Consider the following 56,868-nt stretch of genomic DNA (forward strand, 5'->3'; position numbering starts at 1 on the left):
AGAATATCCGCCAGCATTCCAAGCTGCTTTACAATGAAAAGGTCCCCTATAAAGGGATGCTGGTCAAGCAGGTGAACTGGGGGAGCCTGCCGCCCAGGGCATTTAAGGTGATCCAAAACACCATGGCCCAGGAACCCGCCGCCATGACGGCTGCCCCCAGGGGATGGATGGAGTCAGACGCAAGAACCCAGTCCGTCAAGGTCCCTGTCTTTTACCGGGAGACCGGTCTGGAAGCCCAGGGGATGATCGGATTGTCGCCCCGGGAAGCAGGGGTCAGCGGCCTGCCCGGCTTTATATCGTCCGGCCGCTGGTTCACCGGCCGGGACCGGTACAGCGTCCTTGTTCCGGAGCAGATGGCCCGGCGCCTCGGCCTGCCGGATCCCAGGGCCGGGGATCGCTTTATCCGGTTGTGGTCCATCCCCTTTAAGGTGATCGGGACCTTCCGGGGAAAAACCTTTGACCGGTTCAAAGACCTTGACGGCGAACCTCTTTCTCCGGCAATTTTTCCCGACGAGGTTTTCCAGGAGGTCACCGAGGCGGAAATGGAGGCCATGGAATCCGGAGATGAGATCAAAACCTTTCAAAGCCGGTACAAGCATATACCATTTGACCAGACCCTTATCATCCCCTATGAAACCTTGATCTCCCTTGGCGGACATCTGAAAAGCGTGGCCATGAAACCAGAAAAAGAAGAGATCAAAGACCGGTTCGCCTTCAGGATGCTGGACCGGTTCGGGTTGTGGCTTTTTTCCGGAGAGGAAAACGGGGTTTTTGTGTACAATGCCAGCGACGGCCTGAATTACAGCGGTCTGCCCAATGTGCTGGTTCCCGTCTTAATATCAATCTTCATCGTACTCAACACCATGATCGGGAGCGTCCAGGAGCGAAAACGGGAGATTGGGATATATACCTCCATCGGCATGGCCCCTTCCCACGTGTCCATTATCTTTATTGCCGAAGCCCTGTCATATGCCGTGTTAAGCGTGGTTCTCGGCTACCTTCTGGCCCAGGTCACGGTCAAGGTCTTTGCCGGGACAGCCCTGCTTTCCGGGCTGACCGTCAATTACTCTTCCCTGGGAGGTGTCTTTGCCATGGCCATGGTCATGCTGGTGGTGGTGCTGTCATCGGTTTACCCTTCAAGGGTGGCAGCCTCCATTGCCATCCCGGATGTTGAAAAATCATGGGAACTGGAAAAGGCCAAAGGGGATACCCTGGATATCGGCCTGCCCTTTTTAATCAAAAAAGGGGAAGAAAAAAGCGTGTGCGGATATCTGTATCAACTCTTTGATGAGCACCGGGCCGTTTCCCACGGACTTTTTTCCGTGGGCCGCCTGGAGATGGAGACGGCTGAGGCCGGAGCCGGGAATTTCAATGACATCCAAGAAAATCCAGTGATGAGAATCGGTTTTACGGCCTGGCTGGCGCCCTTTGACCTGGGGGTGATGCAGGAGGTTGACATCCGGGCGATTTCCTCAACCCGGTTCAGGGGATATCAGGAACTTGAGATGGCCATTTTTCGCAAATCAGGGGAGAAAAATACCTGGTGGCGGATCAACAAGCGCTTTGTCAATCTGGTTCGCAAACAGCTTTTAATCTGGCGGAGCATGGAAACAGGGGAGAAGGATAAATGTGGGGTCCGGGTGGATGAGTATATTCTAGAACAGGAGTCTTCCATTGGCTGAGAAGAGAAAAAGGGGCACGATCATCCGGCCCAGGGCCTTTTTGCTGGGATTTGTCCTGGCCGTGCTCATCTGTGCCCTTACCCCCTTTAACAACGCATACCGAAACGCCACCCCCCTGGGCGGAGGCTATTTCCCCCTGGCCCCTTTTTATGTCCTTTTCTGGCTGACCCTGATCACGGCCCTGTCCGGAAAGTTTTTCAAGGCTGAAAAACTTTTGACCGGAACAGAGCTGATCTTTACCTGGGGATTGATGGTTTTGGTTTCAGGAATCGCCTATACCGGCTTTGCACGAACCTTTTTCATCAATCTGACCGCCCCCTTTTATTTTTCAAGCGTGGAAAATCAATGGGCACAGGTCTTTGAACCCCTGCTTCCCCGGGATCTATTCCCCCGGAGTCCGGCGGCCATCGAGCTGCTGTACAACGGCATAACCGGCGGACGGGATATGGGCTGGCTGGAACTGGCGGCAAAAGTGCCCTGGCATGCCTGGATCCTTCCCTTTCTTTCCTGGGGATTTTTTATCTGTATTGCCTATTTTCTGATTCTCTGCCTGATTCATATGGTTTCCCGCCAGGCCATGGAAAACGAACGGATGAACTTTCCCCTGCTTATCCTTCCCAGGATGATTCAAAAGGCGGTGGACAATCAAAGTGTCTCCGGTTTTTTTACAAACCCGTATCTGATTCTGGGAATGAGCCTGCCGGTCTGCCTCCACCTGCTGAACGGGCTTCACTTTTATTTTCCCTCTTTTCCCCAGATCAATACCCTTGTCCTGGCCGGGCCTTATTTTCCTAGACAGGGGATCTTTGCCGGATTCGTCAAGCTTAAGCTTTACTTTTATCCGGCCTTTATCGGGTTTGCCTTTCTGGCTTCCAAGCAGGTGTCCTTCTCTTTCTGGTTCTTTTTTATCCTGGGTGCATTTCTTACGGGGATCTTATCCATTGCCGGCTTGAGCTTTCCGGCATCGGAACTGGGAACCACTTTTGGCCCTACCCTGGCCCTGCCCGAAGAAACCCAGATGATCGGGGCCTTTATCGTGTTTGCCCTTTTTCTGGCCTGGCTGGCCCGGTTCCATTTCAAGGAGATGGTAAAAAATGCCTTTGATTTTAATCCCCAAAACCCCCACCCGGAGCAGGTGGGAGACAAGATCGCCTTCTGGGGAACCGCATTTGGGTTTACGGCCCTGACCGTCTGGTTTTTATTCCATGGGGTGGGCCTGGCCCAGAGTGTTCTGCTCATTTTCTTTTTTATTCTTTTCACCATGGTGGCCACCCGGGTGGTATGCCAGGGCGGGGTCACCTATTTTACCCTGAATGTCGCCCCCCTGGATGCCATAAATACGATTTTCGGGCTCAGGATCTTTTCCGGTCTGGGCATGGTTCTGGCCGGGGTCAGCCAAAAGGTGATGTTTGTGGATCTAAGGGAGTCTGTGGCCCCTTCCATCCTGCACCTCCTGCGGATCACCCGACGGGTCAGGGGCCAGGGGGCTGTGGCCTGCTCCATTTTCCTGGTCATGGGGATCTGCCTCATGGTGTCGGCAATGGCCATGATCCTGCTCTGCTATAAATACGGGATCCGGGAGCTTCAACTGGACTGGGCCACGCGAACCACGGTTTCCATGTATAACAACATCTTTCCCTTGATCGAACACGGGGTTGAACAGGGGAATTCCATTAGGATATTCACCGTTGCCGGGGCCCTGGTCATGGCCGTGCTGGTCATCTGCTACCATCGGTTTTACTGGTGGCCCCTTCATCCCATCGGATATCTCATGGTCTATAGTTCGGCCATGAGGATCCTCTGGGTCAGTTTTTTTCTGGGGTGGTTGTTCAACACCCTGTGCATGCGGTACGGTGGAATTTCATTTTTCAGGAGAATGCGGCTGTTTTTTGTGGGATTGATCATGGGAGATTTTCTCATGGGAGGGACCTGGGCCATGATCGGAATGTTCACCGAGACCGGTTACCAGGTCCTGCCAAACTAGAGATGATACATCATGTACGATGACAAAGAGCTAAAAGAATATCGGGACCTGCTCAAAACCCCGGATCATTTTGAAGAGGGGTTTAACTGGAAAACCATTGTGGGAGCGATCTTTATCGGCTTTCTCATGATGCCCGGGTCCATGTACCTGCAGCTGGTCATCGGCACCGGCATCGGGCCGGCTGCCCGGTGGGTAACCATTATCCTCTTTGCCGAAATTGCCAAGCGGGCCTATTCGGATTTAAAACAGCAGGAGATCTTTCTGCTCTATTACATGGCCGGTGCAGCCATGGCCTCTCCCTTCCAGGGCCTTTTGTGGAATCAATACCTGGTCCAGTCCGATGCGGCAAAGATGCTGGGGCTGACCGAATTCATCCCCTCCTGGATCGCCCCCCAGCCGGAATCGGCCTCTCTTCTGGAAAGAACTTTTTTCCACCCGGACTGGATGATCCCCATCCTGCTGCTCATCGGGGCCCAGATCATCCAGCGGGTTGACCAGTTCGGTCTGGGATATGCCCTGTACCGGATCACCTCGGATGTTGAAAAGCTGCCCTTTCCCATGGCTCCGGTGGGGGCCCTGGGAACCATTGCCCTGGCCGAGTCAAAGGAGGAAAGAAAACAATCCTGGAAGTGGAGGGTCTTTTCCATCGGAGGGGTCATCGGACTGGGATTCGGCGGTCTCTATATCCTGCTTCCGGCGGTGTCCGGGTTGATTTTCACGGAACCCATCCGTCTGATTCCCATTCCCTGGGTGGAGCTGACCCGGCACACCGAAGGAATTCTTCCGGCGGTGGCAACGGGGATTCAGCTGGATCTCGGGTTGATTTTTCTGGGTATGGTCCTGCCGTTCTGGGCCGTAATCGGCGGGCTCATCGGCCTGATCATTACCATTGTCATCAACCCGGTTCTCTTTCGCTCCGGAGTTCTGACCTCCTGGCACCCGGGCATGGGAACCGTGGAAACCGTGTTTGCCAACAACTTTGACTTTTACATGAGTTTCGGTATCGGCCTGGGCCTTTCCATCGGCATCATCGGACTCTGGCAGGTGGTCAGATCCTTCTGGTCTTCCGGACAACAGCCCCGGGGCAGTCTTAAGGACCTGTTCAATCCACCTCCGGGGCGGGGGGATTTTGACTTCAGGATCGCCATTGCCATCTATTTCTTTTCCACCCTGGCCTATGTGATCCTGTGCACCATCCTGGTTCCGACCTTTCCCTGGATTTTCTTTTTGTTTTACGGGTTTGTCTATACCCCGGTGATCTCCTATATCACGGCGAGAATGGAGGGAATCGCCGGCCAGTTTGTCAGCCTGCCCCTGGTCAGGGAGGCCAGTTTTATTGCCGGTGCCAAGTATTTCGGATACCAGGGAATTGAAATCTGGTATGCGCCCATTCCCATCCACAACTACGGGGAGGCCACGGTGAATTTCCGCCAGATCGAACTGACCGGGACAAGTCTGAGGGGAATTATCAAGGCGGAATTTATCGTCTTTCCCGTGGTTATGATCGCCAGCCTTTTGTTTTCCCAGTTCATCTGGCGCCTGGCCCCCATTCCCTCGTTCAATTATCCCTATGCCCAGGAACTCTGGCATCTCCAGGCCCTGAATACCCTGTTGATGCAGTCTTCCACCCTGGAAGGCAACTCCCTTTTCTACCAGGCCCTGAACGGAACCAGTCTCTTCTCGGGCATGGGGTTCGGCCTGGTCACCTATGGGATACTCTCTTTGCTGGGCCTTCCCATACTCCTGGTCTACGGAATTGTCCGTGGCTTGGGTCAGAGCACCCCCCACGGCATGATTCTGGAGGTGATCGGAGCCCTGCTGGGCCGGTTCTTTTTTCTCAAGCGGTACGGGAAGCAGTGGCGCCAGTACGCCCCGGTGCTCCTGGCCGGTTTCTCCTGCGGTATGGGCCTGACCGGAATGTTTGCCATGGGGGTGACCCTGATTTTAAAGTCCCTTGGAAGTACGGCTTTTTAAAAAAAAAGACCTGTGGTAGAATAAGAATAACCAAACCATTATCCAAAGGTGCGCCATGGGAAAAAAGATAATCATTTTGGTTTTCGGAATTCTTTTGCTCTGGACCATACCGGTTTGGGCCGAGTTTCCGGTTCATCTGGGGGGATTTGTCCTGGGGGAGGATATCTCCAAATATCAGGGCCTTGTGCAGATGACGACCTGCCGGGAGATGGCCCGGACCCCTTATCTTGCCGAGGGAGAAATCATGCCTCTCCAGGGATTTAAATCCGGCCTCATCACCTATGGACTCTGCCACAGACCCAATAAAATCCTGCGGATAAAATTAAAGTTTATTGATTCTTCCAAAAATTTTTTTAGCCTCCTTTTGGACCGGTACACGGACCGTTTCGGTGCCCCGGGAGAATATAAGGGAGATCCTTTCCAGACCCTGGTGGCCTGGAAATGGTCGTTTACAAATCCCCAGAAAGAACGGATCAGCCTCATCCTCCAACATAATAAGATGATAGAGGATGAGAAAAAGGGAACCGTTGTAAAAATGACCCTGACCAGCCAGCTGGATAATGAGAAGATCTGCTACCAGAAGACACATCCCGAACCGGAATCACCTGTTCAATTCTCCCAGCCGAAGTTGTCCAAGGAACAGATGTGGAAGCATTTTATCCCCTATTGAACGGGAGCCCCATATGTCATCCTCCGGATCTTTGGATAAGCTTTTGGCATGGAACGGGATCTCTTTGATGATTCCTGGATCATGGGAAGTGGAACGCCTGGATCAAACCTATATGCTAATCGGAGAAGAAGAATCCCCGAAACTTGAAATCAAATGGACGGTTTCGCCCAGGCGGTTTACCCTTGAGACGTATCTAAAGGACTTTACAGCCCGGACCCAGAAGCAGCTTGACATTCAGATCAAAGAAGAGGCCTTCCCTCCTCTTTTTTCTCACCCCCAGGGCCGGTTTGAATTTTTCTTTTTTTCATGGCAGGGCGGCGGGGCCGAGGGCAAGGGAGTTGTCCTTTTTTGCAACCAATGCAAGAAACTCTCCCTGGTCCGGTTTTTTTCCGGGATCTCTTTTTCATCCAATTCCCTGGCAGACCGGATATTGCAGTCCTATTCAGACCACCCAGGGGGGGAACTGAGCCGGTGGACAATCTTTGGAATGGATTTTTCTATTCCTTCTGCCTATGCTTTGACGGACTATCGTTTCCAGCCGGGCAGTTTTTCCATGACATTCTCCAGCCAAAAGACCAGTTTGACGGTTTTCAGCTGGGGGCCGGCCTCTTTTCTTTTATCCAAAATCGATTTAAACGGATTTGCCAGGCAAAGACTTCCCAGGTTAAAGGGACTTGCCTTGACCGGAGAGTGCCGGCGGGGTTCCTTTCTTGAATGGGCCTTTACAGAAGAACCCTTTACAGGTGCGGGCCGTCTGCCCATCTTTAACCGATATTCGCGGCCCACTGTTTTCAGGATCTGCCGGGATCGGAAGGACAACCGGATTTTCGGCATCCTGGCTCAGTCTTTCCAGCAGTTTGAACACGGCCTGATCCGGGAGTCGTTTCTGGGTGATCTTTAAAGGAAAAAGTTCGTTGACCCGGCAGGATTCCCTGCTATGCGTTCCTGAAAAAAACAGCCTGGTCAGGGAAAAGATTCTTGAATCCGGAGACCTTGTCCTGTCCTGGCCCCAGGAGTACAGACCCTTCTTCCTCAGGGTTCGAAGATTTCTTCGAAAGTCGGCTCAAAAGAGTTTTTTAAGAAAGATCCAGCTGGATCTTCTGGGAAAGGATGTCTGGGATCTCATTGACGGGAAAAAGAATATCAGGACGATTGTCAAGGAGTTTGCCCAGCACCATCAGGTGAATCCCAGGGAGGCGGAAATTTCCGTGACCCTGTTCATGAAATCTCTGGGGGAAAAGGGTTTGATCGTCATCAGGGAGGCCTGAGTCTTTAGAGCTTGACCAGGGCCGCTTCCATATTCTGTTCAATGTTCAGATATCCGTCAAACCCGGCAATGTCAAAGACCTCCTTGACATAATCCTGAAGAGAGCAGAGAATCACGCTTCCCTCCATCCGTTTCAGGTCCTTGGCGGTTTTGAGCATGACCCGGATGCCGGCACTGGAAATATAGTCCATATTTTCCAGGTTGAAAATCAGTTTGCGCTGACCCTTTTCAAGGGCCGCATAGATCCGGGTTTCAAATTCTGCAGATGTGTTTGAATCCAGGCTTCCCTTTACGCTGAATACTTCTATCCCATTGTTGTTTTCCTGAAAGACTTCCATACATTCATTCCTTATCTATCAGACACGTTTTCGGGTTTGGATCTTCGACGATCTGTTTTTTCAATATGACGATATTTTTATGGTTCTCACGGCGATACTCACAATGGTCGGTGAAATGCTTTACAAATTGAATGCCCAGGCCCCCGATACGTCTGTTTTCAATGGGACACCGGATATCAGCGGATTCGGCCTCCATGATGTTGAAAGGCCGGCCGTCATCTTCCATCCGGATGATCAGCATGTCATCCTCCCGGTACAGGGCCAGATTGATTTCATGCTCCTTATCATCCATAAACCCGTGATGAACCACATTGGCAAACAGCTCTTCAAGGACCAGGTCGATTTCCTTGAATTTGCGTTTGGTGCAGGAGGCTGAAGAAACCACCTCAGCCACGGCATCCTTGATTTTACAAAGATCTTCCAGGCGGTTTCTTACCCTTATGGATACATTTACCTTTCCCATGTCATTTAGAGTAATCTTCCTTGGACGGTTTGTCAATTTTGCCCCGGCTGAAGCCGGTCATACCAGGCTGATTCCCAGGAACGGCTTTAGATCATCCCGTTTGGATGCGGCAAATTCCTGGATGGATTTTTTTTCAGCCTGAACCAGTTTTTTGGCCAGTACGCGGATCACTTTTACGGGGATATCCGGAAACTGGTCCACGACCCTGGAGAATGCCTTGCGGGTCATGACAATACAGGTGACGTCTTCCAGGGCGACCAGGGAAAAGGTTTTCACCACCGGGGTCATCAAAGAGAGAATCCCCAGAAAAGACTCTTGTTCAACCTCCCGGATCTTATACTCTTTCCCGGCTTTTTTAAGCATGAGGCCGGCCCTTCCCGACAGGATAAAATAGGCGGCTCCATCGTCTTCATCCTGATGGAAAATGGTTTCACCGGTCTCATAGGACTGGCGCTGGCAGACAAAGGCAAACAGCTTTATCACTTCCATTGGCGCACCGGAAAAAAATTCGATCTGCCTGAAAATATCTAAGTTTGAGATAAATTCGCTTTTATCCCTGGCATCATCGTTGTTCATTAACGAGTTCATAAAAATACCCCTTTTGGTCCATCAGTTCCTGATAGGAGCCCATTTCCACGATTTTCCCCGCCTTGAGAAAGGCAACCTTGTCATATTCTTTTACGATATCCAGCCGGTGCACCACGGCAATCAGGGTGCTTTTTCCCTTCCATTGACGGGAAAGTACGTTTTGAATTCTTTTTTGGGAGGTGTTGTCCAGGGCTGAAGTGGCCTCATCCAGAATCATGACAGGCGGCGATTTTAAAAAGGTCCTTGCAATGGCCAGTTTCTGACGCTGACCTCCGGAAAGCCGGTTGCCCTTGGTCCCGACCCTGAAGTCCATTCCGATTTCAATCATCCGTTCGAGAAAATCCTCTCCGATTAAAAGAGCCACCATGTGCTGGTTGATTTTTTCCAATGCCCCGGGACTGTTTGTCTTGGAAATACCGAACATGATGTTGTTGAAGATGGTCTGGGAACGGATATATTGATCATTCCGGAAAAAGGCGATTGCATGGGGATCTTCGGTTTTGATCCGTTCCCGGAACATATGCCGGCCTTCAAGGATGAGGCGGGTCATGAGTTCGGGAATGACGGCAATGGGATGTCTGGCCGGAGAAAACCTCAGGGCCAGGTCCAGCAGGGAAATGGACTGTCTGCCTGATATCTGGTGAAGGTTTTTGTTTTTAATGTCCCGGACTAGGGCCTCTGTTTCCTGGAACTCCTGGATCAGAACCGGGGTCTTTTCAAAAAAGAGATGATCATGGGAGATGTTCTGTAAAATATCCACGGTCTGGTCGGCGATCTCTTTTCCCAGGGAGAGCAGGGGCCTGGTCAGGTCGGCATCATCCAAAAATTTGAGAAAGGATTTGTTTTTTACCAGATTGGGATTGACATAGGCTGCCGAGACCGGGGAGCCGAAGATGATGTTGTCTGCAATGGTGGCATGGGTCAGGAACTGGTTTTCATCGAAGAACTCAATCCATTCCCCAAGGGACTCCCCGAACTCCTTCTGGAATTGTTCCCGCATCTTGATGATGACAGGAATCTCTTTTTCTATCTCTTCCTGGATCACGGTGTTGAGGCCGAACCGGAGAACATCCACAAATAGTCCGGACTGCTGAAGGACATGGACCAGGTCATCCAGCCTGGGCCCGCAATCCCCCTCAAACACACACTCCTCTCCATGAAAGGCCGTATAGGAGTACATCAGGTTCTCCTTGATCGTGCCGTCAAATATGAAGGGGTTCTGGGAGACAAGGCCGATGGTTTTTTTAATATCTGCCTTGGTCAGATGGGCGATTTCCTTACCTCCGATGGAGGCATGCCCGGATGTATACTGGTAGAGCTGGGCCAGGCAAAGGGCCAGGGAGCTTTTGCCGGATCCGGAAAATCCCACCAGTGCCACCTGTTCCCCCGGCTCGATATCCAGACTGATATCGTCCAGAAGCCTGACCCCTTCCTCGGTTTCCAGGCTCAGGTTCTCCACATGGATGGCTGCATCCAAATCATATGGATCCCTTTTTTCCGGCAGAAGTCGATACGGGGAGGCCAGGTCAAAGTAGTTCATGGTTTTGGCATAGGTGATGGACCCGTCCTGGAAAACCTGGTAAAAGTCGATCAGCTCTTTCCAGGGGTCGTACAGCTTTTCCTGGGCCGACAGAAAGGCCACCAGGGCTCCCAGCCCCAGCCGGCCGTTAATGGCAAGATATCCGCCGATGATAAACACAAGAAACGGGCCCATGTTGATGAAAAAATTGCTGGTCACCTTGATGGTAAACTTGTAAATGTTCCATGTAATCCGGATTTTTTTAAGTTTTTCCACAATGGCATTGAACTTGTTGTTTTCAACATCAAAGGCCACGTTGGCCTGGACTTCGTGAATTCCGGACACGGATTCAACGATCTTGGAGGAGAGGATCCGGGAGGTGTTCACCCTTTTTTTGTTGTTTATGTTCACTTTTTGCTGGAGTTTGGGAATGATATAGAGCATGGCAGGATAAATGGAGAAGGAGACCACCCCCAGAATCGGGTTGAGGAGGATCAGATACCCGGCAAAGGCGATCAGGGTGACGATGTTGATCAGGGGCACGGCCACGGCCATGCCCACGAAATTGCCGGGGATGGCCAGTTCATTGACCAGGGAGTTGACCACGGTGCCGGGCTGGGTGGATCTGAAAAATCCAAGGGGCATATTCAGGATATGGCGGTAGAGCTGCTTGCGCATCTCCGCCGTTGCCTTTTCGCTGATCCGGGTCTGGATGATATTGATGGCCAGCTTCAGCATGGAGGCCGAAAAGACCGCTCCGAGATAGATCCCGCAATAGATGACCAGCAGGTCCAGCTTGCGCAGGTTGATGGCCTCATTGACGATGCGCTTCTGCATTTCCAGGGGAACCACCCGGATTCCGACGGTGATCAGAATAATGAAAACCAGAATCGCCTGAAGCTTCATGTTGCCGTCAAGGATCCATGAAGACAGCCTGCGTTTGACAATGGGGGGGGGATCAGGTTTGCCTGTCATTTTTTTGATCACCTTAAAGAAATTTTACAATTACAACGGTGATATCATCTGCGATGGGGGCATTTCCACTAAATTCTTTTACATCTTCAATCAGTTTTGTTTCCACGACCTTTGCCGTTTCAGAGGCATATCGTTTAATGGTTTGAATGATCCGGGCCTCGCCGTACATTTCCCCCCGGGCGTTTCTGGATTCTTTTACCCCGTCTGAGACGATTACCAGGATGGTTCCGGGTTCCCAACCCCGGAGTTCGTTTTCTTCAATGGGGGTGTCGGCATCCACTCCCAGGGCCATGCCGTTGCCCATGAGTTTTTCTATTTCCTGGGTTTCCGGCCTGAAAACCAGGGCCGGTTCATGGCCGGCCCGGACCCATTTCAGACTTTTTTTATCCATGTCGATATCAGCAAAGAAAACTGTTGTAAACCGTCCTGTTTCATAGCTGTCCCGGGTTAAATGCTTATTGGCGGTATGAATCAGCTTTGCCGGCCCCGGGTAATTTTCAACCCCGTAACGCAGAAAGGCCCGGATCGTGGTCATGTGAAGCCCGGCGCCCACTCCGTGGCCGGAAGAGTCTGTCAGTGCGATCCCGAGCCGGGTCTCCGAGAACCGGAAATAATCAAAATAATCTCCGCCCACCTCCTCACAATAGAGGCTAATGCCGGAAATATCCAGATCCTTGAATAGAGGCGGTTCATTGGGCAGCAGGTTTTCCTGGACCTCTTTGGCCACCCTTAAATGGGTCAGGATCCGGATCCGGTCCCTGAGGCCGTGGATCATCTTATTGGTATATCCGGCAATCATGCCGAATTCATCGCTGGTGGCCACGGGAACCAGTTTGGACAGGTCTCCGCTGGTCACAGACTCCAGAACTCCGGTTTCGGTCCGGAACAGTATTTTCAGGTTCCTTGAATAGGAGTACAGAACATTGGTGACCAGGATCAGAAGAACGGTGATGACAAATAAAATTTCCTTGAAAATGGTTTTTGTGGTCATGGAAATCATGAGGTTCATCTGGGAGAGATCCATCTCCGACAACCAGATCAGGTCCCGTCCGATGATGAGCATGATGATGATCATCATCAGAACATTGGTGGTAAGGGCCACAATGAAAAATTTACGGGTCATGGGATAGAACCGGTTGGGTATCTTCTGGGTCGGGGACTGGGTCATGGCCGTAAAAATGACTTTTCTTTCCCGTTGAAGGGACATATCAATGGCAATGAAAAATCCGGCGGTTACAAAGCCCACCAAAAACAAAAGGCCGCTTCCCAGGGGGACCTTGTGGATCGTGGTATTGAGCAGAATACTTAAAAGGCCGGCCCCGAGAATCAGTCCGTAATCGATAAGAAACTGGTATCTGGGCTGATGGATCAACGGTTTTTTTTCAACCCGGCCCTTAAAAAAAAGGCCCCTGAGGACAAAAAACGTTCCAAGGGAAAAAAAGGTGATAGCCGCCAGCGTCCCGGGCGGCATTCCGTCCATAATGGGTCAGACTTCTCCGCCGTAAAAACTGAGGATGGAAGCGGCAAAAACGTAGTGTAGTAAAACTCTCATGGCTTTATCTCTCTGCCTGCAAGGAACGGAGTTTTCTGAAAAAAGATCTGATAAAGAATATCATTTTTCAACGGGTTAAACCAGGGTTAAAACAGATTCTGGAAAGTCACGGCCTGGATTTTCCTGTGGCGTGAAATTAGATTCAGCAGGTGTTCCAGAAAGAGAAACGCCGGATCGTTCATCCTCATGTGATGGATCATGATCCCGCAGCAGCCCGTGGCCAGCCCGGTTTCCATCTCCTTTAAAAGAGCGGTCCAGCCGGAAAGGGCATCCTTGTCCTTTCGGGTATGGAGATCCACGTGGACGGAAATTTCCCCAAGCCCTTCCGGGGCCGGGGGAAGATTGCCCATGCTTCTGGATACGGCTTTGAATTTCAGGGTTTTTAAGTGATTCATGGCCTCAAGGCAGCAGCGGTTCCAGGGCGGGGTAAAAAACGGGGCAAGATGATCGCCCATGATGGACTCCAATCTGGCCTGTCCCCTTGACAGGTCCCTGAACAGATTCTCTGAGGATCGGGCCGGGCCGAATTCCTGTTTTTTCCCCTGGGTTTCATGGTTCTTGTGGGCATATCCATGCATGTGCCAGCAGAATAAATTTTTCTGTTCAACGTAGGATTCAAGGACTTCCCACCGCTGCCGGGTCAGCCAGGATGGAACCACGGCAAGGCAGAGGGGCATGCGGTACTTCAGGAACAGGTCCATCATCCGGGTAAAATTTCTGGATGAAACCCCGATGTCGTCGGCCCGGAAAAACACCTTCACAGGGGCATCTGTTCCCCGGTCCAGGACATCTGCCAGGGCCTGATCCAGTGGACCGGGAATCTTTGTTTCAATGGCGGTATAGATTTTCGAAATCATGGAGTCGTCCCCTTTTTTATCTGTTTTTTCAACCAGTCCGCCGTGTTCCGGGCGCCGGAGATGTCCAGATCCGGAAGGCTTTTTCTTTTCTCCTGTGGGTCTAAGGCTTCCATAATTATTCGGGACAGCCGCAGCGGTTCAAGGTCCTGGTCTTCCAGCAGGGTCATGGGGGTGAAACGGGCCAGGTTCATGGCCCGTTCCCGCTGTTCCCGGTTCTGGGCAAAGGGCCGGACAAGGGAGGGTACCTTTGCCGCAACAATATTCATACAGGTATTGTATCCGGCCAGGCTGATGGAAAGGTCGGCTGCGGCCAGCAGGGACACGAAGTCTTTTGCAAACTCTTGAACTTGGATCCGGTCATCTGCCAGATCATGGAGGGCCTTTTTCTCTTCCAATTCCATATAGGGGCCGGTATAGATCTGCAGGCGGATATCTCCAAGGGCCTTGGTTTTAACGGCCCGGGCCGCAGCCCTCAGGAGTCCGGCTCCGACATTTCCTCCGCCGGCACTGGCCACGATGAATCGTTCCCCGGGCTTCAGCCCTGCCGCCTGCCAGAGGCGACGGGTTGTATCGGGATCGGGCAGGGGGGTGACAAATCCGGTATATACCAGGGGAACCCGGATTTGATCCAGCCGGGAGAATGTGGCATCCAGCTTGATCAACCTGGGGTCTGAATGGATCAGCACTGCATCAAACCATAGGTTCAGGGCCTCAATGACCCGGGTCTCATACTTTTGGGGATCGGATTTTTCAACCAATATATCCCTCAGGCTGCAGACCACCTTGCATCTGCCCTCCGGAAGACTCTTCACGTATTCGAGCATGGGAATCAGTTCAAACCGGAAAGCCCTTCTGCCAAAGGGAAAGAGTTCTATGAGCAGAAGATCCGGGTCTTCTTTTTTCATAAGCCCCAGGAGTTGCCCTTTCCGTTCCTGCTTGACCTCTTCCAGGTCTTTGGCCGGATTCACACAATGGAGGCCGGAAAAGTTCCTGTCCATCATCAGTCCCTCCAGCCTGACTTGGCGGATATGGTTTGGCAGGGGAACATCCACCTGTCCCCCTCCGGTCACCAGGATCACCTGGAATCCTTCCATGGCCCGGGCCAGCTCCAGGGTCCTGAAAAAATGGCCCACTCCCAGTACATGCTGGCAATAGATAAGAATCTTCATTTCCGGTCTTCCTTTCAGGGTCGGTCCGATTCAGGATCCGTCCTTTTTTGCTTTTGCGCTTTTCATCAGGTTCATGCGGTTCAGTCCCGTGGGCTTGATGAAAAGATCCCATTCAAACCCGTGAACATGGCAGGGCCTGAGCACCCCGGGTTCCTCCGGCAGGAACCCTCTGCCAAGGCCATGGTAGGTCAAACATTTTATCATGCTGTTGTGGGTGACCACCAGAAGGTTTCTGCCCTCAAATCTTTCAGCAGCCCTGGCCAGGGCTGCAAGGCCCCGGTTCAGAACCTGGGTCCGGCTCTCTCCTTTGGGGGGCCTAAATTCCCATCCAAGGGCTTCCTGGTGTTCCAGCTCCTCCGGGTAGGACCGGCGCAAATCTTTTATCCTGGAACCTTCCCAGAGGCCGAAGTCCTGTTCCACAAGATCCTTATCGTATTCGATTTCAAGCTCCAGCCCGGCGGCAAGGATTTTTGCCGTCTGCCCGGCCCGGGTCAGGGGGCTGGCCAGGATGAGGTCAAAGGACTGACCGGCCAGATTTTCGGCCCAGATCCGGGCATCCTCTTCTCCCTGGGGGCAGAGGGGCAGGTCTTTCCGGCCCTGGATTTTTTTTTCCAGGTTCCACTGGGTTCTGGCGTGGCGGATCAGGGAAAAATGAATCATTTCACCACCGCCCGGATCATTTTTTCTTCAAAGAGTTGATAATTTTTGTACAGGTCATGGTTCTTTTCCACATATTTTTCTGCCCGGGCCCCCATGGTTTTACAGACTTCAGGATGGGAGAGCAGAAGGATGAGGGCCCGGCAAAAAGCCTGTTCATCGTACATGGGAACCAGGAATCCGGTCTCTCTGTTTTTCATGACCTCGGGAATTCCGCCGTTGTCAAAGGCCACAATTGGCAGGCCGCAGGACTGGGCCTCAAGAAAGACCATGCCCAGGGATTCCCGGATGCCGGGGAAGGCAAAGAGGTCGCCTGAGCTGTAAAAGCCGGCCATCTTGTTTTTGGGGATCTTTCCGGCAAAGGTGTGGTGGTTTGGGAGAAGCTGTTGGGCCAGCCGCCTGAGCCGGCCTTCCATTTTTCCGGCACCGGCAATGACCAGGTGGAAGGGGATGTTTTGATTCACAAGCAGGGACAGGCATTGGATCAGCCAGGCCAGGCTCCGGGTCTTGACATCGTCCCTGAACATGGCCGCCGTAAGGATCACCGGGCACGGCGGAAGGTTCCATTGTTTTTTCCAGGCGGTTCCAGCGGATTCATCCCCTTTAAAATTCAGGGGTCTGATCCCGGGCCGGATATAGGAAAGCCTTTCCGGGGCAATGATGCGTTTCAGGTTTTTCAAGTCTGACAATTTATTGGTAAATACGTGGTCGGCCCGGTTCAGGGCCATGCGGTTCAGGTAAAATCCGAAGATGGATTTGAACCGTCTTTTTCGCTTGGTGGAGTATATGCCCTGGAAAAGTATGTACTTGAGGCCTAGTATCCTGCAGATCACCGGCCCCAGCACGTCCGGGGCCTTGTAATAGGTGTGGTAGGTCAGCCAGAGGTCGGGCCGGTCCTTTCTCAGCCGTCTCAAAGACCGGACCAGGTCCCGGAAGAGATGCGGCCAGAGCCGGGGTTTAAAATAGATCCACCGGGCCCGCAGCCGGCTTTGAATGGAAACCACATGGCCCCGGGATTCCAGAAAGGAAACAAGGCCGTGGGCGATGGCCAGGTCTCCGGAGGGGTTTTTATGGCCCAGGGGCTTGAACGGGGCATAAAAGGCGATTTTCATTGGAGAGTGGATTCCTGGTCTTTCACGTCCGGATCCATTCCCAGGGCCGGGATCTGGGCAGCGTAAATTCTGGCCAGGTCCCGGATCAGAACCCGGTTGTCAAAATCCCGGGAGATCCTCTTTCTGGCCTCGGCAGAGACCTGCTGTCTTAATTTTTCATCGGTCAATGCGGTCCGGATGCCCCGGGCCAGGGCCGGGGCATCTTTCTGGGGAACCATGATTCCGGAAACCCGGTCTTCAAGAAACTCGGGAATCCCTGAAACATCGGTGGCCACCACGGGCAGGCCCATGGCCATGCTCTCTGCCATGACATTGGGGATCCCGTCCCTGTCTCCGTTTTTTGCGATTTTGCATCCCAGGACAAAGAGGTCTGAATTTTCATAGTGCTGGATGACGTCCTCATGGGCCAGGGTACCGCAAAGCTCGGTGACATCTTCAAGCCCGAGGGTTTTAATCCAGGTCTTTATTTTTTCCTGATCGTCTCCGTCGCCGATTAAATAGTGCCGGAATTTTAACCCTTTTTCCTTTAAAATGGCCAGGGCCTGGTACAGGGTGTCCAGCCCCTTTTTTTCGGTCATCCTTGCAACGGTGAGCAGCTTGTAGGGGGGCGAGCATGGCCGGGAGCCGTTTTTCGGTGAAAAATAATCCAGGTTGATCCCGTGGTAGACGCAGAAAACTGGGGTTTGAGCTTCTCCGGCCAGTTTGGACAGGTATTTTCTATTGTACCGGGTGCAGGTGACCACAAATTTTGCCATGGCTATCTTTTCCCTGAGCTGGCGGGTATCAGATGTATAAATATCCTTTGCATGGCCGAAAAAGGAAAAGGGAATACCGCTTAACAGGCTTGAAAACAGGGCCACGGATGTGGGGGAATGGGCAAAATGGGCCTGAAAATGAACGATGTTTTTTCCCGGCAGAACCTTGTTGACCAGAAAGCCTGCCTGGAGAAGGTGTTTGAGGGTGGCGGATTTCCGGGTTCGGAGCCACCGGGTGACTGCCTTTTTGGCGGCCTTGAAGTAAAGTTTTGGCTCTTTCACGGCCAGGATCAGGTTGTGATAGACCAGGGGAATCAGGTTTTCCATGATGGTGGAGGGAAGATAATCCACCCGGGCTCTGATCTTTTTAATGCTGGCATGGCTGAAGCTTTCCCGGGGATGTCTCATGGAGATGATATGGACCTTGAATCCCAGGGACTCCAGCAGGAGAATTTCATTGGAGATAAAGGTTTCCGATATCCGGGGATATCCTTTCAGGATCATTCCCAGGGCAGGTTTATCGGCATTCATTTTTAGAGTTCCAGAATTGTGAAATGCGCTGGCGGATATTCTTGATTCCGTTCATATTAAAATCGGCCAGGTTGTGGGCGAAGAGTTCCTTGTTTTCAAGCATGATCAGCAATTTTTCCTCCAGGTTATCCCGGTTGAGCCGGGTCCAGGGGATAAATTCAACCAGGCCGTCCCGGTTAAAGGCCTTGGCCCGGATAAACTGCTCCTTTCTGGGGGTTTCCCGGGGAATGACCAGGCACATGGCTCTGGAGGAAAGAACCTCACACATGGTGTTGTACCCTCCCATGGACACGATGATATCCGAGGCGGCAATCAGGGTTTCCATGTCTGAAAAAAAATCATAGGAGAGGATCTCCAGGTCTCTGGCTCTTCCCAGGATTTCATCCTTGTCATTGCTGGATAAAAACGGACCGGTGATCAATACGGTCTGAAAGGGAGGCAGAATGGATTGGGCCTTCATTTTTTCCAGCATCTTCAGATAAGAGTCCAGGACATGAAACCCGTCTCCGCCTCCGCCGGTGGTTACCGTGACCAGGTTTTCATTTGTCATCACATTGAGCTGGAGTCTTAGTTCTTCGGCAGCAGAGTCTTTGGGTATTTTCCTGGGAATATAACCGGTAAAGAATAGTTTTTTGGCAATGGATTCCGGGATATCGTATTCCTTTACCGGGTCGTAAATTTTCTTTTCGCCGTAGACCCAGACCTCCGAGTAAAGATCTTCAATGGTGGCATAGATCTCTTTTTTTTCCCAGTCCGACTTCACGGTCTCGGCATCATCCATGATATCCCGCATGCCCAGGACGGTTTTTGTCTTTTTGAGATTTTCCGATATCCAGCCCAGGGCCGGCATAACTTCCCTTTTAAGCCCCTGGGGTTCTTTGTCCACAATAAAGAGATCGGGTTTAAAGGTCTGAACCGTTGCCATGATAATACTCTGCCGGATCTCCAGGGCCTGCTGGGGATCTATCCGGATGGTCAGGGGAAAGTATTCGTCGTTGGCTTTTTTGATCATCCCCGGTATTCTTACGAAATCCACATACTTGGGAAAGGTCAGTTGTCCGGCCAGGGGGGTTCCGGTGAGAATGAGGACGTTTCTGTCCGGTCCTCTCAAATGTTCGGCAATGGCCATGGTTCTTCTGATATGTCCCAGTCCGTAAGTATCATGGGAGTACATCAGGATATTGTGATTCTGGGGGATGTTCACGGCAAAAGACTCCGGCGAATATTCTTTCCAAATGGTCAAGACTTCTGTAGTATTGATAAAAACAATTATAACAGGGACAGCCTATACCATACTCTTTAGCCAGGTCCCGGTCAACCATACCCTGGTTTTTTTCGTATAATGAGAAATGCTTTGGGATACAAAAGGATTTGGGAAAATTTTATCTAAAACGGAAATCCAAAAGAGCATATCAATGGAAAAAATGAAGACGGATAAAAGGGATTTTTTTACTTCTCTGGCATTGGTGGAAAATTTTTTCATTCTTTCTGATTCAGGCCGGCTCTTTGATCCCTCCAAAGCGCAGTATTATAAAGAACTCCGGTACGAGCTGAAAAAGGCATTGGTGACATTGCTTTTCTGGTGCCGCCCCCAATTGGAGGAATCCAGGGGGATTTTATGGGTTTATGAAGGCTTCAACCGCCGGGCGGAAAGGTTTGAGAAGACGGCAATTGAAAAATCCTATTCCGGCCAAGGCAGTGTTCTTTCCCAAGAGCCGGCCGATTCACCGACTTTTGCTGCCATGCAGGCCATGCTTTTTCTGGGGCTTCTGCCCTTTCCCGGCCAGTGGAAATGGCTGGAGCTCCTGTGTGAAAATTTTTCAGAAGATCCCGAGGTCCAAAGTTTTCTTGAAAATGAAAAAGATATTATTCACCGGAAATTGGTTAAAAAAGATCTGTTGAAACTCAAGCTCAGAAGTTTTTCCCAGGTGTTGAAAGCCCCTGAACCGCCGGGAGAAAAAGGCGTTCTCAGAATTTTTTCCATGCCCTATCTCTTTTTTTTCTGTCCCGGGCTGCTAAAGGAACTCAGCCGGGACTATTTTATCTATGTTGAGCCTGCTGCAGGCATTAACTTCCGCCACTCCTGGATGCGGATTTATTCAGGGCTGGAAGATCCGGTCTTGTTTGGTGCGGCATCCAGGGAGGATGCCGATTTCCTGGGCAGTCAATCGGGCATCATGACCACACACCTTGCCCACGGGGATTATCTTGAAACAGATGCCGGCAACGCCGACGATTCCGGGGTCCGGGGGAAGGACAAAAATTATGATATCGTGTTCAACAACACCTTTGATGAGATGGATCGAAAACGGCATGAATTTATGCTGGATCTCATGTCCCATCCCTTGCTCGAAAAGGCGAAGGTGCTGTTTCTGGGCCAGGGAAAAGAGAGAAACATCCGTTGTCTTCGTCAGGATATCCAGCAGCGGGGACTGCAGAAAAGAGCCGTGGTCGTTGCCAATATCCTGCGAAGGGAAGTGCCCGCTTATCTAAGGCAATGCCGGCTGGGAGTTCATCTGGCTCTTCAGGAGAACGGCTGCCGCGCCGTGTATGAATATTTTCGGTCTGATCTTCCCTGTGTGATGTCCACGGCCACCGCCGGAATGAACATGGATATCATCAATCCCCGGACCGGGATGGCAGCGCCTGATAAGGATATGGCCCCGGCCGTTTCAGAGGTCCTGGCAAATATAGATCAATATGACCCCCGGGCCTGGTTCCTGGAAAATTCAGGCAGTATCAATTCTACAAAAGCCCTTAACACCCGGCTTAAAAAGATTTTTTTGAATCTCGGATATGAATGGCATAAGGATATTGTCTCCTTGACCGGCAGCGGTCCGGGTCGGTATGCGGATAAATCGGACATGGAAAAATTCAATCCTCAGATCGAGGAAATCAGCCGGGGGGTGCTTTCCAAATTGAAAACCCAGATCCGGGATGGACAGGAAATTCATGGGGGAAAATGAGATATTCTATTCTTAAATTGATCTGCCTGGCCTTGTTTTGTCTGTGTGTCGTCTCTTGTTTTGCAGAAGCCTCACAAAAGAGGTTCTCCCAGGAGGCCAGCCCCTTGATTGACCGGGCAAGGCAGGGGGATACAAAGGCCATGTGCAGGCTGGTCCGGGCCTATTACGACGGAAAGGGGGTTCTCAAGGATCCTTTTAAGGCCCGGTGCTGGGCTGAAAAAGCCTGGAATATGGGATCCGGGCAGGCCAAAAAACTATGGGATGAACTGGAGCTGTGGCGGTATCCGGGGGAATGCACCCTTTTCCCGGATGAGGACTCTTTGCCCGAACATGATCCCGGGGAGGTCCGGCGGGCCGGAGGTATCCCCTTTGTCTGGGTACCCGGGGGATGCTTTAAAATGGGCTGCCATGAAAATGCAGGCAGATGCGGCAAAGATGAGGCCCCCCTTCACCGGGTATGCCTGGACGGATTCTGGATGGGGCGGTTTGAGGTTACCCAGGCCCAGTGGGAAGAGATCATGGGAACAAATCCCTCCCGGTTCAGAAAAGGGGGGGAGTTTCCCGTGGAAAAGGTCTCCTTTGATGATGTCCGTGTTTTTATCCGAAAATTGAATAAAAGGAGTTCAACCCGGTTTGCCCTGCCCACGGAAGCCCAATGGGAATATGCCTGCAGAAACCAGGGAAGGAAAATTCCCTTTGCCTGGGGCCGGGAAGATTTCAGGCCCCGGCAAAACTGCGGCACCTGCGATGCCGGAAACTTCAGGGGACGAACCTCCCCGGTGGGAAGTTTTGAGGCCAATGATCTGGGGATCTTTGATCTGGGTGGAAATATCAGGGAATGGTGCCGGGATGTCTATGACGAGGAGGCCTACGATCATCATAAACAGAAGAATCCGGTCCGCAGGAAAGGGGGGAGGGCCCGGGTGGTCCGGGGCGGCTCCTTTGCCGATAATGTCCAGGGACTGGGATGCAGCCGAAGATCCGGGGTGATTCAGGCAATAAAAGATCAGACCATCGGGTTCAGACTGGTGGTGATGGAATAGCAGGCAAAAGTCTTAGGCTGGGCAGCCGTTGGCCGTTCCGGCCGGCGGACTTTAATCTTTGGTTATTTGAAGATGGAACGGATAAACCGGTTCATCTCTTCATAGGCGATTTTTTCCACCCGGGCCTTTCCCAGGGCTTCCAGAAAGACGAAAAAGAGGTCCGAACCCTGCTTTTTCTTGTCCCTGGCCGCGGCCCGGATGATCTGGTCGGCATCATGGTCAAGATCCGTGGGCAGGTTAAGGCCTTCCAACAAATCCACGATCCTGTCCACGTCTGCCCGGGAGATATAGCCCCGGTCCATTGAAAACAGGGCGGCGGCCTTCATGCCCAGGGCCACGGCCCTTCCATGTCCCTTTTGGTCGATTTTTTCTATGGCATGGCCGATGGTGTGGCCGAGGTTGAGTTTTTTTCTTTCATCGGCCTCTTTTTCATCCCTTTGGACGACCCTGGACTTGATGTCCACGGAATCGGCCACCAAACGGGAAATCACATCCGGGTCCAGGTCCAGGGCCCTTTGCCGGTTCTGTTCCATAAAGGAGAGCATGTCCGGGTCGGAAATCAGGCAGTGTTTCACAATTTCGGCCAGGCCGTTGGAGATCTCGGACTTGGGCAGGGAGGCCAGCATGTCCATGTCGCAGATGACGAACTCGGGCTGGTTAAAAACCCCCACCATGTTCTTGAAGGAATCCAGGTTGACCCCGTTTTTGCCTCCCACGCTGGCATCCACCTGGGAGAGCAGGGATGTGGATACAAATCCGAACCTGACCCCGCGCAGGAAAACGGATGCGGCAAATCCGGCGATGTCGCAGACAATCCCCCCCCCGATGCCCAGGATAAAACTGGACCGGTCACACCCCAGGTGGATCAACTCTCTTAAGATAAACTCCACCGTGTGAAGGGTCTTGATTTTTTCTCCGGTGCCGATGGTGATGACGGGTCCTTTGGGGAACCTGTCCTGGTAAAGATCCCTGATATTTGAATCGGTGATGATGACAGGCTCTGTGTCCGGAAGATACTCTTTAACGTTGGACAGGCTCTCCCCCACATAAATGGAGGAGAGTCCCATGAGACCGTTGACCTGGAATTTTTTCATTATTTTTGTCCGACAATGGCATGGATGGCGTTGATTTTTTCCATGACATCGGCAAATTGTTTGGGGTAAAGGGACTGGGCACCGTCACTTAGGGCCTCGTCCGGGTTGTTATGGACCTCGATCATGATCCCGTCGGCACCAAGGGCCGCACATGCGCAGGCAAGGGGTACGACCTGGTCCCGGACCCCTGAAGCATGGCTGGGGTCCACGATGACAGGGAGATGGCTTTCCTTTTTTGCGGCCGGAACCACGGACAGGTCCAGGGTATTCCTGGAGTGGCGGACAAAGGTTCTGACCCCCCGTTCACAGAGGATGACGTTGGGATTTCCCTCTTCCATGATGTACTCCGCAGCCATAAGCCATTCCTGGAGCATGGCGGACATGCCCCTTTTCAAAACAACCGGCCTCCTGGATTTACCGGCCCTCCTGAGCAGGCTGAAGTTCTGCATGTTCCGGGTGCCGATCTGCACCACATCGGCATACTCTTCCACAATATCAAAGTTTTCAACGTCCATGACCTCTGTGACAATGGGAAGTCCGGTTTCCTCCCGGGCATGGGCAAGGTATTGAAGTCCCTCTTCTCCCAGGCCCTGGAAAGAGTATGGAGATGTTCTGGGTTTGAATGCCCCCCCTCTGAAAAGCTTGGCGCCGGCCTTTTTTACGGACCGGGCAATGGACAAAATCTGTTCCCGGGATTCAACGGCGCAGGGGCCGGCAATGACGGGAAGGGAGCCGTTACCGAAAACAGCATCACCGACTTTGATCCGGGTGTTCTCTTTTTGAAGCTCCCGGCTGACCAGCTTATAGGGCTTGGTCACCGGGATCACCTCTTTGACCCCGTCAAGCCCCAGAAAATGAGCCGCATCCACGGATCCCTTATTGTGCAGGATTCCAATGGAAACCCGGTCTCCCCCGGGGATGGGCCGGGCCGTGTAGCCTCTTTTTTCAATGGTATTTACAGCTGCCTGGATCTGTTCTTCGGTTGATCCTTTTTCCATTACGATGAGCATGGTTCCCTCCGATTTTATGGTGTTTTATCAGCAATCCATATTTTGGGCAATAAAAAAGGCCTGAAGACCTCAGCCCTGAAAATAAAAAGGCTGCAGTCTTTATCTGCAGCCTTTGTCATGTCCGTTATTTGAAAATGTCAGACAGAATCCCCTCTGCAGATGCGGCGGGTCCGCCAGCAATAAAACCGGAAAAAATAGTCCCGGGCGCAGGGTGGGTTCTGTTTTGTTTCTATGTACAAGAACAAGATCATGGGAGGATTATAAAGGCCTGATTGGTTTTGTCAAGAAAAAACAAGAAAAAGAAAGGTTTCCGATTGAAAAACCTGGAAAAATTTTTTATTATGCCGCATGATCCGCATATTGGCGGTAAATTTTACTTTGATTCGGGTATGACAGAATGGAGCATATTCACTTAAAAAACGAAAAATCTGACGCGGTTGAGGCCCTGGCCGGAGGTATTGCCCATGATTTCAATAACCTTCTGACCGCCATCAAGGGGCATGCATCCCTGATGATGAACAGTGTCAAACCGTCTGATCCGCTCTATATCCATATCAAACAGATCATCCAGTGCATTGACAGCGGCTCTGAAATCGCCAACCAGCTTCTGGGGTTTGCCAAGGCAGACGAGTACTATACCAGTTCCATTGATGTAAACCGCCTGGTTCGAAAGATCGTTGAGCACCTGAACCTGAGGGGCAAAGGGGTGATCCTTGAGGTGGGCCTGGATTCCAGCGCCCTGATCATAGAGGCGGATTCGGATAAGATCTGCCAGGCTTTTAACGCCCTCCTTGAAAACGCCCTCCAGGCCATGCCCAAGGGGGGAAAGCTCTCCATTTCCACGGAATCGGCCAACTTGATGAACGGAACGGCAAAGGCCTACGGCCTTGAAAGCGGTCTGTTTACAAAGATCACGGTAACCGATACCGGTATCGGCATGGACAGGGATACCCTGGAAAATATCTTCAAACCCTTTTACTCTGCCGACCATAAAAACCATCCCGATAAAAAAGGCCTGGGCCTGACCTTTGCCAGGGAAATCGTGAAAAACCACAAGGGCGTCATTGACGTATGGAGTTCCCCCAATGTGGGATCCTCCTTTTCCATTATCCTTCCCCTGGCCGAGCCCCTGGAAAATGTGAATTTTCCCTCTGCCGACCAGAAGCTGGTCCTGGGCAATGAATCCGTTCTCCTGGTGGATGATGAACAGCGCATCCTCACCGTTGGAAAAGAGATCTGCAAGGCCCTGGGCTATAAGGTGATTACGGCCAACTCCGGCAAGGAGGCCCTCCAGATCTATAAAAAGAAAAAGGAGAAGATCAACCTAGTCATCCTGGACATGATCATGCCGGAGATGAACGGGCTTGAAACCTTTTTAAAATTAAAAAAACTCAACCCCGACATCAAGGTTCTCCTGTCCACCGGGTACTCCATTGATGACAAAGCCCAGGAAATGCTCAAAAAGGGCTGTAAGGGCTATATCCTCAAACCCTATTCCGTCATTGATTTTTCCCATAAAATCAGAGAAGTCCTGGAATAATCATCCCTGTTTTTTCCTTCCGGGCTTCAAAACGATTCAGTTCTTGACACTGGTATATCGATTGCCTATATTCCCCCAAATAATATTATTTTAATTATTTGGCAGACAAAGATGATTAATTTTGACACCCCTGCACCTGTGAAACTGAAAGGAGCCGGAGGGGGATTATGGGTGACCATTGATCCTTCCCATCCTGAAGAAGTCCTGACTGCAGAAATAGACAAATTGTTTAAAAAATTAAAGCATCTTACCGTGAATGCCAGCGTTGTCCTGGATCTGGGAGAGGAGCAGGGGCAGCAGGATTTCATTGACCGCATCAAGGCCCGCCTGATTGAAAAATTTGAAGTGGGCCGGGTATCCACCCCGCCCAAGAAAAGATCAATCCCCACGGCCAGAATCCGCCAGCGGGACGTGTCAAGGGGCTGGAACCACCACAGGAGCGATGTGCTCATGCTCAGGGGCCGGGTCAGGTCCGGCCAGAAGATCGACACCAAAAAACACGTGGTCATCACAGGAGATGTCAATCCCGGTTCGGAAATCCGGTCCGGAGGGGACGTGATCGTGCTGGGCAAGCTTTCCGGAAAGGTTCATGCCGGCAGTCCCGGGAACAACGATGCCATTGTGTTTGCCCTTGAATTCAATCCCACCCATATCAAGATCGGGAGTGTCTCGGCCGCCGGCTCCGAGGAAAAAGTCCAGGACCGTCCGGAATTTGCCTATGTTGAAGAGGGCAAGATTATTGTCAGAGACTATATGAAGGCAAGTCCCTTCAGGAAGATGCCGTGGCCGGAGGCGGTATAAATATAAATTAAAGATTGAGGTGTGAATTGGAAGGAAAAATCATTGTCGTAACATCGGGTAAAGGCGGCGTTGGCAAGACAACCGCAACCTCTTCCATCGGGGCGGCGCTCGCCCTTGAGGGCAAGCGGGTGGCCATTGTGGACATGGATATCGGATTGAGAAACCTGGATGTGGTCATGGGCCTGGAGAACCGGATCGTCTTTAATATCGTGGATGTGGTCCAGCAGCGGTGTAAGATCAGCCAGGCCGCCATCCGGGACAGAAGAATCGACAATCTTTTCCTGATTCCCGCTTCCCAGAGCGACAACAAGGACGTGCTCACCACGGCCGGGGTGGAGCGGGTGGCCAGGGATCTGCGTAAAAAATTTGACTATGTGATCATGGATTCCCCGGCCGGTATTGAAAGGGGATTTGAAAATTCCATTGTCGGTGCTGACGAGGCCCTGGTGGTCTGTACCCCGGATGTGTCTGCGGTCAGGGACGCCGACCGGGTCATTGGACTGCTCTATTCCCGTTCCCTGGAGCCCAAACTCATTGTCAACCGGATTGAGCCGGCAAGGGTGGAAAGGGGAGAGATGCTCAGCCACGATGACGTGCTGGAGGTCCTTTCCATAGAGCTTGCCGGCCTTGTCCCCATGGATGAAAAGGTATTGATCTCATCCAACACCGGCACCCCCCTTGTTCTTCAGAACGATTCCAAAGCCGGCCAGGCCTTTAAGCGGATTGCAAAGAGGCTGGACGGTGAAACCGATCTGCCCATTGAGGTTCCCTCGAATAAGACAAGTATGTGGAATAAGATCTCCAGGACACTGGGTATAACACAATAAGGAGAATTCTCAATGTTAGGCGGATTATTTAAGCGGTTTACCAGTCAGAAAAAGAGTAAGGATGCAGCCAAAAAAAGGCTCCATTTCTCCTTGATATACGATAAACTCGAGGTCAACGACACCACCCTGACCGATCTTCAGAAAGACATCGTGGACGTGATTTCAAACTACTTTGAAATTGACAAGGATTCCCTCGAGTTAAAGGTCAAACGGGACGACGATGTGTCGGCCCTGGTGTTTAATACCCCCATTCTTCAGGTCAAACGGAAAAGAGTCTGATTTTTATTTCACCTTTTTTATAAAAGCTTTATAAAAGCGAGAACTGCGACAAGGAGCATCGGCGAAAACAGCCGCTGCTCCCGGGTTGCTCTGTCGTCTGCGCCAGGATTAAAAAAAGGGCTGTCCGGTTGAATACCGGGCAGCCCTTTTGGATATTAAAAGGAATATTTTTTCCTAGTTCTGAAATCTCAACTCTCCACCACCTTGGAAATCCGGATGGCCAGTTCCTGGAGCTGGGCAACACCGGCCTCGGAAGGAGCCTCGGTCAGAAGGCAGGTGGCCTTCTGGGTCTTGGGAAAGGCGATCACGTTTCTGATGGAATCTTCCTTGCACAGAATCATGATGAGCCGGTCCAGACCGAATGCGATGCCGCCGTGGGGCGGGGCACCCGATTCCAGCGCCTCCAAAAGAAAGCCGAATTTCTCCCGGGCCTCTGCCTCATCTATGCCCAGGCAGCCGAGGACCTTCTGCTGGAGTTGGGTGTCGTGGATACGAATGGAGCCGCCGCCGATCTCAATGCCGTTGAGCACCAGATCATAGGCCCTGGATTTCACCTCCAGGGGAGAGGTTTCAAGCTTGTCGATATCTTCCTCGTTGGGGGAGGTAAAAGGGTGGTGAAGGGCCTGGTACCGCTTTTCATTTTCATCGTAGTCCAGCAGGGGGAAATCCGTGACCCAGGTGAAGCAGAATTCGTCATCGGAGATCAGCCCCAGACGCCGGGCCAATTCGTTTCTCAGCTGGCCCAGGGCCTCATTGGTAATCTTGGGCTGGTCTGCCACGAAAAAAACAATATCGCCGGGCTCAAGATCCAGCCGCTGCCTCAGGGCCTCTTTTTCGTCGTCGGTGAAGAACTTGGCAATGGGAGACTGCCACTGATCTTCCTTGATCTTGATCCAGGCCAGGCCCTTGGCCCGGTATACAGCGGCAAATTCGGTGAGTTCGTCGATCTCCCGCCGGGTAAAGGAGGCACATCCCTTGGCATTAACCGCCTTGACCAGGCCCCCGTTTTTGACCACGCTGGCAAAAACTTTGAAATTGGCGTCCTTGACAATATCGGATACATTGCACAGTTCCAGTCCGAACCTAAGATCCGGCCGGTCCAGGCCGAACCGCTCCATGGCCTCGTCATAGGTGAGCCGGGGAAAAGGGGGAGCCAGGTCCAGCCCCAGGACATTTTTAAAGATGCCTGTGATCAGCCCTTCTGCAATTTCCATGATCTGGTCTTCATCCACAAAGGAAAGCTCCATGTCGATCTGGGTGAACTCGGGCTGGCGGTCGGCCCGGAGGTCTTCGTCCCGGAAGCATTTGACGATCTGGTAGTACCGGTCAAACCCTGCGATCATGAGCATCTGCTTGAAGAGCTGGGGGCTCTGGGGCAGGGCATAGAACTGGCCCTGGTTGACCCGGGAGGGAACCAAATAATCCCTTGCCCCTTCCGGGGTGGATTTGGTCAGAAACGGGGTTTCAATGTCAATGAAACCCTTGTTGTCCAGATAGTTTCTCACGGCCATGGTGGCCTTGTGCCGGGCCAGGATATTGTTCTTGAGCTGGGTGCGCCGCAGGTCCAGGTGACGGTACTTGAGCCGGATATTTTCCGAAGCCTCCACATGATCTTCGATCTGGAAGGCCGGGGTTTTGGCCCGGGAGAAGATTTTCAGTTCCTGAACGAGGATTTCAATGGCCCCGGTATCCATATTGGGGTTGAGCATGTCGGCCGGCCTGGCCGCCACCTTTCCCCGGACTCCCAGGACGTACTCATTTCTGATTTCCTGGGCCTTTTCATGGACTTCAGGGGAAATTGTGGGATTGAACACCACTTGGGTGATGCCTTCCCGGTCCCTTAAGTCAACAAAAACAACCCCGCCGTGATCCCGGCGGTGCTGGACCCATCCCATCAATATTACTTCCCTGTCAACATCTTCTGCTCTCAGCTCCGAACAGAAGTGGGTCCGTTTCATCTTTCCTAGTAGATCTGTCACCTGGTTTATCCTTTATTATTCTTTTTAAAAATCGTTTTCAGCTCGTCTGCCAGGCAGTCCATGGCAATATTAACCTGGTCCTTGGTGTTCATATCCCTCAGGATCAGCTTCTTTTCGGCAAGTTCGCTTTCCCCGGCAATGAGAACGTAACGGGCATTGAGTTTGTCGGCCCTTTTCATCAGGCTTTTCATGGACCTTCCCCTGAAGTCGGTCTGGGTGGTGATGCCGAGAAGGTTGAGTTCACAGGACCAGGCATAGGCCTTTTCCATGGCCCCCTCCCCCAGGGGAAGGATGAACAGGTCCAAAGGCTCTTCCTTAGGCGCCTTTCCCAGCTGGTCCATGACCTCAACCAGGCGGTCAAACCCGATGGCAAAGCCGATGGCCGGGGTCTGGGGGCCTCCCAGCTCCTTGACCAGTCCGTCATACCGTCCCCCGCCGGCCACGGCGCTCTGGGCGCCCAGGGCGCTGGTCTGGATTTCCCAGGCGGTCCGGGTATAATAATCCAGGCCCCGGACCAGGGATTTGTCCACGGAAAAATCCACATTCTGGTTTTCCAGGGTGGACCGGACAATATTGAAATGATCCTCGCAGGCAGGGCAGAGATGGTCCACGGTGGCCGGTGCCCCCTCAAGGGCCTGTCTGCAGGTTTCCACCTTGCAGTCCAGGATGCGCAACGGGTTTTTTTTCATCCGTCTTGTGCAGTTGTCGCAGAGGACCTCTTTCCTGTCCCCCAGGAAATCCATGAGGGCCTTTTGAAAGGCCGGCCGGCACTCGGGACATCCCAGGCTGTTGATATGGGCGGTAAGGCCGGTGAGGCCCAGGCGTTTGAATAACTCATTGAGCAGGAAGATCAGTTCGGAGTCGATATAGGCGGACTCCACACCAAAGACCTCGGCATCGATCTGGTAAAACTGACGGTATCTCCCCTTCTGGGGTCTTTCCCTCCGGAACATGGGGCCGATCATGAAAAATTTCCGCACCGGATCCACGGCATACATCTTGTGTTGGATATAGGACCGGGAAATGGAGGCTGTGGCCTCGGGGCGCAGGGTCAGTTTGTCCCCTTTCCTGTCCTCAAAGGTATACATCTCTTTTTCAACGATGTCCGTGGCCTCCCCGATACTCCGGGCAAAGAGCTGGGTCTTTTCAATGACGGGTATCCGGATTTCCCGGTACCCGAATGCCGTAAAAAGGGCGGCAGCTTCCTGTTCCACTTTCTGCCACAGGCCGATATGCTCGGGCAGGATATCTCTAAAACCTCTTATGGTCTGCATGTTCTTTTTCTAGGGTCTAGTGGTTAATATTTAGAATAAAGGGTGTATATAGTTTAAAATCAACGACTTGGTCAAGGCTTCTTATTTTCTGATCCTCACGGAATTGGCATGGGCATCCAGGCCTTCGATACCGGCCAGGCAGATCACGTCATCGGCCTCTTCCTTCAGGGCTCCCTGGGAGTAATGGATCAGGCTGGTCTTTTTGGTGAAGTGCTCCACCCCCAGGGCCGAGGAAAATCTTGCCGTACCGGCCGTGGGCAGCACATGGTTGGGACCGGCAATATAATCGCCCATGGGCTCCGGGGTATGGGATCCCAGGAACAGGGCCCCTGCGTTCCGGATCTGGTCCAGATAATTAAAAGGCTCTTGGACCATGAGTTCCAGATGCTCCGGCGCCAGTCGGTTGGAAAGGGCGATCCCGGTTTCAATATCCGGCACCAGCATGACAGCCCCGTAATCCCGGATGGACGGCCCGGCGATCTCTTTCCGGCTTAGGCTGTTGAGCTGGGTTTCCAGGGCTTGTACAGTGCGGTCGGCCACTTCCCGGGAATCGGTGACCAGGATGGCCGATGCCATGACATCGTGCTCGGCCTGGGATAAAAGGTCTGCGGCAATATACTCGGGATTGGCTGCACCGTCTGCGATGATGAGGATCTCACTGGGCCCGGCGATCATGTCAATGCCCACGGTCCCGGCCACAATCTTCTTGGCCAGGGTCACGTAAATATTGCCCGGCCCCACAATGACATCCACACGGGGAACCAGATCCGTACCATGGGCCAGGGCCGCGATGGCCCAGGCGCTTCCGGCCTTGAACACCGAGGTGATGCCGACCTTTTGGGCTGCGGCCAGGATATGGGGATTGATTTTTCCGTTTTCCATGGGCGGGGTCATCAGGGCAATGGAGTCCACCCCGGCCACCCGGGCCGGGATTCCGCCCATGAGCACCGAGGAGACCAGGGGGGTTTTCCCTCCCTTGGCCCCCGGGGCATAGATCCCGGCGGCATCCACGGGGCGCACCATCTGCCCCAGCATCACCCCGTTTCTCGGGGTGTCGATCCAGGATTTTTCCTTCTGCCGCTCATGGAACCGGGTAAGCTGGGCCACCGACCGGTCCAGAGCCCTGAGGAATTCAGGTTCGAGGCCGGTCATGGCCTCCCGGAACTCTTGTTCAGACACCTTCAGGGTCTCGATGGTCACGGCTTTGGAATCAAATTGATTGGTATACTCCACAAGGGCCTGGTCTCCCCTTGCCTTTACCTCTTCTATATAGGCGAGAACATTGTCGTAATCTTCCCGGGAAAATCCAAGGCCCCGGTCAATGGTCTCCTGCACCCTTTTTTCCGCCTCTGCTGACGGATATGTAAAAATTTTCATCCCTGCATCCGCATTCATAGATTTCAGTGGGGGCAGTCTTGTTTAACTGCCTTAAATAAAGCAAACTTTTTTTATACCAGAATGAGGGGGATAAATCCAGGCGCCAATGAATTTTTATCAGGGGCTGTGCATTTGAACGGATTCACCCCAGGCAGAAGGCAGGTGAGGCACTGGAACGGGATATGCCGCCCAACAGCCCATGGACAGGCCGGGGAGAATGGAGTGGACGCCCCTTGCCTGCCGGGTATTTTTTATGCGGATCCTTGGAAGTCTCGGCTCGTCAGAAGGTTCTAATTCTGTCCAGCCCCCTCTTTTCGTTCCCCAAAGACTTCCCCGGCAGCCAGAGCCCCGTTTATGGCGGCTGGGAATCCGGCATACACCGCCATCTGAATCATGATTTCGATGATCTCTTCCGGGCTCACCCCCACGTTGAGGGCTCCGTGGATGTGAACCTTGAGCTGGGGCCGGGCATTTCCAAGAGCTGCCAATGCGGCAAGGGTGGCGATCTCCCTTGCCCTCAGATCCAGGCCCGGCCGGTCATAGACGTCTCCAAAGGGGAATTCAATTGTATACCGGGCCAGGTCCGGGGCAATTTCTTTCAGGCTTTCCACAACTCTTTCCCCGGCTTTGCCGTCAATCTGCATGAGATTTTCCCATCCAATTTCATATCTTGTCTTTTTCTTCATTTTACGCTCCCTTTTTTCTTTAGTTGATGCTTCCTTGATCACCTGTCCGGGTTCGGACCGATTTCTTTAAATTTTAAAACCTTGATTAAAATATGTCTAATATATTTTTATCATTGTTTTAATATGAAATTCATATTAAAAAAAATTGAATTCCAAAGGCAAAGGGGGGAGAGTGGAAACACGGATATTAAGATATTTTTTAATGGTGGCAGAAGAACTTCACTTCAGCCGGGCCGCAAAAAAACTGAACATGTCCCAGCCCCCCTTAAGCCAGCAGATCATGAAGCTGGAACAGGAGCTTGGGGTTGCGCTTTTTATCCGGAACAAGCGCAGGGTCAGCCTGACCCAGGCCGGCCAGTGTCTCAGGGAACATGCAGGAAATATTTTATCCATGATGGAATCCGCAAAAAAAGAGGTACGACAGACAGCCATGGGGAAAACCGGGTCATTTTCCCTGGGATACGTGGGCCCGGCAATGGACAGCTTTTTACCGGATCTCCTGGGCCGGTTAAAATCGGTCAGCCCGGATGTTCAGCTCCGTCTCAAACAGATGACCACCCGGCAGCAGCTCTCTGACATCCGGAAAGGACGGCTCCATGCCGGTGTTGTCCGGCTTTTCGGACAGGAACCCCAGGACCTGGAAGCCTTTCCCGTTCACAGGGAAACCTATCTGCTTGCGGTTCCGGCCGGGCATGGCCTGGCCGGAAAAAGCCGGGTCCGGATCCGGGACCTGGCAGATGAGTCCATGATCTTTTTTCCCCGGCAGATCCAGCCGGAACTTTTTGACGGGTGGATGAAAATCTTTTCCAAAGAGGGGGTTGTCCCCGAGATCACCCAGGAGGCGGAATCCTATCATACCATAACGGCCCTTGTCTCTGCGGGCCTGGGCATTGCCATTGTTCCCGAGTCCACGGCAGGAATAAAAAGAGCGGGTGTGATCACCATTCCCATACAGGGGAAAAATCCGGAACTGCTTCTTCATCTCTGCTGTCCAAAGGGATCCCGGCATCCGGTTTTAAACAACCTCTTATCCTTGATCCCGGCATAGCCGCTTGACTTATTCATGGTAACCTTATAGTTTTTCAAAGAGCCGGGTCCGGGTCTGATCTGCCTTCACAGGGGGGACAGACCCGGGTGATAAATGCTTTATCCATTTTACAATGCGTTCAGGAGGTCCCCCCATGGACTTTAGATCCGTTCCCACAAGGGGCAGAACCCTTGATTATGCCGCAGGTGTCTATGACATCCTGGAGCCCTGGGTCATGTTCGGCCGGGAACACCATATCAATCAACAGGTGGTCGAGGCCCTGGAAATCAAGGAGTGGCACCGGATTCTCGATGTCGGGTGCGGCACCGGGGTCGTCACCCAGCTGATTTCCCGGCATCTGGATGCGGAAAAGGGGGGAATGGCCCTGGGCGTTGACGCGGCCGGAAAGATGATCCAGGGCGCCGTTGAAAAACGTCAGGGGCCGGCCTGCTCCTTTCGGACAGCCGCGGCCGAAGACCTTCCCTTTGAGAACGAATCCTTTGATTCAGTGGTTTCCACCCTTTTTTTTCACCATATCCAGATGGATCTAAAAATCAGGGCCTTTGACGAAGCCTTCCGGGTCCTGAAACCCGGGGGGCACCTGGTGGTATCGGACATGCATATTCCGGAGACCTTTCTGGGGGCGCTCATCGCCCATGCCTCCCGGTGGCTGCTCTTCCAGCCCCAGATCGGGGAAAACATCCGGGGGGTCCTGCCCGATGTGATTGCCGGAGCCGGGTTTACCCCCCCCAGACTCGTGAAGACCTATCTGGGCTACATCACCCTGTTTATCAGTGGGAAGCCCGGGGAGAAACCAGGAGGCCTACAATCATGAACCTCCTTGGCCCTGAAGAGACAGCAGCCAACTTTTTCCCCCTGCTGGAAAAGGAACTCCGCGCGGCCTTGACCCTTTTCTGGGAAATTGCCCAATCCATCCTGGACAAGAGCCCGGTTCAATTGAATCCTCCTTCCTCCGATTATTTTTCCCTGGAGAACAATTTTTTTTCCGCTCTTTTTCTCTACTCCTACATCCGGAGCGGGATCTCGGAGCCCAGGAGGATCCTCTTTGCCGCCATGAACCAGTGCCTGCGGGGCATGGTCACCGGGTGCGACAATCTTTTGGATGACGAGTACAAACAGACCCTGGACACGGATCTGCCCGGGAATGCTAGGAAATTCAGGTCCATTCTGGATATCATGACATCGGACCGGATCCTGACCGCCATCATGTACAGGGGCTGCCAGGAGGGAGAGTTCTCCCAGGACCAGATTCTTTCGGCCAACAGGGCCTCCCTCCACGCCCTTCTCAAAAGCGGAGCCCAGGAGGCGTCCGAGGAAAAGGGCATTGACAGGATCCTCGGGCCGGAAACCCTCCTCTCCGAGGTTCATTCCATAAAAACCGGAATTCTTTTCCAGGCCCCCTGGGTGCTGCCCCAGCTCATCGGAGGAAAAGGATCAATCCCTCCGGACCGGATAAAAGAGGGGCTCTTTTTCCTCGGAATGGGCTGCCAGGTTCTGGACGATATGGTGGATATGGCCATGGATATAGTTAAAAAACGTCATAACTATGTGATTTCCCTGATCGTTCACGGAAAAGATTTGGAGGAAAAAAAGCGTCTGGAACCCTTCCTCTATCCGGTCGATCCCAAACCGGCTGATTCCGGTCTTCTGGATGAATTTCCCCGGGGACGGAAGAAAGCGGCCGAAAAGGCGCTCCATCTGCTTGAAAAGGGGAGCAGAATGCTGTTTGCCCCGGAGCATGAGTTCATGGTTCCCTATTCCATTGAATTTTTCGCCAGAAGGATCGGGGCGGATCGATTTCTGGATCCTGTGCCATGAGCTTTGCCTTCTGGATCAAAACCGCGGGGGCCTTTCTTTTCAGGTCGGGCCGGACCACCTTTGTCCTGGGGATCATGATCTGCCTTGCCGTGGGAACCCTGGTGTTTATCAGCGCCGTTGCCATGGGGGTGAACGACTGCATGATTCTCAACTCCACGGCCCTCTATTCCGGCCAGATTTCAGGCCACGGCCTTCCCCGCTCCCTGTCCAGGGAGGATCTGTTCACCCGGGGAGTTTCCAATGTGCTGGAAAGGTTCGAGATCCGGGGAGTTATAGAGTCCCGGGGAAAAACCCAGGCCATTATCCTGGTCGCCCTGGACCCGGCCCGGGAGAGGAAGAGCACTTTTTTATGGAAAAAGATCACGGCCGGCCGATATCTCTTAGGTGACGGACCAAACATACTGATCAGCCGGACCCTTGCGAAAGACTTTGGGGTCGGTCCGGGAGATCCCCTGGTTTTCAGGGCCGGAACCGCATCCGAGGTGTTTCCGGTGGCCGGGATCTATGAGACCGGGATCCCCTCCCTGGATACGGCCACGGCTTTCTGCCCCCGATCCCTGTCCCTGGCCCTGCCTGGAGAGTGGAGCGCGGCTGTCTTCCTGGAACCGGGCATATCCGAAGAGAGGATAAAACAGGCCTGGGCTGCCAATGGAGTGGATGTCTCCCGGATGAAGACCTGGCAGGAGACCCTGCCGGACCTGACCCAGCTTATCGATCTGAACCGGATTTCCATGGGCTTTGTCCTGGTGCTGGTCCTGGGGGTGGTGGCCTTTGCCACGGCATCGGCCTTTGCCATTTTCATTGTCAGCCGTATCCGGGAATACGGAATCATGAAGGCCATGGGTGTAACCCCAAGGGAGACGGCCATGCTGATCTTTTTCCAGGTGGTCCTGCTCAACCTGGCCGCTGCCCTTGCCGGGACCCTGGCCGGGGCCGGGGCCGTCTTTCTTGCCGGAAAAACAGGAATTGATCTGTCCGGGTTTACCTCCCACAACCGCTATTTCGTGGTTTCCGGGACCATCTTTCCCAGGCTGACCCCTTTTTCCCTTTTGCTGCCCTCGGCCCTGGCACTGGCCTTCTGCTTGGCCGCTGCGGTCTGGCCGATTTTCATTGTGGTCCGGAAGAGGACGGCCGATGTTTTGAGAAGCGTGTGAACATGATAGAAGCAATGGACATCGTAAAGACATTCCGATCCGGAAAAAAGAAAGTCCCGGTGCTGTCCCGGGTATCCTTTGCCCTGGAAAAAGGCCAGACTCTGACCATTGCCGGGAAATCCGGATCCGGGAAGACCACCCTGCTCAACTGCCTGGGCGGTCTGGAAAAGCCTGACAGCGGCAGGATCCGCTGTTTTGGCGTGGATGTCACTGCCCTCTCCGGGAAAAGCCAGGCCCTTTTTCAGCGGGAAAAGGTCGGATTTGTTTTCCAGTACGGCAACCTGCTCTCCTATCTCACCGTATCTGAAAACATCTCTTTTCCCCTGGTGCTGAACCGCTTCTCTTCCCGAAAGAAGGAGATGCGGATAAAGGGCCTGCTGGAGGAGCTGGAACTGACCGGCCTTTCCCGGGCCATGCCCCATGAACTTTCCGGGGGCCAGGCCCAGCGGGTGGCCTTTGCCCGGGCCATCGCCCATGTACCGGCCCTTCTTCTGGCCGACGAGCCCACGGCCAGCCTGGACACGGCCACCGGCCGGAACCTGATCCGGCTCATGGTCCGGATGGGCAGAGAAAACGGCGTCACCATTATTGCCTCAACCCATGACAATGAAATCATCCGGCATTCGGACCGGACCATCTGGCTGACAGATGGAAAAATTACAGGATAAGAAAATGAAAAAAATCAGAAAGCAAATCCTCTGGACGGCCGCAGTCCTTTTCCTTTCCGGCTGCGCCCATACTGCTTATCTCGGGTTCCACGGAAAATCGATAAAATCCTTTCCTGAAATTCATAAATCCGCGGTATCTGACACCCAGTGCCTGGGATGCCACGACCCGGACAACAACCCCCAGGGGCCGCCGACTCCCCACCCGGATTTTATCGGTTGTCTCAAGTGCCACAATGATTAACAGGGAATCTTTACCATGTCTCTGATTTTCAGAAAAGCCGCTCCGGTCCGGGCCATTCCCCTGGGCATCAAACTTTTTCCCTTTCTCCAGTGGATCCGCCAGGTCACTGCCGGGTCCCTCCGGGCCGACCTTCTGGCAGGGCTGACCGGGGCTTTCATCGTCCTGCCCCAGGGGGTCTCCTTTGCCATGATCGCCGGACTGCCGGCGGAGTACGGTCTTTACGCCGCCATTATTCCCCCGATCATCGCCGCCCTGTTCGGCTCGTCCATGCACCTGGTCTCCGGCCCGACCACCGCCATCTCCATCATTGTCTTCTCCACCCTGAGTCCCCTGGCCGAGCCCGGCACGGCCGACTACGTCCGCCTGGCCCTGACCCTGACCTTTCTGGCAGGCACCTTTCAGCTGGTCTTCGGACTGGCCCGCCTGGGAACCCTGATCAATTTTGTCTCCCATTCCGTGATCGTGGGATTCACGGCCGGAGCCGCCTTTCTCATCGCAACCAGCCAGCTCAAGCATGCTCTGGGAATCCCCATCCCCAGCGGCTCCTCTTTTCTGACAAGCTGGATGGTCATCCTGAAAGCATCGGGACAGATCAACTATTACGAGGCAGCTATTGCCCTGGCCACCCTGGCCTGCGCTGCTCTGTTCAAGACCCTTCGGCCCAGATGGCCCGGGCTCCTGGCCGCCCTGATCGTCGGAAGCCTGGTCTGCTTGGGAATCAACGGCCAAGCCCACGGGGTGAGACTTCTGGGGGAACTGCCCGGCCGCCTTCCCCCGATTTCCGCCCCTGATTTTACCATGGACACCCTTCGCCTCATGGCCCCGGGTGCCCTGGCCGTGGCCTTTCTGGGGCTCATCGAAGCCTTGTCCATTGCCCGCTCCATCACGGTTCTTTCCAACCAGCACATCAACGGAAACCAGGAGTTTATCGGGCAGGGGCTCTCCAACATCGCCGGCAGTTTCTTTTCCGGATATGCCAGCTCCGGCTCCTTTACCCGGTCCGGGGTCAACTACGATTCCGGGGCGGTCAGCCCCCTGGCCAGTATCTTTTCCGCCCTGTTCCTGGCGGTGATCGTGCTGCTGGTCGCCCCCCTGACCGCCTGGCTGCCCCTGCCGGCCATGGGCGGGGTCATCTTTTTTGTGGCATTCAAGCTCATCGATGTCCGCCATATCCGGGAGATCCTCAAGAGCAGCCGCTCCGATACCCTGGTCCTCCTGGCCACCTTCGGCTCCACCCTCTTGTTTGAAATTGATTTTGCCATCTACACCGGGGTGCTGCTCTCCATGGCCATCTACCTGACCCGGACCTCCCACCCCCATGTTGCGGTCATGGCCCCTGATCCCTCGGACCAGCGCCGCAGGCTGACGGAAGTCGTCCCGGGCGAATCTGCAGAGTGCCCCCAGCTCAAGATCCTCAGGATCAACGGATCCCTCTTTTTCGGTGCGGCCAACCATGTGTCCGCCATCCTGGAAGAGATGGATGAGGAAGATCCCCTGCATATGCTCATTGTGGGATACGGCATCAACTTCATTGACGTTTCCGGGGCCATGGTTCTGGCCCAGGAGGCCCAGAGGCGGAAAAAGATGAAAAAGAACCTTTTCCTGTGCCGGATCAACCAGAATGTCAGGCGTTTTCTCAGACACGGGGGCTTTGTCCGGGAACTCCGGGAAGACCACATGTTTTCAACGGAATATGAGGCCATTGCCCGGATATTTGACACCCTGGATCGTCGGATCTGCCTTACATGCAAGGTCCGGATCTTCAGTGAATGTAAAACCGTGCCGGGGCAGGGAGAGGAAAGAGAGTAATGGGGAATAACGGATTATATCTTTATTTGAAAGAGGACCTTGGGGTGACCTTCACTTAAATAATCATTTGTTACAGGAAATCCGTCAACAGAATCCTCTCCCGGTAAAATTTCAAATCCCATTCCCCGGTGGAAAGAAATGGATAATCTGTTTGCGGGAGATGTGCAGGACTTTACCAGAGACACCCCGTTTTCTCTGCAGACCGCAAAGAACCTTTGGTAGAGTTCTTTTCCGAACCCCTTTCTTCTGCACTCCGGATTGACACCGGCAAGCTGTATATAGGCTTGGCTTTTGCGGCTTTGGGAAATGAACCCGACTAAAAAACCGGCCAGCCTGCTGTTTTCTTCAGCAAGAAAACAGGTGTTCTGGAAATGGATAAAGAAAATTTTCAATAAAGAGGAAGAAAGATCCCGTCCTCCCCACCATTGCGGCATGGCCTCTATAATTCTCTGATGATCCTCAGGTCTTATATTTCTTATGGGAATGGTCATTGTATTTTTTTAGGATTAAGGTTTCCAAATAAAGGCTATTCTCATTAATCAAGAGCACAGTGCATTACATAGCCTCACCTTTTTGAACATACCCACCGTTGAAATCATCAGAAAGGTTTCAGCTTTTGCTATGAATGTGCTGAAGAAACAATACACCTAGGCTGCAAGACAAAATCAATAAAATTCCATACATGGTGCGTTGGGTATAGTCCTCACCGCTGACCAGCAATAATACCGTGGACAACAGCGGTGTGGCATACCCGATCGGGGCGATTATCTTTGCTCCGTCACCGGACATTGCATAGGACCACAAAAAATACCCGATAGCCATGGGACCTACGCCTATGTACGCCGCAATCCCCCAGTCGTTAATTTCAGGCCAACCGCCGTTCTGAAAACAGGCGAAGATGAAACAACTCCCAGCACCGATGAGCGTTACCGGAATTAAGAGTTTTTCGGTCATCCTGATATTGGATGAGGCAACCGTATAAAATGCCATGCATAAAGCAGAAGCAAAGGCAACAGCACCGCCCGGATTGATTCCCTGCTCCAGGAAGTTTAGGGTCCCCTTCGCCGCCATGATCATCACAACACCATAAAAACCGATTAATGCCAATCCGATCCCTGCCAATCCAATTCGGTTGCGAAGAACAACGGCCGCCCAGACCGCTACGATCAGGGGCCAGCTATATGCAATAACATTGGCTTCCAGAATATTACCAATACCAAAGGCAATATACTGCAGAATAATGGTTCCTACCAATCCCACCAGGCCGATGAGTATCTGTTTGAGTGGGGGGAGACCTGAAAAGATCCGTAAATCACGATGTCTCAGAATGTACAGAAATAGAAATGTAATTGCTGCGGCAGAAAATTGAATGGTCAATAGTTCCGACACGTTCAGGGCGGCCAATCCATATTTCGCTGCCAAAGCGTTTGTTGACCAGAAAAGTACTGAAGTTAATGCAGCGGCAACACTATAATTCATATTTTTCATAAACATTCACAAAAGGTGACACTTGAGGCTGTAAGATTCCTGATAAGTTCGCATTTCTTTATCGTTGCTTTAAACGGGTTTCTCAGCGGCGAGGGGACTAAGTCCGCTGAAGAAAATGGTGTACGCCCGGTAAGGGCGTGAACTTATGGGGTGTACGTCCCCTATACGTGAATCCTGCCAAAGCATTAGCAGAAGTATCGGCCGAAAACAAGGGGGGGAAACCGCGAGGGATCGTCTGAAGGGCTTGAGCAGGGCGAAAGGCTAAGCCGCAGGCGGGAGCGATCCTTGGGAGCGGCCGCATGGAGCGCAAAGCGATGAGCCGACGAACAGGAAGAGCAGATAAGGCCTGGCCTCAGGGTAAGCCGGAACCACATGTAAATTCCAGGATTCAGGAGACAGGGTAAATGCCGGGGCTGTGCAGTGAACGTTCAGGTCCTTATCTGGTAACTATAAAAATATCCTTACTCCGAAAATAATCCAGGCAAAAAGAACAAAACCATATGTAATATACTGCATTCTTACAATATAGTCTTTAATTTCATTGTCTGCCGGAATACGAATCAGCGCAGGCAGAATGAGAAAAAACGGAGATGCAAGAATATTCCCGAATAACATGCCGAGGGGGCCGAATTCAGTTGTTTTAAACGAGAGATTAAACACGATAAAAATCACCCCGCATATTGTGAAAAGTATTGCCACCGGCAAAGGCCATCGCCCTTTGGTAAAGCGCTTTGATAAAAGAGCAATCAATATTGACCATTGAATGAAAATGGCCGTCGGAACCAATCCGAACGGGAAAAGCATCCGAAGGGGGCTCAAAACATAGGGTGCAACAAATGAGGCAGGGGGCACAACCACTGAAAACCAGTAAGCGGCAATAATCCATTTCTTCTTATACGATTTTGCCATGATTATCCCGATCCATATGCCTATCGGGGTATGGAGACAGATGGCCGACCATTGCACAATTTTTCCGATATTGTTTCTGACATCTATGCAGAAAAGCGCTCCGATGATAATGGCAATATCAATTGATAACAGAAAAGCGATCTGCTTTGCATTCTCACCGAAACCCGCAGATTGTAAATTGCCATTATTGTTTTCCGGTTCTGAAACCATTTCTTCCCCCATTGGATTTTCCGTTTATCATTTCTTAACGATTTATTATAAAAACAAAAAAATATCAGCATCCATTATCTGGTTGGACCACAGAGCGATGGATTTCAGGGGCCGTCGAAGCAAAGGGAGGGAACAAGAGGGTTAAGGCGAAGCCGTTCTTTGCAGTTTGCTGCGGTGATTGGTTCTCTGTTAATATCTATTTATTGGACTTTGGTCAACTGGGCCGTTTGCGCAGCGTAGCAAGCGCCCCACACAAGCCTCTTGGTTATGCTCTCAACTTTGCGATAACACGGATTTCTATGAGAGCTCCTTCAACTGCCAATTCAGAAACTCCAATGGCTGTCCATGCAGGATAGATTTCATTAATAAACTCATCTTTGATCCGTTTAAAATCCTCAAGATGTTCTCCAATAATGCTTTTTTCTCAACACCCCCTTCATCCCAGTCACCCCAACCTGAAAAGCTCAATGGTTTGACGGTGTCAATATTTTTCAGGTGTTCTCCCCATTTATTCATCCTTTTTTTGGTTCATCAGAAAATCGCGTACTTGGAATGAGAAGCAGGCCGATATAGGATTCTGAAACAAAAAATGATTTTATGCTTGAAATGAAGGTGTGGACATGATCATTTTCCAATTTTTTTGTGTTAGCCGCACAAAACCGGAGAATAGAATCATGTCCACCAGTCTTATTTACCACGCTTTTGGTCTTCGTGACTACTTTTATAAAACAACCCGCTTTATCGGCGGGGTGCTCACCTTTGAAATATTTCCTAAACCCGAGGCAATAAAGTGTCCTGAATGTAACTCAAGATCTGTCGTGAAAAGAGGAGTTATCAAACGAACTCTGAGAACAATACCCGTAGGTTCGAGACCCGTAATCCTCAAGACGGCCATTCAGAGAGTCTGGTGCCCCATATGCAAATTTGTCCGGCAAATCAAACTGTCTTTTTCCAAAGAGGGGAAGAGTTATACCCGTGCCTTTGAACGTTATGTCCTGGAATTATCCCAGTTCATGACAATCAAAGATATTGCCAGCCACCTGCGTATCAGCTGGGATACCATCAAACAGATACAAAAAGCTCATCTTACAAGACGTTACCGGAGCATACCCCTCAAAAAGGTCAAGCGGATTGCCATAGATGAGATCTCCATAGGCAAAGGACATCAATATCTAACCATAGTAATGGACTTGGAATCCGGCAGAATTCTGCATGTGGGTGATGGAAAAGGAGGCGATGCATTGAAGTTCTTCTGGCAAAAAATAAAAATTTCAAAGGCCGGAATAGAAGCTATCAGCATTGATATGTCTCCGGCATATTTGAGTGCTGTTATTGAAAATATGCCTGGAACTGCCATAGTCTTCGATAGATTTCACGTGGTAAAACTGTTCAATGAGAAACTATCTGAATTCAGAAGGGACCTTTACAAACACCTGTCGAATAGCGGGGAACAAAAACTGATAAAAGGAACCCGCTGGCTTTTGTTGAAGAATCCAGAAAACCTTCAAAAGAACAAGGGGGAAGCAGAACATCTGCAAAAGGCACTGGAAGTCAATCAACCGTTATCAACCGTATATTATATGAAGGAAGAGCTCAGGCAAATTTGGAACCAATCAGATAAAAATACCGGTGGGAAGGTTCTGGAGAACTGGATTAACCTGGCCAATGTATCAGATATTCAGATGCTGAAGAAATTTGCAAAGACGCTGGGTCTACACAGAAACAGGATACTCTCCTTTTATGATTATGCAATTTCAACAGGGCCTTTGGAGGGAACCAATAACAAGATCAAAACCATGAAACGTAAAGCATATGGATATCGTGATTTTGAATTTTTTAAACTAAAACTTCTGGATCTTCACAACAAGAAGTACGCATTAATCGGATGAACCCTTTTTTTCAGGTGTAATTCAAATTTCTCAGGCGACATATATGTAAAGTCTTTGTTTTGAATTTCAGCCGATAAAAATGGTGGAAGTACAGTGAACCCCATATAGTGAAGTGAAAAGGTAATTGATCGTAACAATACTTCAATTTCACCACCACCTCTACCGTTTGTAGTAAAAGTAGATTCAGGTGCCCCTGATGTAACAGAACAAATGGCACTTTTTCCTCTGAAATAGCCTTTGTCGTATCGCATTTTACTGGTGTATAGGCCGCCAGCAACAAAAACTCTGTCAAACCAGCCTTTTAGCATCGCCGGCTGTTGATGCCACCATATTGGAAATTGTAATATGAGCAAATCGCATTTTTCGAGCCGGTATATTTCACGTTGGACATCTTTGGGAAGCGTGCCGGTTTTATAAGCATTTCTTTGTTCAGAAAGTATATCAAATCGCTTCGTGTCAACTCTGTTTTGATAATGCTCATCTCGTTCAACAGGATCAAACCCTTCTGCATATAGGTCAGAAACTTCGACACTATGCCCCGCACCTTCAAGTTCTTTAACGGCAGTTCTCGTCATTGAACCATTAAACGATTGTTGCTCTGGATGACAATGAATAATTAAAATGTGCAAGGTATCCTCCAGTTTTGTTGATTTCCTCTATTGGCATAATGTTTAACTCACTTGCGTAGTCAATGTGCAGTGGCTTGTTAACAGGCCCGAGGCGAAGCCGAAGGGGACTGGGGTTTTAGGCCGGAGGCCGCACCCAGCGGTCCGCTATAACTTAATTTCGTCGATTGGCAGAATTTGTTTTCCGTGCCGTATGGTTAAAATAGAAATAGTTGTTGGTTCATGGTGATAGATAATTCTGTAATTACCATATATGATCTCACGAAAATGTTTGTCTGAAATTTCAGGTACTATACGGCCAAACTCTGGGGATGATATAAGCTGTTCGACTTTTTCGAAAACTGTGTTGAGCCACCTTTTTGCCGCTGAAGGATTATCCAAAGAAATGTAATCAACTATTTCAGACGCCTTATCAAGAGCAAGGGGTGACCAAATTAGTTTCATGGCTTGATACGTCCAAGGAGTTTTTTGCGTGCAGTTTCATGACTCACACCTTCCCCCTTGTTCAACTGATTGAGGGAAGTACGTATGTCCGTTAAAAGTTCAAGTTTGTCTTGCATCAGCACATATTCATGCACATCTAGTAAAACCGCTGCACTTTTACCACGTTGAGTGATGATTAGCGGTCTTTTCGTCTCATGGACTTGCTTGATAAATGAAGCCATACCATTTCGTACTTCCGAAAGCGGCTTTATGTCTTGATCGAATTTTAAGTTTTGCATATCATCCTCTTTAAGCTTAATTTTTGTTCAGTATAACGTACAACTAATAGCACATGCAAGAATTAAGTTATAACACCCTGCATCACCGGAATTTTCGGCGCGCAGCAGAGAAAATTCTCCGAGTGAATGCGATTGTGTACGCCCGGCATGGGCGTGAACTATGGCCTAAGATACGTTCAGATTTATTTGAAGGGACATATGTCGACCGGGGTGCCGCATGGGGGTCCACTCTCCCCTTTGCTTGCCAATATTCTTCTCAATGATCTGGGCAGGGAACTGGAAAGATGCGGCCATGGTTTTGTCCGGCACGCTGATGACTTCATCATCATGGTGAAAAGCATGAGCGCAAGGCTCAGAATCATGGCGAGTGTCTCCCGGTTTCTTGAACGAAAGTTGCGGTTGATCATCAATGAGAAGAAAAGCAAAGTCGCACCAGTGAGGGAATGCAGTTTCCCCGGGTTTGTCTTTGTACGTGGCAAAATCAGGTGGAGAGATAAAGCCTTTCAGGAGTTCAAACGGCGTATCTGTTTATTCATTGGAAGGCGCTGGTTTGTCAACACCGCCCACATCAATGCCCCTGTAGATCAGGAAGAAATTTTCGGTTTTGGGCACCATGACATCCCCGTCCTGGACATAAGCCCTTGCCAGAGTGGTAGCAGACATCACAGGCATCCACAGAGTCCAGGGTGGAAGGATAAGCTTCGTAATGATCTCTCCGATTTTTTCAGGGGCCATGGGGCTGCAAAATCCACTGTCACCATTTTACAGAGCAGATTGGCTCCCATGCCTGAAGACCTTCTGCAGGTTCCAGAATATTTTACTTGTCCGTCCTGACCATCGCTTCAGATACCGAGGTCGGTACTTCAGCAGAATGTGCCACAAAAGCAGCAACCATATATTTTATTGGGATATATTGTAGTTTTCCAGAATTTTTTGATACACTGTGTTGGATTTGAATTTTTTCAGTTTATCCGAAAACCTGTCAACAAAATCCCGATCCACTTTCTTGGGACTGAATACAATGGACAACGGGGTGGATTCGATAGGATTGCCGATCAGGGTGACCACATCGTTTTCAATTCCTAGTTCCTTTTCAGGTCATCAAAGGAATCAAATTTCAAAATGCCTGCATCGGACCGCCGGATAAAAAACACCCATCTTGTAGACAAGAGATGCGCAGCCGGATAATAAAAAAGGAATTCTTCTTTAAACCGCGTTTTTATCTAAAACTTATTCAGGAGGGTAAAATGGACTTTCAAGCCGTTGGAACTTTCACTCTGATGATCCTGCTGTTGACCATAATGCCAGGCTCCAATGGAGCGCTTATACTGAAAACAGTCCCGCAAAACGGGCCGCTTGCAGGGATATTAAATTTGGCTGGGATTGTTTCTGCCTTTTATATCCATGGAATCCTTTCCATCCTCGGGTTGTCCGCTTTGATTCTCAAAACATCCCAGGCTTTTTTCATTGTAAAACTTCTGGGATCTTTTTATCTCCTATACCTGGGCATAAGCTCTCTCTGGCAGGCTTTTTTCTCAAAAACCGCTTCCGCCCGGAAAAGAGCAGGCAAAAATAATCGAACCGGGATTCCCATAAAAAAGAGACTTTTTCTGGAAGGATTTCTCACCAACCTTTTAAATCCAAAGGCTTCTATGTTTTATCTTGCGGTATTTCCGCAATTTATTAGCCTGGAAGGAAATCCCGTTTTAGAATCCTTCCTATTGGTAGGGATTCATTCAATGGTCGTTGTAATGTGGTTTTCCTTTATCATTATTGCTCTTGGCAGGATAACGCGTGCCCTTTCATCCATGAAATTTAAAAGAATGGTGCAGGGCGCAACCGGCTCGCTGATGATCTGGTTTGGATATCGTTTACTTACATACCCGCAAAAAAGCTGAAGAGATCTCCCCGCGGATTTCGAAAATATCCTTACAAAAGATAAAAGAACCCGGGCCCCCGGCATCAGACAGGAAGGAGGGGTCGTTCCGGTCCGGAGCTGATCGCATCAACCCTTTCTCCGTAACCGGGATGCCGGGGCCCAGGTTCTTGGGCAGATAAGAGTCCGGCTTATTGGGCCGGGGGCTGAATCTTGAACTCGACCCGCCGGTTGAGCCGATCTGCAGCCTCGCCCGGATCCGTGGAGATGGGGTCGCTTTCCCCCATGCTGACATCAATTAAGCGGTCTTCCGGGAGTCCCAGGGACTCAAGATAGGCTTTCACCGCGCCGGCCCTGCGTTTTCCCAGAGCCATGTTATAGGCCTCTGTTCCGGCCTGATCGCAGTGTCCTTCAATGCGGACCGAAATATTGGGGGTGTCATCCAGCCAGGCGGCCTTTTCCCTGGCCAGGGCCTGGGCGGTATCGTCCAGCTTTGCACTGTCAAAGGCAAAAAGGATATGCCGGCTGAAAAAGCGTTCTTTGTCTTCAGCCCTGCGGGCTTTTTCCATTTCCTCTTCCCGGACTTCCGGCTTTTCTACTTCCTGGGCAGGCACAGGCTCTATTGCCTCAGGTGCCGCGGCCACCTCTTCTACAGGGGGCGGGGGGGGCTGTTCAACGGTTTCTGTATTTGTTGTCACCTCTTTTCGGGCACAGGAGACCATGGCCAGCAGCCCTATAACAACCAAAACAGTCACGATTCCTTGGATGATGCGGTGTTTCATTCTTACTCCTTTTTTTATTATTATTCAGCTGGTTACGGGTTTTACCCCGTTTCCCATGTTCAGGAACACTTGTCCTAGGGTAGAGCAACACCCATGCCATTTATGTAATTGCTTGAATTTATATAAGATTAATTCTTTTGTTTCCCCTCATGGTTACGAGAATTACCGGGTAAGTTACGATTTTTGCACGGCTGGCCGGGCCCAGTCCCGGGACCGGAAAAAAGCGTAACCCTGAATGAAATTCTCGTAACCCCGGTCCGGGGTATGATCTATCACAGATTCAAATAATTCTTTAAAATCAGTTGGTTATTTCTTTGGCATAGCCCTTGCTCTATGAAAAAAAGTCAGGATGCCCGAATCCGGGGATCCGGACCATTCAAACCCATAAGGAGCAAGAACCATGAATAAGAAAAATAAATTAACGACCCTTTTCATTGCCGGCCTTGTCGGCATCAGCCTTCTGATCTTTGCCTGCGATGAGAAAAAAGAAATCCCGCCACCGGATAAGGTCTCCCTGACCATTTCCCCCCTGGAGATCCAGGGAGTGCTTGAAACCTCCGATGCCGGACTGACCCTGTTCGACGGTGAAAAGAACCATCTGCTGAAGACCGAACTCAATCTGGAAGAGATGCTGGGTGAGATCGTCCAGGTGAGCGGATCCCTGAAAAGGGATGCCCACGGGATTTTTATCCAGGTGGACCATGCCGGTCTGGCAGACCCGGATATAGAAGAGGCAACCGTACCAGAGGTGAATACAAATGGGGAAGCAGGTCTGGCCAGGGACCAGGATACCGGGATTGAGGCCGGCCTGGATGATTCTGATCCTACCGGCACGGAGGAATCTGCCGGCACCGGACAGGCAAACGGTTCGGACCGCACCGGAGCATGATCCCGGGATCTTTCCGGCTTTTTCGTAAAGTCCCCTTATATCATCCGCAACCCCAAAAAATGAAGGTGTAAATTATATGTCTGTATTAAACAAATTTAAATCACAGCCCGAAAAATCAAAGATGGTCCGGCCCGCCCAGGCGGGGCCTGTAATGAATGCGCCGGTCTTGCCGGCCAAAAATATCTTTTTTACAAAAAGGGATGGGAAGGAAAAGAATCCCTGTGAACGGAGCCGGTGGGCCGTTCTGACCTGCATTGGAATGGTTATTGCGGCCACTCTCCTGGGCCTACGTCAAGGTCCGTCCGCAGCAAACCTTCTCAGGGGAACAGCCTGGGGCAATCTATTGATTGGAGGGGGCCTGTTTTTTTTCTTCCTCTTCCTGGCCGAGCTGGCATGGAGGGCTGTTCTTGTTTTCAAATACAGACCGGTGAAGGGATGCAGGGATGATTGGCTTCCCAGGTGCACGGTGGTTGTCCCTGCGTACAACGAGGGGCGTCAGGTCCTCAAAACCCTTGAGAGCCTTGCAGCCAGCGATTATCCAAAGGACAAGGTCCAGCTCATCACTGTTGACGACGGCAGTGTCGACGATACCTGGATGTGGATCCGGAAGGCCTGCAGGGCCCTTGACCGTCCCGTCCTGGCCATCCGGCAGCCCTCCAACCGGGGGAAGCGCCACGCCCTTTACGCGGGATTTACAAAAAGCACCGGGGAGGTGCTGATCACGGTGGACAGTGACTCCACGGTTGAGACCGATACCCTGAGAAATCTTGTGGCACCGTTTATTCGGGACAAAAAGGTGGGAGCGGTTGCCGGCAATGTCCGGGTCCTCAACATGGACCAGGGAATCCTTCCGAGAATGATCGATGTTGTATTTGTCTACAGCTTTGATTTCATGCGGGCAAGCCAGAGCATGGTCCGGACGGTGATGTGCACCCCGGGAGCCCTTTCGGCATACCGGAAAAGTGCGGTCATGTCCCTGCTCCGGGAGTGGCGGGATCAGACCTTCTGCGGCCGGCCGGCCAATATCGGAGAGGACCGGGCCATGACAAATCTCATTATCCGGGCCGGGTATGATGTGGTCTTCCAGCAGAATGCCAGGGTCTATACCGAAGTGCCGGTCAGGTATACCCAGCTTTGCAGGATGTATCTGAGATGGGCCAGGAGCAATGTCCGGGAAACCATTGCCATGACGCGCTTCATCTTTACCCCCTTTCGCAGGGGGTCGAAACTGGGGGCAAGGCTAAATCTGATATCAGGCTGGGTGGGACTTACAAAAACCCAGATCTTTCTTCTGACCACCTGGGGTATGATTCTCTGCCATCCCTCTGTATTCGGGTTGAATGTGATGCTTGGGGTGATTCTCTCTTCAAGCCTTTCTGCGGTCCTGTACGCCTGGAAATTCGGCCGTTTTTCATCCCTGCTGGCCTTTGTCTACGGATTCTATTTTTTCATCTCATTGGTCTGGATAAAGCCCTATGCCCTGGTCACCGCCCATAAATCAGGATGGCTCACCCGGGACATTCCCATTTCCCCAAGGAAAAATCCGTCTGATAATCCCCCGATATTGATGCATGAGGTATAGATAATTCCTTGACAAAAGGGAATCTTCCATCCTAGGATCAAAGGGAAGTTGAGTTTGTTGAGCAGGTTATTATGAAGGTGAATTCCCGGAATCACAGCAAGCAGATGACGAAAGCCAGATTCAGCCCCGTATATAAAGGCATGCATTTTCAGTACGCCGCAATCATCGCAACCGGCCTGTTGCTGCCGTTTCTTTTTTCATCCTGCGCAATGGAAAAACAAGCATCGGTTGTTAAGGCTCCGCCGATGGTTGATCTTCAGGTGATCGAAAGGAAAACCCGGCGGATCACGAAATTGGAAAGGGAAAACGCCCAGCTTGGGGATAAGCTTTCCGAGCAGAAACTTCTCTCCCAGAAACTGCAAACCGCATTGCTCATGAGGCACAAAGAAACCGATGCCTGCCTTCAGGCAAATGAGAAACTGGCAACAGAACTGAAACAAAGCAAGGCAAAACTGGCAAACAGGGGCAGTAAACTGGGAGCCGTCACCTTCATAGCCGAGGCGACGGCCGTCATCAACTCTATGGCAAGACAATCCCTGGATGACCGGCAGGCAATTCTCCATAAAAGAGCCAGGCAGAATCTTATCGCGAGCAACCGGGAACTGGAAAAAGAGAACTATGAAGGCGCTTTTTTCCTGTGCAGAAAGGCCATGGAACAAGTCAGAAGCATTGATGTGGACAAAGATACGGTCAAGGCCCGGCCAGCTGAGGAGGAGATCTCTTTTTCAACCCCCTTGGAGATGGAGCTGTTTACCACCGGAAATCTCCGAAGCGCCCCGTCTATAAAGGCGGATATAAAAACCGTGCTCCCGGAGGGAAGCCGGGTGACTGCCATCGGTTTTCAACGAAACTGGGTGAAGGTCAAATCGATGGATCCCCTGGAAACCGGTTGGATCCACCTCTCACTTCTTTACTGAATATCCGCTCCCTTTTCATCCCCGCCCGCCGTTTGATCCTCCGAAGCCAGGTAAACGACCCGGTTTCGCCCTTCTCCCTTGGCACGGTACAGCGCCATATCGGCCCGTTTGACAACCCTTTGTTCATCCCCGTCCTGTTCATGGATTCTTGCGATCCCAATGGAAATATTGAGCCGAATTTTTTGTTCTTCATGGACGAATATATGATTTTCAACGGATTCTCTGATCCGTTCCGCAGCCTGAATTGCCTCATCCTTAGCAGACTCGGCAAGGATCACAAGGAACTCCTCTCCGCCGTAGCGGCCGGCTGAATCAACATTCCGCAGATTCTCCTGAAAGATCAAGGCAACCTGTTTCAGGACCGTATCCCCGGCCTGGTGCCCATGGGTATCGTTAATGGCCTTAAAATGATCGACATCAAGCATCAGTACGGAAAACCCGGTTTTATACCGGCGATAATATTCGTATTGATTGCGAAGGAGGGTCATCACCTGTTTTCTGTTGTTCAGCCCGGTAAGCGGATCCGTCGTGGCCAGTTGTTCCAGCTTTGTCTGGTTCTGTTTGAGTTCAGCCACCATTTCATTAAAAACAGAGGTGGCAAACCCGATCTCATCATTCCGGTGAACCATGAGTTGCACGTCCAGGTCTCCTCCTGCCACTCTTTTGGCCCCCCGGGTCAAATCAGACAAAGGAACCATGATCTGCCGGGTCAGCAAGTAGGCCGCAATCCCCATGAGAACACCGAAAAAACAGACGATAAGGATATTGCGATGGCGGGAGCGGATGACCCTGGAAAAAGCGGTTTTATAATCTTCCGCAATGAAAAGTCCCCACCCCAACTCATGGAACGGGACAACCATCCCCATCAACCGCTCATCCATGGGGCCGGTGAATTCACGAAGATTCTGCAATTCACCGGCCAGAGCCAGATTGATCCCCTTGAGCCCTTTTCTCGCCTTCCTGCCGTACAGGAAGGCTTGTTCTGTCTTCATATCCACCAGGGAGCCATAGGTCGAGTCACCGGAGGCTCCCAGCTCTGCCGGATCCAATAAGGGCCTCAATCCGGTTACTCTGGTCTCCATCACCAGCAATGCTCCATACTCATAAAGGGGATCCAGGGAAAGGGGAACCCCGATCAGGATAAGAGGCGACTTGTCTCTTGGGTCAATATATACATCGCTTTTAAACCATTGTTTGTCTGAGATCTGTTCGACGGAATCTTCAGGAAAGGGAAAAGGCGGTTCACGGCCGCCGGTTCCGGAGGAGGCAATAATGGATCCCTGCCTGGAGAGAATAAAGATGCGGACATAATCCTCAAACTGATTCTGCAATGTGGTAAGGTAGGTATGGATCATCCCGATGCCCGAGGCCGGGTCCTGGGTCTGATTTTTCCCCTCTTCCATCCTCTTGAGATAGTCTGTGACCACATCCGATACAATGGAAGAGTTCGAGAAAACATTCAGATCGTAAACCCGCTCCTTGACCCAGAGCGAAATTTCCCTTTCCATGATCTGCGCGGAATCGATAAACTTCTGTTCAACCTTCTCCTCTATCGTAGATTGCAGCATATTCTGAAGCAGAAGTCCCATGGCCAATGACGGAACCACGGTGACCAGCACCGCAAAGATAAGAATCCGGTTCCGTATACTCAATAAATGACTGTTTTCAGCATTTGGCTTGCTCATAGATCGATCCAACGTGTTTATCACGTTCCTCCGGGTTTTGCATTTTCTGCCGGCGCTTCGTTTAACATCGCTTCCACACCCCGGTTCTATGAAAGATGGAAAGGTGCAGACGTTTTATTACGATGTGAATCCATAGTAAATTTTGAAGTAAAATTCAATTGGGAAAAGCGAGATATTTGTATACCAAATGGTCATGTTGGCTTTCATGTCGATGCTGTCCCTTGGCCAAGTGGGTCATTTCGCCGCATATATTGGGTTACGCTTTTACCCGGTTTTCACAATTCATTTGATGATTTTTTTCTATCCCCGCGTTCTGTTTAAAAATTTGCCTCATCCCATAGCCAATGCCTATGATAACCCCTGTTTTAATAGATATTATCAAATTGACGCATGGAAATTTTTAACATAGAGAACCCGATTAAAGAGAACTCTCGTGCCATGACTTCATCTCGCGGCTGATAAGGGGTTTTGGCTTCAATGCCATTGTGAATAGCGGTGCAGCCTTTCATTGCATAACGGATCAAAGGGGCCGCCTGTGCATACCTGGCACGGGACACACACATTAACAATAGGAGAGAGGTGTATGGAGCAGTACAGCAGAGTTATTTCTAGGTTGATCACTTTGTTTTTCGCCACAGCCATTTGTATTTTCAGCATATCTGCATCACAGGCGGAAACAGTGGTGGAGTTTTCATATCCGCCCTTTGGGTACAGTGCAGCAGCGGAAAAAGCCTTCTGGGGAAAGCATATCAAGGCATTTGAAACCGAGAATCCGGGAATAAAAATGAATATGACCTGGGAATCCTGGGGCAATATCTTCCAGAAAACATCGGCTGCCGTGGAATCGGGCAAGGTGCCGGATATCTCTTACAACAGCCCTCCCCAGATCATGCCGCTGGCCAAACAGGGTCATATCATGCCGGTGGATGATGTCATTGCCGATCTTGGCGGGGTCGGTGCTTTCCAGGAAGCCCTGATCAAACAATATGTGCTGGACCAAAAGACCTATTGTGTTCCCAATGCCGACGCCAACCTGGTCATGTGTTACCGAAAAGACCTGCTCAAGGCCGCAGGCTATGATCATCCCCCAAAAACCTGGGATGAGCTGGTAAAGATCTCCCTTGCCACAACCCGGGACGGGGTTTACGGCCTGGGTCTTTACCTTGGAAAAACCTATGACACCCGCCAGGTTTACGCAGGAATGATGTGGGCTGCCGGCGGATCCATGCTGGATGAAGAGGGCAATGTGGCACTCAACAGTCCGGAAAATTTAACTGCCCTCAAGTTTTATACCGATCTTTATCTAAAGCACAAGGTGGTCCCCCAGGGAGCCGTGGCATGGAAATACGGGGACAATGCCAATATCATCGGTGCCGGACAGGTGGCCATGACCCCCATGTGGGGCGGCTACGGAACGCTGATTCAAGAGATGTTTCCGGACAACTACAAAAACATCGGGTTTGCCCCCCTGCCGGCCGGACCCACAGGCCATTCCGGCAGCTGGTCCGGTGTGGGCGGGTTCTATGTGTTTGCCAAGGCCCGGCACCCGGAAGAAGCCAAAAAATTTATAAAATTCATGTCCAAACCAGAGATCCAAAAGGAGTGGTGCCTTATTTCCGGGAATGTTTCCCCGTTCAAGGCCATTGCCCAGGACCCGGATCTGACAAAGTTTGACTGGTACCGGGCCATTGCCGAGCAGTCTGCTTCTTCGGTTCAGACCGGCTGGTTAAGTTCTGCCGCCGTTCCCGGGCTGGAGATCATCGGGGGGCAGCATGTACTGGCAGAGCCCGTTGAGGATGTCATCAGCAACGGAATGACGCCTGAAGCCGCTCTGAAAAAAGCCCATGACCATATGGCTCAAATTATCGAGAAAGCCAAGAGCCATTAGCCCGGAAAATGGGTTTTCGCATCAAAGGACCATGGGGCACCGATCCGGTGCCCTATGGATTTCTCGCACCGGCAGTGATCATTGTCTTTGGTGTATTGATCTATCCGGTATCCTATGCCATTTTTTTTTCCCTTACGGATAAGACCATGGCGGTCCAGGACTATCATTTCGTGGGCATGGAAAATTACAGAAATCTGATGGGCGACTCCAATTTCTGGCGGGCGTTCGGCCATTCCATTGTCTTTGCCGGGGTTACCGGTGCCCTCAATCTTTTTCTCGGTTTCGGTATGGCCCTGGCCCTGAATCGCCGATTCCGGATGCGCGGGCTGTTCCATACTGTCCTTCTGATGCCCTGGGTGATTCCCGCCATTGTAACCGGCCTTATTTTCCGGTGGATGTACAATGATTTTTACGGGTATCTGAACCATCTGCTGCTCCATTTTCACCTGATTCAAAAACCGATTCTCTTTTTGGTTGATCCCCATTATGTGTGGCCTTCGGTGATCGCCGCCAATGTCTGGGTCGAATATCCCTTTGTCATGCTCATGTTCATGGCAGGGCTGCAGGCCATTGACCCGGATCTGTACCGGGCGGCCAGGGCGGACGGTGCCGGCCGGATCCAGCAATTTTTCCACATCACCCTGCCAGGTCTGCAACCGGTTTTTTTTGTGAATATCCTGCTTCAGGTTATTTTCATGTTCAAAACCTTTAACCTGGTCTGGATCATCACCCAGGGCGGACCCGGGGGCAGAACCGAACTGCTGAGCACCCTGGCCTTTCATCTGGCCTTTGAAGGGACGCAGACCGGGTACGGGTCTGCCGTGGCTTCGATCATTTTCTATATACTGCTGATTTTAAGCAGTGTGTACGTGATTCTGGCGTCCAGAAGGCAGCAGGGAGGATGAAGCTCATGAACAAGGCATATTCATGGTTTCGGGCCGGGTTTTTTTACCTTGGGCTGACCCTGGTTACGGGTTTGCTGATCCTGCCCGCAGTGGTTGCCGTCTCAACTTCTTTTAAGCCGACCGGCGAGATCTTTTCAAGCACGCCGTCCATCATCCCGGAGCGATTTACCCTGGCATCCTATGAAAAACTCCTGTCCATTCCTGAATTTCCGGTTTACCTTTTGAACAGCCTGATCGTTGCATCGGTTTCCGCAGCCATTGCCGTTGTCGTGGGGATTCTGGCAGCCTATGCCCTTGTGTTTTTTCAATTTTCCGGCCGGCGCTTGATCCGCCAGGCCCTGTTGACCACCTACATGTTTCCGGCCATCAGTCTTGTCTTTCCCATTTTTTTCTGGGCATCCCGGCTCAACCTGCTGGATACGTATACGATTCTGATTTTGACCAACCTGTCCTTTGTTCTCCCCATCGCCATATGGCTGCTTCTTGGTTTTTTCGATAAGATCCCGCCGGAACTGGAAAGGGCGGCCCGGGTGGATGGGTGCAGCAGACTGCAGGCGATTTTTCATGTGATTCTGCCGGTCATGCTCCCTTCCATTGCGGCCGTGGGTATTTTTGCTTTTATTCTGGGGTGGGGAGAGTATCTGTTTGCCCTGACCCTGACCCTGACCGATGCCCACCGCACCGCATCGGCAGGGATGCACGCCCTGATGGGCAATTACCGTATCGATTACGGCCTTTTGACCGCCGCCGGAACCGTCATTGTTCTTCCGCTGATCATCCTATTTGCGGGTTT

At 51.5% G+C, this 56,868-nt stretch carries 54 protein-coding genes and 1 pseudogene (2 of these 55 running past the window's edge); 28 read left to right on the plus strand and 27 right to left on the minus strand.

The window, feature by feature from the left end; translation table 11 throughout:
* From F608_RS31750 to F608_RS0112830, 6 genes are all read left to right on the plus strand, one after another.
* Positions 1-1,682, plus strand: the 3' end of a protein-coding gene (locus tag F608_RS31750; protein WP_051148570.1) for an FtsX-like permease family protein. 3,133 nt of this gene lie to the left of the window's left edge; 1,682 of the gene's 4,815 nt are visible here — the last part of the coding sequence; its start codon lies off the left edge, out of view; the stop codon is at positions 1,680-1,682.
* Positions 1,675-3,666 (plus strand): DUF6785 family protein, encoded by a 1,992-nt coding sequence (locus F608_RS0112810; protein ID WP_022666044.1) that lies wholly within the window; start codon positions 1,675-1,677, stop codon positions 3,664-3,666. Before F608_RS31750 ends, F608_RS0112810 begins: the two co-directional genes overlap by 8 nt.
* A gap of 12 nt (positions 3,667-3,678) precedes the next feature.
* Positions 3,679-5,640: a hypothetical protein gene (locus F608_RS0112815; RefSeq protein ID WP_022666045.1), complete on the plus strand. Its 1,962-nt coding sequence runs from the start codon at positions 3,679-3,681 to the stop codon at positions 5,638-5,640.
* Positions 5,641-5,695: 55 nt separating this feature from the next.
* Complete coding sequence (locus F608_RS34760; protein WP_022666046.1) at positions 5,696-6,310, plus strand: hypothetical protein; 615 nt, start codon at positions 5,696-5,698, stop codon at positions 6,308-6,310.
* 67 nt (positions 6,311-6,377) lie between these two features.
* Positions 6,378-7,211 carry a hypothetical protein gene (locus tag F608_RS0112825; protein WP_153307501.1) on the plus strand — a complete coding sequence of 278 codons (834 nt, stop codon included), beginning with the start codon at positions 6,378-6,380 and terminating at the stop codon, positions 7,209-7,211.
* A gap of 13 nt (positions 7,212-7,224) precedes the next feature.
* Positions 7,225-7,578 (plus strand): PqqD family protein, encoded by a 354-nt coding sequence (locus F608_RS0112830; RefSeq protein WP_022666048.1) that lies wholly within the window; start codon positions 7,225-7,227, stop codon positions 7,576-7,578.
* Positions 7,579-7,582: 4 nt separating this feature from the next.
* Here F608_RS0112830 and F608_RS0112835 read toward each other — a convergent pair whose 3' ends face one another.
* The 11 genes from F608_RS0112835 to F608_RS0112885 all read right to left on the minus strand — a co-directional run bounded on the left by F608_RS0112835 (position 7,583) and on the right by F608_RS0112885 (position 19,297).
* Positions 7,583-7,915 carry an STAS domain-containing protein gene (locus F608_RS0112835; RefSeq protein ID WP_022666049.1) on the minus strand — a complete coding sequence of 111 codons (333 nt, stop codon included), beginning with the start codon at positions 7,913-7,915 and terminating at the stop codon, positions 7,583-7,585.
* 4 nt (positions 7,916-7,919) lie between these two features.
* A complete protein-coding gene (locus F608_RS34765) occupies positions 7,920-8,378 on the minus strand; it encodes an ATP-binding protein (protein WP_022666050.1) in 459 nt (152 codons plus the stop codon).
* 57 nt (positions 8,379-8,435) lie between these two features.
* Positions 8,436-8,966: a Crp/Fnr family transcriptional regulator gene (locus F608_RS0112845; RefSeq protein WP_084681122.1), complete on the minus strand. Its 531-nt coding sequence runs from the start codon at positions 8,964-8,966 to the stop codon at positions 8,436-8,438.
* Positions 8,941-11,460: an ABC transporter ATP-binding protein/permease gene (locus F608_RS0112850; protein WP_022666052.1), complete on the minus strand. Its 2,520-nt coding sequence runs from the start codon at positions 11,458-11,460 to the stop codon at positions 8,941-8,943. The genes F608_RS0112845 and F608_RS0112850 overlap by 26 nt, the downstream gene beginning before the upstream one ends.
* A gap of 13 nt (positions 11,461-11,473) precedes the next feature.
* The gene (locus tag F608_RS34770; protein WP_022666053.1) at positions 11,474-12,940 is read right to left on the minus strand and encodes a PP2C family protein-serine/threonine phosphatase; all 1,467 of its coding nucleotides are present in this window, start codon (positions 12,938-12,940) and stop codon (positions 11,474-11,476) included.
* A 158-nt stretch (positions 12,941-13,098) separates the two neighbouring features.
* On the minus strand, positions 13,099-13,869 hold the full coding sequence (locus F608_RS31770) for a polysaccharide deacetylase family protein (protein WP_022666054.1): 771 nt from the start codon (positions 13,867-13,869) through the stop codon (positions 13,099-13,101).
* Positions 13,866-15,038 (minus strand): glycosyltransferase family protein, encoded by a 1,173-nt coding sequence (locus F608_RS0112865; RefSeq protein ID WP_022666055.1) that lies wholly within the window; start codon positions 15,036-15,038, stop codon positions 13,866-13,868. Before F608_RS0112865 ends, F608_RS31770 begins: the two co-directional genes overlap by 4 nt.
* 30 nt (positions 15,039-15,068) lie before the next feature.
* The gene (locus F608_RS31775; RefSeq protein ID WP_022666056.1) at positions 15,069-15,698 is read right to left on the minus strand and encodes a histidine phosphatase family protein; all 630 of its coding nucleotides are present in this window, start codon (positions 15,696-15,698) and stop codon (positions 15,069-15,071) included.
* Positions 15,695-16,807, minus strand: coding sequence for a glycosyltransferase family 4 protein (locus F608_RS0112875; RefSeq protein WP_022666057.1), 1,113 nt, complete (start codon positions 16,805-16,807; stop codon positions 15,695-15,697). Before F608_RS0112875 ends, F608_RS31775 begins: the two co-directional genes overlap by 4 nt.
* Positions 16,804-18,093 carry a glycosyltransferase family 4 protein gene (locus F608_RS31780; RefSeq protein WP_022666058.1) on the minus strand — a complete coding sequence of 430 codons (1,290 nt, stop codon included), beginning with the start codon at positions 18,091-18,093 and terminating at the stop codon, positions 16,804-16,806. The genes F608_RS0112875 and F608_RS31780 overlap by 4 nt, the downstream gene beginning before the upstream one ends.
* On the minus strand, positions 18,080-19,297 hold the full coding sequence (locus tag F608_RS0112885; protein ID WP_022666059.1) for a glycosyltransferase family protein: 1,218 nt from the start codon (positions 19,295-19,297) through the stop codon (positions 18,080-18,082). Before F608_RS0112885 ends, F608_RS31780 begins: the two co-directional genes overlap by 14 nt.
* 211 nt (positions 19,298-19,508) lie before the next feature.
* Here F608_RS0112885 and F608_RS0112890 point away from each other — a divergent pair, with 211 nt between their 5' ends.
* Positions 19,509-21,059 carry a glycosyltransferase gene (locus F608_RS0112890; protein WP_022666060.1) on the plus strand — a complete coding sequence of 517 codons (1,551 nt, stop codon included), beginning with the start codon at positions 19,509-19,511 and terminating at the stop codon, positions 21,057-21,059.
* Positions 21,056-22,102, plus strand: coding sequence for a formylglycine-generating enzyme family protein (locus F608_RS34775; RefSeq protein WP_022666061.1), 1,047 nt, complete (start codon positions 21,056-21,058; stop codon positions 22,100-22,102). The genes F608_RS0112890 and F608_RS34775 overlap by 4 nt, the downstream gene beginning before the upstream one ends.
* A 62-nt stretch (positions 22,103-22,164) precedes the next feature.
* On the opposite strand, the gene aroB is transcribed toward F608_RS34775, so the two are convergent.
* Both aroB and aroF read right to left on the minus strand, forming a co-directional pair.
* Positions 22,165-23,196, minus strand: a complete 1,032-nt coding sequence (aroB, locus tag F608_RS0112900; protein ID WP_022666062.1) for a 3-dehydroquinate synthase — start codon at positions 23,194-23,196, stop codon at positions 22,165-22,167.
* Positions 23,196-24,206 (minus strand): 3-deoxy-7-phosphoheptulonate synthase, encoded by a 1,011-nt coding sequence (aroF, locus tag F608_RS0112905; protein WP_022666063.1) that lies wholly within the window; start codon positions 24,204-24,206, stop codon positions 23,196-23,198. Before aroF ends, aroB begins: the two co-directional genes overlap by 1 nt.
* 397 nt (positions 24,207-24,603) lie before the next feature.
* On the opposite strand from aroF, the gene F608_RS0112915 reads away from it, so the two are divergent.
* From F608_RS0112915 to minE, 4 genes are all read left to right on the plus strand, one after another.
* The gene (locus F608_RS0112915) at positions 24,604-25,746 is read left to right on the plus strand and encodes a hybrid sensor histidine kinase/response regulator (protein ID WP_022666065.1); all 1,143 of its coding nucleotides are present in this window, start codon (positions 24,604-24,606) and stop codon (positions 25,744-25,746) included.
* A gap of 111 nt (positions 25,747-25,857) precedes the next feature.
* Positions 25,858-26,547, plus strand: a complete 690-nt coding sequence (locus tag F608_RS0112920; protein ID WP_022666066.1) for a septum site-determining protein MinC — start codon at positions 25,858-25,860, stop codon at positions 26,545-26,547.
* Between the two features lie 26 nt (positions 26,548-26,573).
* Positions 26,574-27,374 (plus strand): septum site-determining protein MinD, encoded by an 801-nt coding sequence (minD, locus tag F608_RS0112925; RefSeq protein WP_022666067.1) that lies wholly within the window; start codon positions 26,574-26,576, stop codon positions 27,372-27,374.
* A gap of 12 nt (positions 27,375-27,386) precedes the next feature.
* The gene (gene minE, locus F608_RS0112930) at positions 27,387-27,653 is read left to right on the plus strand and encodes a cell division topological specificity factor MinE (protein ID WP_022666068.1); all 267 of its coding nucleotides are present in this window, start codon (positions 27,387-27,389) and stop codon (positions 27,651-27,653) included.
* Between the two features lie 188 nt (positions 27,654-27,841).
* On the opposite strand, the gene aspS is transcribed toward minE, so the two are convergent.
* From aspS to F608_RS0112950, 4 genes are all read right to left on the minus strand, one after another.
* Entirely contained in the window at positions 27,842-29,632 is a 1,791-nt protein-coding gene (gene aspS / locus F608_RS0112935) for an aspartate--tRNA ligase (RefSeq protein ID WP_022666069.1), read from the minus strand.
* A 5-nt stretch (positions 29,633-29,637) separates the two neighbouring features.
* On the minus strand, positions 29,638-30,906 hold the full coding sequence (hisS, locus tag F608_RS0112940; protein ID WP_022666070.1) for a histidine--tRNA ligase: 1,269 nt from the start codon (positions 30,904-30,906) through the stop codon (positions 29,638-29,640).
* An 81-nt stretch (positions 30,907-30,987) separates the two neighbouring features.
* Positions 30,988-32,283: a histidinol dehydrogenase gene (gene hisD / locus F608_RS0112945; protein WP_027362712.1), complete on the minus strand. Its 1,296-nt coding sequence runs from the start codon at positions 32,281-32,283 to the stop codon at positions 30,988-30,990.
* Positions 32,284-32,573: 290 nt separating this feature from the next.
* Positions 32,574-32,969, minus strand: a complete 396-nt coding sequence (locus F608_RS0112950; RefSeq protein WP_022666072.1) for a carboxymuconolactone decarboxylase family protein — start codon at positions 32,967-32,969, stop codon at positions 32,574-32,576.
* Positions 32,970-33,141: 172 nt separating this feature from the next.
* Between F608_RS0112950 and F608_RS0112955 the strand changes: the two genes are divergently transcribed.
* The 7 genes from F608_RS0112955 (at position 33,142) to F608_RS0112985 (ending at position 39,707) form a co-directional block, all read left to right on the plus strand.
* Complete coding sequence (locus F608_RS0112955) at positions 33,142-34,017, plus strand: LysR family transcriptional regulator (protein WP_022666073.1); 876 nt, start codon at positions 33,142-33,144, stop codon at positions 34,015-34,017.
* Between the two features lie 133 nt (positions 34,018-34,150).
* Entirely contained in the window at positions 34,151-34,831 is a 681-nt protein-coding gene (locus F608_RS0112960; RefSeq protein ID WP_022666075.1) for a class I SAM-dependent methyltransferase, read from the plus strand.
* The gene (locus F608_RS0112965) at positions 34,828-35,835 is read left to right on the plus strand and encodes a hypothetical protein (protein ID WP_022666076.1); all 1,008 of its coding nucleotides are present in this window, start codon (positions 34,828-34,830) and stop codon (positions 35,833-35,835) included. The genes F608_RS0112960 and F608_RS0112965 overlap by 4 nt, the downstream gene beginning before the upstream one ends.
* Positions 35,832-36,989, plus strand: a complete 1,158-nt coding sequence (locus tag F608_RS0112970; RefSeq protein WP_022666077.1) for an ABC transporter permease — start codon at positions 35,832-35,834, stop codon at positions 36,987-36,989. Before F608_RS0112965 ends, F608_RS0112970 begins: the two co-directional genes overlap by 4 nt.
* Positions 36,990-36,991: 2 nt before the next feature.
* The gene (locus tag F608_RS0112975; RefSeq protein WP_051148571.1) at positions 36,992-37,657 is read left to right on the plus strand and encodes an ABC transporter ATP-binding protein; all 666 of its coding nucleotides are present in this window, start codon (positions 36,992-36,994) and stop codon (positions 37,655-37,657) included.
* Positions 37,658-37,661: 4 nt separating this feature from the next.
* On the plus strand, positions 37,662-37,898 hold the full coding sequence (locus F608_RS35705; protein ID WP_084681124.1) for a hypothetical protein: 237 nt from the start codon (positions 37,662-37,664) through the stop codon (positions 37,896-37,898).
* A 15-nt stretch (positions 37,899-37,913) separates the two neighbouring features.
* On the plus strand, positions 37,914-39,707 hold the full coding sequence (locus F608_RS0112985) for a SulP family inorganic anion transporter (protein WP_022666080.1): 1,794 nt from the start codon (positions 37,914-37,916) through the stop codon (positions 39,705-39,707).
* Positions 39,708-39,721: 14 nt separating this feature from the next.
* Here the strand turns inward: F608_RS0112985 and F608_RS37375 are convergent, their stop codons facing one another.
* The 4 genes from F608_RS37375 to F608_RS37380 all read right to left on the minus strand — a co-directional run bounded on the left by F608_RS37375 (position 39,722) and on the right by F608_RS37380 (position 42,729).
* On the minus strand, positions 39,722-40,198 hold the full coding sequence (locus F608_RS37375) for a GNAT family N-acetyltransferase (RefSeq protein ID WP_022666081.1): 477 nt from the start codon (positions 40,196-40,198) through the stop codon (positions 39,722-39,724).
* A 118-nt stretch (positions 40,199-40,316) separates the two neighbouring features.
* The gene (locus F608_RS0112995) at positions 40,317-41,195 is read right to left on the minus strand and encodes a DMT family transporter (protein WP_161626858.1); all 879 of its coding nucleotides are present in this window, start codon (positions 41,193-41,195) and stop codon (positions 40,317-40,319) included.
* Between the two features lie 447 nt (positions 41,196-41,642).
* Positions 41,643-42,326 carry a hypothetical protein gene (locus F608_RS0113000; protein WP_022666083.1) on the minus strand — a complete coding sequence of 228 codons (684 nt, stop codon included), beginning with the start codon at positions 42,324-42,326 and terminating at the stop codon, positions 41,643-41,645.
* 253 nt (positions 42,327-42,579) lie between these two features.
* Complete coding sequence (locus F608_RS37380; protein ID WP_425248200.1) at positions 42,580-42,729, minus strand: Rid family hydrolase; 150 nt, start codon at positions 42,727-42,729, stop codon at positions 42,580-42,582.
* A 259-nt stretch (positions 42,730-42,988) separates the two neighbouring features.
* Here F608_RS37380 and F608_RS0113010 point away from each other — a divergent pair, with 259 nt between their 5' ends.
* Positions 42,989-44,203 carry an ISL3 family transposase gene (locus F608_RS0113010; protein ID WP_027362664.1) on the plus strand — a complete coding sequence of 405 codons (1,215 nt, stop codon included), beginning with the start codon at positions 42,989-42,991 and terminating at the stop codon, positions 44,201-44,203.
* On the opposite strand, the gene F608_RS31790 is transcribed toward F608_RS0113010, so the two are convergent.
* The 3 genes from F608_RS31790 to F608_RS0113025 form a co-directional block, all read right to left on the minus strand.
* The gene (locus F608_RS31790; protein ID WP_022666085.1) at positions 44,173-44,832 is read right to left on the minus strand and encodes an NAD(P)H-dependent oxidoreductase; all 660 of its coding nucleotides are present in this window, start codon (positions 44,830-44,832) and stop codon (positions 44,173-44,175) included. The genes F608_RS0113010 and F608_RS31790 overlap by 31 nt on opposite strands.
* 144 nt (positions 44,833-44,976) lie before the next feature.
* The gene (locus F608_RS0113020) at positions 44,977-45,273 is read right to left on the minus strand and encodes a type II toxin-antitoxin system RelE/ParE family toxin (RefSeq protein ID WP_022666086.1); all 297 of its coding nucleotides are present in this window, start codon (positions 45,271-45,273) and stop codon (positions 44,977-44,979) included.
* Positions 45,270-45,551: a type II toxin-antitoxin system Phd/YefM family antitoxin gene (locus tag F608_RS0113025; RefSeq protein ID WP_022666087.1), complete on the minus strand. Its 282-nt coding sequence runs from the start codon at positions 45,549-45,551 to the stop codon at positions 45,270-45,272. Before F608_RS0113025 ends, F608_RS0113020 begins: the two co-directional genes overlap by 4 nt.
* A 198-nt stretch (positions 45,552-45,749) precedes the next feature.
* Here F608_RS0113025 and F608_RS36910 point away from each other — a divergent pair.
* Positions 45,750-46,004, plus strand: a pseudogene (locus tag F608_RS36910) (reverse transcriptase domain-containing protein); the annotation flags it as partial.
* Between the two features lie 75 nt (positions 46,005-46,079).
* Here F608_RS36910 and F608_RS37140 read toward each other — a convergent pair.
* Positions 46,080-46,214: a hypothetical protein gene (locus tag F608_RS37140; protein WP_279615105.1), complete on the minus strand. Its 135-nt coding sequence runs from the start codon at positions 46,212-46,214 to the stop codon at positions 46,080-46,082.
* Between the two features lie 584 nt (positions 46,215-46,798).
* On the opposite strand from F608_RS37140, the gene F608_RS0113040 reads away from it, so the two are divergent.
* A complete protein-coding gene (locus F608_RS0113040) occupies positions 46,799-47,449 on the plus strand; it encodes a LysE family translocator (RefSeq protein ID WP_027362716.1) in 651 nt (216 codons plus the stop codon).
* 169 nt (positions 47,450-47,618) lie between these two features.
* On the opposite strand, the gene F608_RS0113045 is transcribed toward F608_RS0113040, so the two are convergent.
* Positions 47,619-48,209, minus strand: coding sequence for an OmpA family protein (locus F608_RS0113045; protein ID WP_022666091.1), 591 nt, complete (start codon positions 48,207-48,209; stop codon positions 47,619-47,621).
* 400 nt (positions 48,210-48,609) lie between these two features.
* Between F608_RS0113045 and F608_RS0113050 the strand changes: the two genes are divergently transcribed.
* The 3 genes from F608_RS0113050 (at position 48,610) to F608_RS0113060 (ending at position 51,597) form a co-directional block, all read left to right on the plus strand.
* Complete coding sequence (locus F608_RS0113050) at positions 48,610-49,098, plus strand: hypothetical protein (protein ID WP_022666092.1); 489 nt, start codon at positions 48,610-48,612, stop codon at positions 49,096-49,098.
* A 151-nt stretch (positions 49,099-49,249) separates the two neighbouring features.
* Positions 49,250-50,680 (plus strand): glycosyltransferase family 2 protein, encoded by a 1,431-nt coding sequence (locus F608_RS31795; protein WP_084681243.1) that lies wholly within the window; start codon positions 49,250-49,252, stop codon positions 50,678-50,680.
* Between the two features lie 245 nt (positions 50,681-50,925).
* The gene (locus tag F608_RS0113060) at positions 50,926-51,597 is read left to right on the plus strand and encodes an SH3 domain-containing protein (RefSeq protein WP_244154290.1); all 672 of its coding nucleotides are present in this window, start codon (positions 50,926-50,928) and stop codon (positions 51,595-51,597) included.
* Here F608_RS0113060 and F608_RS34780 read toward each other — a convergent pair.
* On the minus strand, positions 51,591-53,282 hold the full coding sequence (locus F608_RS34780) for a sensor domain-containing diguanylate cyclase (RefSeq protein ID WP_022666095.1): 1,692 nt from the start codon (positions 53,280-53,282) through the stop codon (positions 51,591-51,593). The two genes, F608_RS0113060 and F608_RS34780, sit on opposite strands and share 7 nt — an antisense overlap.
* Before the next feature lie 682 nt (positions 53,283-53,964).
* Between F608_RS34780 and F608_RS0113070 the strand changes: the two genes are divergently transcribed.
* The 3 genes in view from F608_RS0113070 to F608_RS0113080 are tightly spaced (at most 8 nt apart) and all read left to right on the plus strand, a layout consistent with a single transcriptional unit that may run on beyond the window.
* Positions 53,965-55,170, plus strand: a complete 1,206-nt coding sequence (locus tag F608_RS0113070; protein ID WP_027362718.1) for an ABC transporter substrate-binding protein — start codon at positions 53,965-53,967, stop codon at positions 55,168-55,170.
* 8 nt (positions 55,171-55,178) lie between these two features.
* Positions 55,179-56,075, plus strand: a complete 897-nt coding sequence (locus F608_RS31805; RefSeq protein ID WP_022666097.1) for a carbohydrate ABC transporter permease — start codon at positions 55,179-55,181, stop codon at positions 56,073-56,075.
* 5 nt (positions 56,076-56,080) lie between these two features.
* Positions 56,081-56,868, plus strand: partial view of a carbohydrate ABC transporter permease gene (locus tag F608_RS0113080; RefSeq protein ID WP_027362719.1) — the 5' portion only. The gene runs 49 nt beyond the window's last position; the window shows 788 of its 837 coding nt (coding positions 1-788); the start codon lies at positions 56,081-56,083; its stop codon lies beyond the right edge, outside the window.

The organism is Desulfospira joergensenii DSM 10085 (assembly GCF_000420085.1).
GTDB classification, from domain to species: domain Bacteria; phylum Desulfobacterota; class Desulfobacteria; order Desulfobacterales; family Desulfobacteraceae; genus Desulfospira; species Desulfospira joergensenii.

What these genes read in the sequence shown, in the direction of transcription:
- F608_RS0112815 (WP_022666045.1), top strand. Translation starts at nt 3,679, where the DNA reads ATGTACGATGACAAAGAGCTAAAAGAATATCGGGACCTGCTCAAAACC.
- F608_RS34760 (WP_022666046.1), top strand. Translation starts at nt 5,696, where the DNA reads ATGGGAAAAAAGATAATCATTTTGGTTTTCGGAATTCTTTTGCTCTGG.
- F608_RS0112825 (WP_153307501.1), top strand. Translation starts at nt 6,378, where the DNA reads ATGATTCCTGGATCATGGGAAGTGGAACGCCTGGATCAAACCTATATG.
- F608_RS0112835 (WP_022666049.1), bottom strand. Translation starts at nt 7,915, where the DNA reads ATGGAAGTCTTTCAGGAAAACAACAATGGGATAGAAGTATTCAGCGTA.
- F608_RS34765 (WP_022666050.1), bottom strand. Translation starts at nt 8,378, where the DNA reads ATGGGAAAGGTAAATGTATCCATAAGGGTAAGAAACCGCCTGGAAGAT.
- F608_RS0112845 (WP_084681122.1), bottom strand. Translation starts at nt 8,966, where the DNA reads ATGAACTCGTTAATGAACAACGATGATGCCAGGGATAAAAGCGAATTT.
- F608_RS0112850 (WP_022666052.1), bottom strand. Translation starts at nt 11,460, where the DNA reads ATGACAGGCAAACCTGATCCCCCCCCCATTGTCAAACGCAGGCTGTCT.
- F608_RS34770 (WP_022666053.1), bottom strand. Translation starts at nt 12,940, where the DNA reads ATGGACGGAATGCCGCCCGGGACGCTGGCGGCTATCACCTTTTTTTCC.
- F608_RS31770 (WP_022666054.1), bottom strand. Translation starts at nt 13,869, where the DNA reads ATGATTTCGAAAATCTATACCGCCATTGAAACAAAGATTCCCGGTCCA.
- F608_RS0112865 (WP_022666055.1), bottom strand. Translation starts at nt 15,038, where the DNA reads ATGAAGATTCTTATCTATTGCCAGCATGTACTGGGAGTGGGCCATTTT.
- F608_RS31775 (WP_022666056.1), bottom strand. Translation starts at nt 15,698, where the DNA reads ATGATTCATTTTTCCCTGATCCGCCACGCCAGAACCCAGTGGAACCTG.
- F608_RS0112875 (WP_022666057.1), bottom strand. Translation starts at nt 16,807, where the DNA reads ATGAAAATCGCCTTTTATGCCCCGTTCAAGCCCCTGGGCCATAAAAAC.
- F608_RS31780 (WP_022666058.1), bottom strand. Translation starts at nt 18,093, where the DNA reads ATGAATGCCGATAAACCTGCCCTGGGAATGATCCTGAAAGGATATCCC.
- F608_RS0112890 (WP_022666060.1), top strand. Translation starts at nt 19,509, where the DNA reads ATGGAAAAAATGAAGACGGATAAAAGGGATTTTTTTACTTCTCTGGCA.
- F608_RS34775 (WP_022666061.1), top strand. Translation starts at nt 21,056, where the DNA reads ATGAGATATTCTATTCTTAAATTGATCTGCCTGGCCTTGTTTTGTCTG.
- aroB (WP_022666062.1), bottom strand. Translation starts at nt 23,196, where the DNA reads ATGAAAAAATTCCAGGTCAACGGTCTCATGGGACTCTCCTCCATTTAT.
- aroF (WP_022666063.1), bottom strand. Translation starts at nt 24,206, where the DNA reads ATGCTCATCGTAATGGAAAAAGGATCAACCGAAGAACAGATCCAGGCA.
- F608_RS0112915 (WP_022666065.1), top strand. Translation starts at nt 24,604, where the DNA reads ATGGAGCATATTCACTTAAAAAACGAAAAATCTGACGCGGTTGAGGCC.
- F608_RS0112920 (WP_022666066.1), top strand. Translation starts at nt 25,858, where the DNA reads ATGATTAATTTTGACACCCCTGCACCTGTGAAACTGAAAGGAGCCGGA.
- minE (WP_022666068.1), top strand. Translation starts at nt 27,387, where the DNA reads ATGTTAGGCGGATTATTTAAGCGGTTTACCAGTCAGAAAAAGAGTAAG.
- hisS (WP_022666070.1), bottom strand. Translation starts at nt 30,906, where the DNA reads ATGCAGACCATAAGAGGTTTTAGAGATATCCTGCCCGAGCATATCGGC.
- hisD (WP_027362712.1), bottom strand. Translation starts at nt 32,283, where the DNA reads ATGAAAATTTTTACATATCCGTCAGCAGAGGCGGAAAAAAGGGTGCAG.
- F608_RS0112950 (WP_022666072.1), bottom strand. Translation starts at nt 32,969, where the DNA reads ATGAAGAAAAAGACAAGATATGAAATTGGATGGGAAAATCTCATGCAG.
- F608_RS0112960 (WP_022666075.1), top strand. Translation starts at nt 34,151, where the DNA reads ATGGACTTTAGATCCGTTCCCACAAGGGGCAGAACCCTTGATTATGCC.
- F608_RS0112965 (WP_022666076.1), top strand. Translation starts at nt 34,828, where the DNA reads ATGAACCTCCTTGGCCCTGAAGAGACAGCAGCCAACTTTTTCCCCCTG.
- F608_RS0112970 (WP_022666077.1), top strand. Translation starts at nt 35,832, where the DNA reads ATGAGCTTTGCCTTCTGGATCAAAACCGCGGGGGCCTTTCTTTTCAGG.
- F608_RS0112975 (WP_051148571.1), top strand. Translation starts at nt 36,992, where the DNA reads ATGATAGAAGCAATGGACATCGTAAAGACATTCCGATCCGGAAAAAAG.
- F608_RS35705 (WP_084681124.1), top strand. Translation starts at nt 37,662, where the DNA reads ATGAAAAAAATCAGAAAGCAAATCCTCTGGACGGCCGCAGTCCTTTTC.
- F608_RS0112985 (WP_022666080.1), top strand. Translation starts at nt 37,914, where the DNA reads ATGTCTCTGATTTTCAGAAAAGCCGCTCCGGTCCGGGCCATTCCCCTG.
- F608_RS37375 (WP_022666081.1), bottom strand. Translation starts at nt 40,198, where the DNA reads ATGACCATTCCCATAAGAAATATAAGACCTGAGGATCATCAGAGAATT.
- F608_RS0112995 (WP_161626858.1), bottom strand. Translation starts at nt 41,195, where the DNA reads ATGAAAAATATGAATTATAGTGTTGCCGCTGCATTAACTTCAGTACTT.
- F608_RS0113000 (WP_022666083.1), bottom strand. Translation starts at nt 42,326, where the DNA reads ATGGGGGAAGAAATGGTTTCAGAACCGGAAAACAATAATGGCAATTTA.
- F608_RS0113010 (WP_027362664.1), top strand. Translation starts at nt 42,989, where the DNA reads ATGTCCACCAGTCTTATTTACCACGCTTTTGGTCTTCGTGACTACTTT.
- F608_RS0113020 (WP_022666086.1), bottom strand. Translation starts at nt 45,273, where the DNA reads ATGAAACTAATTTGGTCACCCCTTGCTCTTGATAAGGCGTCTGAAATA.
- F608_RS0113025 (WP_022666087.1), bottom strand. Translation starts at nt 45,551, where the DNA reads ATGCAAAACTTAAAATTCGATCAAGACATAAAGCCGCTTTCGGAAGTA.
- F608_RS37140 (WP_279615105.1), bottom strand. Translation starts at nt 46,214, where the DNA reads ATGTCTGCTACCACTCTGGCAAGGGCTTATGTCCAGGACGGGGATGTC.
- F608_RS0113040 (WP_027362716.1), top strand. Translation starts at nt 46,799, where the DNA reads ATGGACTTTCAAGCCGTTGGAACTTTCACTCTGATGATCCTGCTGTTG.
- F608_RS0113045 (WP_022666091.1), bottom strand. Translation starts at nt 48,209, where the DNA reads ATGAAACACCGCATCATCCAAGGAATCGTGACTGTTTTGGTTGTTATA.
- F608_RS0113050 (WP_022666092.1), top strand. Translation starts at nt 48,610, where the DNA reads ATGAATAAGAAAAATAAATTAACGACCCTTTTCATTGCCGGCCTTGTC.
- F608_RS31795 (WP_084681243.1), top strand. Translation starts at nt 49,250, where the DNA reads ATGAATGCGCCGGTCTTGCCGGCCAAAAATATCTTTTTTACAAAAAGG.
- F608_RS0113060 (WP_244154290.1), top strand. Translation starts at nt 50,926, where the DNA reads ATGGTTGATCTTCAGGTGATCGAAAGGAAAACCCGGCGGATCACGAAA.
- F608_RS34780 (WP_022666095.1), bottom strand. Translation starts at nt 53,282, where the DNA reads ATGAGCAAGCCAAATGCTGAAAACAGTCATTTATTGAGTATACGGAAC.
- F608_RS31805 (WP_022666097.1), top strand. Translation starts at nt 55,179, where the DNA reads ATGGGTTTTCGCATCAAAGGACCATGGGGCACCGATCCGGTGCCCTAT.